This is a genomic window from Undibacterium hunanense, from assembly GCF_014284335.1.
Taxonomy (GTDB): domain Bacteria; phylum Pseudomonadota; class Gammaproteobacteria; order Burkholderiales; family Burkholderiaceae_D; genus Undibacterium; species Undibacterium hunanense.
The window spans coordinates 173,015-230,685 of record NZ_JACOGF010000008.1 but is presented as its reverse complement, the minus strand read 5'-3'; the positions used below and the strand labels follow the sequence as shown (position 1 = coordinate 230,685).

The following is a 57,671-nucleotide window of genomic DNA, read 5'->3' as shown; positions in this document are numbered from 1 at the left end:
CTTCTGTATTGCCGGTCAGCGAATACAGGCATGTCGAAAGCAGAAAATGGCCGTCCTTTGAAACAGCTTAATTCAAGCTTTCTTTTCTAAGAAGGAATAGTTTTACCTATGAAAATGCGCTATTTGCAGACATCAATGCAGGCATGGGCGTGGGATGAGAGCTTTACGATAAAAATATCAAATTTACATGTAATTTTCATTTTAATACTATAATGGCTCGTAACATTTTTCTAACGGCACGGTATTTTTTTGGAAATGGAGACACACATGTCGGACATCAATCGCACAAGCTGGGATTTTTTGGCCGATACCTATTGGTACGTGACCTATCCAGATCTGCCCGCCCTGCAATTTTCAGCAAGCGACAATCTGCTGAACTGGAAAGTCGATCAAACCGTCTGGCATATCTCCGGCTACAAAAACGGCTATTTCTGGGGCGTGTCATCGGCCATCATTGTTGACGCTGGCGAAAGCAGCAGTGGTCCACGTGCATCCCCCCAGCAACGCAGCATGGTGGGTACAGTCACCGCCAATGGTCAGGTGCAGATCAGCTTTATCCGTGGCGGCGGCCTGCGCGAATCCATCGTCACCGGCTTTGGCCACATGAGCAAGCTCGACCAGCAATGGGTATTCCAGATGCAAATGGCCACCTCCGGCGGCGGCGAAGAAACCCTACACTGGGCCAATATGCTGGAAACCAAACGGGGCGATCCCAACTGGAACAATCTGCCAGGCGTGAACTGCTCGGTGCCGTCTATGTTGGAAGGGGCTAGTTATCCCCAGGTTGGGTAAGGGTAAATAGTGCTGGTGTTCCTGAAGTGTAATTTTCCGAGAACACAGTTTATTTGTTTAGGAACGCCTGATAGTAGAAAAAAACGTCTTCTTCGCTACCAAGCGTAATGCGTTTAGATACCTTCATCCAAGGCCAGAACAGCATCCCAGAACTAGTTTTTAGACCAGGAAACTTTTGCCCGAAGAGGTTGACTATTCCCCATTCCGCACCGTGATTCCGGCGGCTAACCTCACCCAAATAGCTGCCAAAAGCCTTTGCAAACTGCATGACTTGTGCTTCAGTTGGCTTGGGTGTCGTCTCCATGTATGAAGAATGCATGCGAGCCAACGTCTTCTCAACTTCTTCTATGCTGGCATCAGTCCAGTCAAGACGCACACCAAATTGATTCTTCGCATAATCGACCGCATCCAGAGAATAGGCTTCGGCTATTTTCTGGATGTTGGGATCTGCGCTGAAGCTCTGATTTGCTTTGTCGTCCGCGAAAGCGGAATTACCAAGAAAAAATAGTACTATAGAAAAAAGAATTTTGAAAAATTTCATGAACAAAATAGTCAGATTATTGCGAACGTCTTGAGTGGTTAATTTTCTTGAAGATACAAGAAAGCGTTTGTGAATTGCTGAGTCCAAAATCCGTGCAATTGTCCATTCGCATATGTTGCTGGCTCTTTACGAATATTTTTTATTTGACGTTTTGCGTAACTCTGCAATTCGGCTATTGCATTGTTTCTGCTAGTCGCATCAATTCGAGCTAGCAGTTCTTTTGAAATCAAGTGTGCTTTTAGGCGACCATCTCTCTGACTATTGACAATAAATTTTTCATTATTGATATCTACTTCGCTCACTTTAAACAAAGTTCTCAACTCAGCAGTGTCTAACACCAAAAATCCATGTTCATGCGCTTTTTCTCCAACAGGAATTCGTTGGTCTTCAACTAGCAGTAAATATCCGTTTTCACGAAGTGCGCGATTGATAATTGATGGGGCTGTATTTGAAGATGAAGATGAAAACAAATCTAGCCAGTCTTTCGGCGGTATTTCGTGAAGGACATTGCACATCACAACAATATCAATGGATGCATTGTCTTTGATTTCGAAAAACCTTGCTTCTGACTCGAAATACCTTTTCTCATAATCTGGATAATATTCCTTGATTAAGGCTTGGCAGGTCTCTTTATCGGCTGGAAATTCATCAAAAGCAAAATAGGATATTTTGCCAGAGATTTGCGATTGTTCATCTGCTGTAAATTGTGCGGTTAAACCCTCAAGCAGTCTTCCCTTTCCCGCTCCAAAATCAAGAATCGAAACTGAGCCTTCGGATTGCTTCGCATTTATGAATGTAGCAATCTGATTGATTTGAGGATCATTTTTCTGTAGGGGAGCAACTGTGGGAGGCATTAAGCTTTCGACTGCATAAGTTGTCGCAGCAAGTTCTGCAGGTAAACCGGTAAATGTGTTTAGTTGACCTATGCGTTCATCATCACCAAGAAGACCATTTAAAACTCTTTCAGGATGCCTGCCAGCGTGACAAATCCGACCATTCTCCATAAACCATAGAGCCGACGGATCTTTACTGTAAATATAGGCGAGTAAAGGGATAGAATGTGTGGCAATCCAAAACTGAGCGTTTGGTGCTGCTGAACTTATTTTTTCGATGATATCGATAGCTACAGATGGATGGAGATGGTTTTCAAGTTCGTCCAGAACGAAAACTGTGTCGTTCAATACGCCATTCCTTGCGTGTATTGCGACGGCTAACTGCAAGAGAATTATCTGACCATCTGAAAGCCCTGCATTTAGGAATGATTTATTAAAAATCATTACTTCACCGGCAGGCGAACGTTGAATTTCCTCTTCCATTAAAGCCAAAATTAAATTTTTTAATCGGCTATAGGATTCAGTCAATTCATGTTTACTTGGATGGCCTTCGATTTCGACGAATTCAGGGTGCGTAGCATTCCACCAAAGGTTTTGAACTTGCTGAATATATGCACTACATATCGTTGAGAGATCTTCAATTCCTAAACTTTGTGCTGACGAATACTTTTCAATAAGCTCCCCAAGGCTCATGTAAAGTGGATCTAAAAGAAGTAGCTTCTTTGGAACAAATTTTAATGACTTGATAGGTGAGCTATTTTTGAGAGTGATTGTGTTATGAAGTCTTTCGTAGGCGCGTGTAGCTAAAACAAGCTCATTTTTCCACTTTTCGTCATTTGGTTTTTGCTTATCTTCTTCAATAATTTTTTCTATTTCTTTAATTGAATTTGAGAAAGCAATAGATTGAAATAAATTTTGGTCACGATATGCAATCAATTCTTCCAATTTCTTTAGTAGCCTTGTCTTGCCCGAGCCGTTCTTCCCAGCAATTGCCACATACTTTCCCAGGCGAGACATGTGAATGTCAGCTAAACCAAGTTCGCTCGCCTCAATCTCGGGAATATGAAATTCACTGATCAGCATAATTAAGTGTAAATATTATAATATTCACCATATTACATTTAGCTGTCAATTATTGCTTCAAAATTTTGAATCTGCTCTCTTAACTACGGTAATTATTCAACTAGCCTCACTCCCCACCCCAAAACCTCACCCACTTCGACACCTCATCATCCGGCCCCACGCTGCGGTTTGTGCAGATGTTGGATTTGCCCCAGCCGTTGTCTTTCAGCAGGCCGTCATCGGTGATGTAATACGCGGTGTGGTAATACTCGGTTTCTTTTTCGAAATTTGGTTTGTGGATGATCATTGTTTGTAGCATGGTCGGCATGTTGCGGCCATCCTTGGTCTTGCAGTTCCATTTGACGGCAGAACCGCTGTCATCTACCCGTATGGTGCCACGGTCATTGCTTTTGGGTTGATCCCACTTGATCTGGTACACCGCATACGGCAACTTGTCGGCAACGGCCTTGAACTGCGGGTTGTTCTGGTCTGCGGGTATGGTGTCGACCACGATCAGGGCCAGGTTTGCATTGCGGCGAAAAGGCATCGAGCGGTAGGCGCGGCTTTCTTGCACCCAATAGCTGACATAGTATTTACCTGCACGGGTTTCATATACCTTGCGCAGCGAAGGCTTGGCATACAAGGCCGCGCGCGATTCCAGCACCAGCTCATAATTCAGTTTTTCACCCCTGACGTTGATGGCATTGTAGGCAAATTCACGGAATTTTTTGTCCGTGGCCATACGGCTATAGATGGGGCTATCTGCACGCTGGGTGACGACGTTGGATTTGGTGTCCATGGCTGGCATGTCCGTCCAGGTCTGCGCGTGGCAGGTCATGGTCACGCTGGCAAAGCCGATGCTGGCCAGCGTCGCGCACAAGGCAAGGCGTAAAGTCTTCATAGGGTTATCAGGGTAAAAGAAAATCAGACGATGGCAATATTGTTGACCAGCGAAAAATGCTTGAGTCTGTTGACGATCTTTTCGGAAGACACGGCCACGGTAAACACATGGTAAGCGCCGCCATTAATCCAGAAAGTGACATACGATACGCCACCCGGTGTCATGGTGACACTCGCGCTGCTTGGGGTATAGGCCGTGGCAGAGGTCAGCGTGGTTGTGATTCGGTCACGGGCCATGCCGATTTCCCAGCGCAAAATCTGTTCTGGTTGCAGGGCGATTTGCCCTGTTTTATTGATCAGGTAAATGGTTTTGCTGTCGTAATCAAGCGCCATGGCATTGCCTTCATCAATGTCAAGGCAATTGTCGTCTGTGAACTTGCAAAAGGCATGCACTCTTTTCTCAAACTTCTTGCGCTCGCGCCGGTTGTGCCCCAGACCATAAATGACATTACCTGCTATCCACAACAGCACCGGCAACGCCAATATATTTTTAATGTACTGGAAGCTGATGGTTTTTTCTATCAGGTAAATCAAAAAGCAACCGATCAACACGTTCCTGACAAAATTCAGCTTTAGTAAAGACAACATCTTGTATAGACCTCGCGTTTGGTTCAAAAAAAGGGCAGTAACCGACACAAGACTGGCCCAGCACTTGCATTACGAGGGGATATTATAATTGTAAGGGCATGTTAATTATTCAATCATCGTTGGTGATTGTGTAATTAAACGTTACAGGTGGGTGGGTATAGCAGGGCGGGTGAATAAAAACGGTCTGCATGGATTCATGCAGACCTGTGGTGTAACGGTACCTTAACTGCAACCAGTACTAAGACCGCAGACTTGCTTAGTGATCATTATCAATCAACTGAATTTCCAGTGTCCCCTTGGCGGCGGCGTCTACGACAATGGGATACAGGCGCTTGTAGGCAGGGCGGCTGGCACCGATGGACATATTGTGTTTGTCCGTGACAGCACTGGTGCCCACCAGCAGGCAGCCAGACGTATCGGCCTGTGTGTTACCACAGTGGATCAGGATATATTCAAAGCCAGGCACGTCCTGGATATGCAGCATGCCGCGATGGATATCCGGGAACAGTACTTTGTACTGCTCATTGTGCTTGCCTTCCGTGCGCAACTTCACCTTGTAAGTACCGGCAGGGATACGGGTTTCGTTCACCAGTTTCGTGACGCGGTATTCATCTTCCAGGCCAAAACAGACAAAACGTCCATCCACGGTGATATGGCTGATGGTGGTTTCATCGTCAGAGATGAAACGGTCGACTACTATTTTCATGTAAATCTCCTCAATGATTGTAAATCAGTTAGAAAAAAGCATAACCCAGTTCAATCGCTATCCAGGGTTTGCCATTGTCTTTATATCCGGTATCCGGGTTAACGCGGTCTGCACCCACAACAAAGCCCATGTGAAACTTACCTTTTACAGTTTCTAGCAGTCCTATACCGTAGCTGAAGGCTGTCAAGTTTTGTGTTTTATCCTGTCCATTGATGTTCTGGGTTACTGGTATTTGACCAGCACCCATAAAACCAACTAACTGTAGGCCAAGACCCCAGTAAGCGTTTTCATTTCTGTATCCCAAGTATCCTCCTACTGAAGTGCTACCCGTCAAATTTTTCGATCCGGTTAGATGATATTTGTATGGGACCATCATTGTTCCATACGTCAAACCGATTCGATCAGGTGGAGCGGCTACAATCTCGGCTTGTAAAAAAACGAGTACATCCCCTTCTTTGGCAGTATTATTTGCACCGACGCACATTGTTGAGTCTTCTTTTTCTTTACTGATATCGGTAACAACAAAAGCATGTTGAATATCGCTACTGTTATTGATTTTTACTTTTAACTTACCAATGCCCCGGAGTTTTGTAGCTTTTGGTAGGCAAGCCAAGATCGGCGTTATCATTTCTTTCGTCAGATCGACCCTATATGCCGATCTTCCATACCGAAATTTAATTTGATCACTCTGATAGTTGACGTCATCGTTATCTGCTAAAACGAAACCAACCTTCGTCTGTGCATCGTTCGGCGTTGTCTCAGCTTTAGTATCAACTGTAACTTTTGTATCAACCGTAGTTTTAGTATCAGCGGCGGTTTTAGTATCAGCGGCAGTTTTAGTATCAGTAGCAACCTTGGTATCAACTGTAACTTTAGTGTCAACTGTAGCTTTAGTGTCAGCGGCAACTCTAGGAACTACAGTGGTGTTATCGGTTGGTGCAGGAGAAGTTTTTTGCGTTAAAGCAGGCGGCGTCTTGCATGCAACAGCCAACAGTTTATCAATATCTTCTGGCGAGTATTTTTCTTTCAAAAACATGGGCAGCCATTTTTCCATGCAAGTCACGGCAAGGCAGTTTTGTGCCGATACGGCTAAGGCAAGAAAAATCAGGCTCTTTTTAATGACTGTAAACGGGTCATATTTTTCGCGTGAGGCAAACTGGTTTTTGACATAATTGATCGACACAATATCCTCCCTTTTTATTTTGTAAACGATAGTTTTTCTTGAAAGCACATGTTGCCAGCCGGCCACTGATAGAGTGCATCTTCCCACCCAACATCTGTCTGTTATTGATCAGAAGCCTTAATGGTTTCCCCAAATCAACGCATGCACATTTCCAGTCAATATTTGCGCCGGAATTGCGCTCAGCCAGAAAGAAGTCATAATTTGTTGACAAATTAAGCATAAAATTTGTCAACATAAATTGCATCATCCAAATGGATGAGATGACTGTATTTTTTATATTTTTAGAAAAAATGGCTTTCCCGATGATATTTCCCGAGTGGAAATTTTCATACGGAAAATTGGCATGTAGCACCAAGGGGAAACTGTGGCTCAGTGCTACGACACCTTATCGAATCAGATCATTACCCAGTTTTATGAGGGGATATTGACTCCGTCATCCTGGAATAACGGTCTGCGTCTTTTGTGTCAGATGATAGGCAGCGAACATGTTGCCCTGACCACCCTGAACCGGCAGACCAATACTGTGACAGTCAATGAAAGCATAGGCCTGACTGATGCCTGTCGCGACGAATTCAATGACCACTATTTTGCCTATGATCCCGCACTTGGCTGGGTAGACAAGATAGCGCTTGGCGGCTGGTACATCGATCATCAGCATATTGGTGTTCAGGCTATGCAGCACAGCGTTTTTTATCAGGATTTCATGCGCAAATTTGGCCTGGGATCCATCAATGTGTCACCTGTATTGCGTGATGGGCCGAACAATAGTTTTCTGGTGATACAGCATGGAATAGGGCAGCCTTTCCATCGCCAGTATGCAACAGCAAACATGGCACCCATTACACTGCATTTGCAACGGGCCTTGCGTCTGCGTCAGCATTGTGAAGGAATGACCCAAAAAGCCGATCTGGCCTTTGCCATGCTGGCGCAATTGCGATCTCCCATGTGCATTGTTGATGCTGCCGGGCAGCTTGTTTTTGCCAATCAGGCTGCCGAAGCCTTGTTCCGCCGGCAAACCATCTTGCATGTAGCGTCTGGCCGCCTTGGCCTATGCGGCACTAACAAACTGCGGCTAGTGAACTTGATTCGTTCCGCCTGTGGTAGCGATGGCCCTTGCATAGCAGGCGGGGTGCAAGCCAGCAAGATGACCGACAAGCTGCAACTGCAAATCCTGGTCACGCCTGTGCCGGTTCAGCATTCGCTGTCATCGACACCTGCGCGACCAATGGCGCTGGTACTGGTGCATGACCCGGAACTGCCGTTTTCAAGCGGGACTGAGCTGTTAAGACAAATATATGGCCTGACCAATTCCGAGGCCCGTATCGCCCTGCTGATATTGCATGGCGCCAGTCCTGCAAAGGCTGCGCTACAGGCCTGCGTGTCCGTGGCAACCGTGCGCAGCCAACTGCGGTCCGTCTTCCGTAAAACAGGCACGACCCGACAAGCTGAATTGATGCAGCTGTTGACTGCGATATTGACACTGGGTACCAGGCAACACTAAGCAATTTGCAAAAATTAAGCCGCATTAGATTGCAAACTGTATTTTATGGATACCTGTCTATAACAAGTGTTTTACAATCTGCTATATCTTTAGATAGAAAGTGATCAATATGAAACCATGGCGTAAGTTGGCCAGCAAATCTATTGTCGATGATCGCTGGATCACCCTGCGAGCTGATACCTGCGAATTGCCCAATGGCAAGACCATTTCACGTTACTACGTCCTTGAAGAGCCTGAATGGGTACATGTGTTTGCCCAGGATGCGGATGGAAAGATACTCGTGGTCAGGCAATACCGCTATGCAGCGAACGTGGTCTGCACAGAATTGCCCGGTGGTGTCGTGAATTCATGGGAGTCGGTACTGAAAGCAGCACAGCGCGAATTGCTGGAAGAAACAGGCTACACGGCGTCAAGCTGGACCCTGGCTGGAAAGTATTACGCCAATCCGGCACGCCAGACAAACAGCATTCATTTATTCATTGCACGCGGTCTTCAACGGCAGGCTGAAAAAACACTGGATGTCAGCGAAGACATCATTGAATCTTTCGCCCATCCATCCGAGGTGAAAGCAATGATCGCGAGTGGCGAGTTTTCTCAATCACTGCACATTGCTTCGTTTTATATGGCTTTGGATCAGGTGATGCTGTGAATAATATTCATCCAAGTGAGATAGTTTGTTGCGGTTAACATAGAATAGATGCAACTTTGTGAGTAAAAAAATTACAAACCGAAAGTAAAAAATGAAGCTTATTTCAATACTTTTTTCCTGATGTTTTTTTTAGTTTTTATACTCGTTTCAATGATCGAACTATTCGGAGTCGATATCAGGAGGTTTATTCTCCCGTTTATATTTCTCTTAATCGTCTCAACCATGATTTTATCAATTCGGCATGTTTTATTGCTAAAAATGACGTTGTTGAAGGAGACAAAGCATCAGGTCAAATTTCTACATTCAAGCACGATGATAAATCTCAGTACGACGATAAATAACTGCATCGTACTTCGTCAATTGTTTGCTACACAGGCTACATCTCCCTTGTTTGCCTTGGCTTGCGATTTGCATAGAAAGTCGCATTCGAACTGGTATTCGTTAGTGTAAATGCGAAAATGGATATGAGGCTTCACTAAATGGAAGAGTTTTTTCGACAGTTAAATCTCATGAGCGACCCACCAAAAAAAATCAAAAAAATCCTCCGCAAAGTTACGAAGATTGTTTTGTCTGTAATTTTAATCTTGATGATTTTCCCTGCCGCCGTCTTATACGCCAACTGGTCTGCGGAAAATGAAGCTAAGGCATTTTGCGATGCGGTTGATACAGGTTCGAATATTTCCCTGGCAATTATAAAATTTGAGACAAAGATCGGAGAAAAAGAAACATTACATTATGAATTTAATGACGGAAGAGGACACCGTTTCTTATTCTCCGGTTTTATGTTTGACAAAGCTCAATGTACTGTTCAGTCAGACCGGGAGGGTAAGGTGTTGTCCAAGGTTTCGGAAATGTTGTACGACTGAGTGCCTGACTGACTTGATCTTTTTTTACATCTTTTCAAATGCAAATATGAGAAAAAATTCAAATCATTAAAACGCGTAAATATGATTGTTGTCTTGGTGTTTATAATTGCATTGACTATGGTGTAAAAACTATGCATTCAAATTTAAAAACCATTTTTTGTGTCTTGGCATAAGTCTCGTTTGAGGATGCAAAATATTGTTTCCTTGGGCACCATTTTGGGTGGACTTGTCTGTTATCGCTGTAGGGATTTCAGTATTTTTATTTTCTTCACCAAAAGAAACGCATCCTGACAATGAGAAAAAAAGTAGTGATAATTTGATTGGCAAGAATGATTTGTAATTTTGAATTTTCAGACTTTTCGGTTTATTGAGTTGAATGATGAGATACAAACGAAAGTTGAGTTTAAATGAATACCAAGCGATTATTGTTTAATGCATCACTTATTGTTGTGATGGCTTGTCAATTCATGCAGATTGCCGAAGGTAAGGATTTGACAGTTTCCGTGGTTTCGACCAAGTTGGAAGCATTGTCCAAACAGCTTTCAAGCGGCGAAGTCGCAAGCGTGGAAATAGTGTGGATGGATCCAACCGCTGTGATGTCAATTCCGTTGTCTCCCGAATCGCTTGATGTATCTTATGACCTTAAACTGAAAATAGAAAAACTGCCGATTCGGAGCAAATTGACGAGAGAGTTAATTCAGGCGATAAAAAATACCGCAATAGTGCACTATGACAAAAAATGGGAAGAAGACGTTCGATGGAGAGTGAAGTTCTTTGCACAAAATGATGACCATACTATTGTGACTTTGTATTTTTCAGGTGGATCATATAAGGGTGTTTCACTTGGCGTTGTAGATGGTAATGTGGTGTATTTTAAGAATGGGTTGTATAGGTGGTTGACTTCGAATTTTCTATCTTCATTCAATCACATTAGTAGATGAATTCAGTTGGCGACGCACATGGCTGATGTCGTTAGGATGTGCAAGCACCTGATGACGATTAGCTTGCTGTATCGCCAGGTACACTACCTTCATGGATTACCAAGGTCATTGTCAACAACGGCAGCACCTGCACTGCGCTTAATAGTGCAGGGTAGCTGACTGTCACCAGCAATAGCGACAGTATTAATGAAAAAAAATTATTCATATTCCTATGGACTTGTTTCGTCTTGTCTTCATTGGCAACATGGATTATTTACTTTTATTTTTCTGCGTCCCATTCATACCTTGTAATGATGACTGTTGCATCAGTTGCAAATTTATTTATTGCATTGTGGATTGTCTATAAGTCTAATTGTACTTGGCGAACTCTCGTACCCATCGCATTGGTTTTCTTAGTTGGGCAGTGGTGGCTAATCGTGTGGTTTTTGGTGATTTTTGTGTGGAAAGCTAAAGGCTTTGCGCCTTAAAAATTAAGGGGAAGTTTGAAATTGCGACATTCCTGACCAAATCGCTGTATCTTTTAATGTATGTGGAAGCTTAGGTCAGGTCTTACATCCATAAGACCTGCCCCTTTTTTATGGATTGCCTGACCAAGCTTCGTTGGAGGCTCAAAGGGTATGGCTTGGTCCAGGTATTAGAACAGATGTAGGGGTAGACATCTGTCATTCTGTGACGCACTGTTCGAACGATCTTGGTAAGGAGCCTAATGTCTGTACACCAAAAAAATAGTATTCGAATAAAACAATGGCGCGGTTTTATTATTAGTCTGCCTTGTGTAATTTTTTTGCTCTTATTTATCGATTACAACGAGCCTATTAGTCGAGAAGAAAAATATATGTTCTTACTCGTTTTTTTTATTGGAATTTTTGGATTTTTACTTTATTTTTATGATATGAATAAGAATTATAAAAAACATGATTCTGATAAGAGTCAATAGGTGTATAAACAGATGAGAGCCTGTAACTATGTCTGAGTAAGCTCTTTTTGGACTACGGCTCTCCCCGATTTAACCTACGATTATGAGACAACAATTTTGAGTCATGTTCAAAGTATAGAAAATCCGATAGCCCAACAAAAACCACTCGCTTTCTCTTTGGATGCGAGTGGTTTTTTATGAGTAGGTTTTCGATAAGACCGCTAAAAATCGTGGCTATAAAAGCTAAATTTTTATTATGAATTACTTTAAATTGTTTCGCATTCTTCTTGCCATTTTGGTCGCGCCAATTGTGCCAGGTTTGATATTTGCAATTCACGATTTATTTAACACCAGCCCTGTCGGAGGGGCGTGGTATTTTACTTTTTCAGCATTGTTGGGATATCCAGCTACATTGCTATTGGTACTGCCTTCGTATTGGTGGCTATCCCGTAATCGAGCCCTGACATTGCCTCTTTTCCTATGGCTGGGAATGATACTAGGAGCCTTGGTTTACTTTTTGTTTTTTTTCATTGGTCTGATTGGTGCGGATTTTGAAAAAGTTCAAATGGGATTCAGATCATCTATGGGATTTATGCTAGTAAGCAGCCTGTGTGGAATGATGGTGACTGGATGCTTTTGGATAATAGCGCGTCCAGACAAAAAGTGACTTATTCGTTGAAAGGCAAAAGAGAAACTCTTTGGTGTAGGTATCATGTTCAATATAAATGGCATAACTCGATTGATAAAGCGAAAGAAAAATGTGAATGTAAAAAATAAAATTGAAACCTCGCTTTTTAGATTGCCTATTGCTTTTCTAATCGCACCTGCTGTACCTATTATCTTTATTTATGTAGTAATGGTGTCGCTAAAGTTGCAGTACGAGGCTGATTCCATGGCCGAAAGTTTAGGAATATTCGCTTATTTTTTTACTTTCTTTATCGGTGCGCCTGTGTATTTTATTTTGCATCGCTATAAGTTTTTTAGTTTAAAAGCCTATTTGACTTTCGGTGCACTGATTGGGGGAACAAGCTATGTGCTTGTGATAGCTTTTATTTTATCTAAGGTGCAATACCCATTTTTGGTTTTTAAGAACACAATTGGATTGTCTTTGTTGGCCATAGGGTGTAGCACGATTGCAAGCTTTTCGTTTTGGCTTATTGGAATAAGGCCAAGTAAAAAATAAGTCGGTTGAACCTGTAAAAATATCGATGTAAGTTCCCCCGGAACTATTGGTGAGCGTTGATACGCTCACCAAATTTTATACCCCTGCCTTTTTCCGTCACGGTCACCAGACCATCTCTACCTCCATCACAACTGATCAAGCCGTCGGCACAGGCATCTTCCCAGATGCACAGGCGCGGGCAGGTGCTGTGCCAGGCGTCCAGAACCTCTGTATAGCTGCGCGGTTGCTGCTGTATCCATTCCAGCATTTGCAGCGTCAGGCTGGTGTGGGTGTCGGGCATGATGTATTCCCCCTGAACTGAGTTGAGCCTGGATGCGCTTATAAGATGTGCAGCATCCCCGCGATGGCACCGGCGGCAATCAGGATGACGGGGTTGAGCTTGCTGCGCAAGACGATGACAGCGGCCAACAGTGTGATCACGTCAGTGCGCCAACTGGCATTGTCCAGTTGGGTGAACAGGCAGGCCGTGGCCAGCAAGAAGCCGATGGAAATCGGCGCAAAGGTATCGCGTACTGCGGCTGTCAGCCGGGTGTTAAGGTTGGATGTCTTCAGGCTGATGACGGACAGGGTCAGCAGGGTAGATGGGATGATGACTGCCAGGGTCGTCACTATGGCACCAGTCCAGCCGGCAATCAGCCAGCCCACCAGGGATATGAACAATAAATTGGGACCGGGTGCCGCCTGTGCGATGGCATAGGCAGAGGCGAATTGCGCGCTCGTCACCCAGTGTTTTTCAGTGACGACAAAATGGCTGATGTCAGGTGCCATCATCACCAGGCCACCACCGACTGCCATCATCGACAACAGGGATAAATGCAGGCACAGGTCCAGCATGGGGGATTGATCATCCATTTTTATCTTTCAGAAAATAAGCGACGATGCTGCCGGGTAGAGCCAGCAAGACAAACACGACAATCAGGCGCCATTTGAGCAATGCCAGGCCCGCAAAAGCCAGTGCCATCAACACCGCCTGCAAAGTGGCATGACGGCTGAGCAATTTGATTTTTCCTGGACTGCCAATTTCACCCGTATCGCCAGTCTTATCTGTCTTGGCCATCTTGCCCGTGTTATCCGCTTTACCAAACAGTAGCATCGCCATCTTGATGGCAGTTGCCAGTACCAGGCCCGCTGCAACGGCTGTCATGCCGGTCAGCGCGTCTTGCACTATGGCCAGCGTGCCAAAATGCTGATAGGCAACGCCAAGTGCTATCACCAGCAGAAAAGGTGCAATGATCAGGCCAGCCATGGCGGCCAGGGCACCTGCTATGCCAGCGTAACGCTTGCCTATCATCAATGCAATATTGCAGATGGTCGGGCCGGGCAAGACCTGGCTAAGGGCCAGATAGCGGGCGAATTCGTCTGCACTTAGCCAGCGGTATTGCTCGACCAGGGCGCGGTAGGCAAAGGGCATGACACCACCAAAACCAGTCAGAGCAATTTTTGAAAAGGCAATAAACAGGCGCGCCGGTGACAAGCTGGCAGGTTCAGCAAGGGTAACTGCGGGCAATGGAGGATTCAACATAAGACACTCATGGAAGCGATGAATTTTTTTGTGAGATCATCTTCACGCCTGGGCAATTAAAAGTACAATGAATTTATTTAGACGATTGATTCATTTTTCTTATGAAAATCGATATTCTCGGCGTACAGGCTTTTGTGGCCATTGCAGACCATGGCAGTTTCAACAAAGCGGCTGATGTGTTGCATGTCACGCAAACGGCGGTGACGCAGCGATTGCGCAATCTGGAGATTTTTCTGGGGGTGACGCTGCTGGAAAGAACCACGCGTTCCATCGCCCTGACCAGGACGGGGCAGGATTTTTTGCCGCAAGCCCGGCGCCTGCTGCAAGAACTATCAGCAGCATTGACCGAGATACACGAAACCGGCAAAGCCCAGCGCGGTGATGTGTCAATAGCCTGCATACCGACGGCGGGTGTACGTTACCTGCCGCAGGTCATCCGCGACTATTCGGCATTATTCCCTGATAACCGTATCAAGATACTCGACCACGCATCGGTCGGTGTTGCCGAAGCTGTATTGCGACGTGAAGCCGAGTTTGGCATCAACCTGGCTGGCCCCAATCATCCTGAACTGACCGCCACGCCTTTGCTGCAAGATCAGTTTGTGCTGGTCTGCCGCGACGACCATGCGCTTGCCAGACGCAAGAGCGTCACCTGGGCACAGTTGCAGTCACACCCGCTGATCTTTGCTGGCCAGGCAAGCGGTAACCGTGCCTTGCTCGATGGTTATCTGGGTAGCGAAAGCCTGCATGGTGGCCAAGGCGACCAGGGCGGACAAGCTGGCCTGAGCCTGCAAATACATTACGAAGTACAGCGCAACTCCACCGCCCTGGGCCTGGTGGAAGCCGGCATCGCTGCCGCCATCGTGCCCAATCTTGCCATGCAAAAAGGTACTTATCCGCGCCTGCGTGTGATCAAATTGCAAGGCCCTGTCATTTCCAGAACCCTGGTCCTGGTCGCCCGCAAGGCCGCCCGCCTGTCACCGGCGGCACAGATTTTGTATGACATGATTAAAAATAGCCGGGTTGTTAAATAGGGTAAAAGTAAACTTGACAGGCTTTATCTAAGACTGTCAAAGGGCACATTCGTTCCGCATGAAGTTGAATTAGGGCATGCCAGATATGATTGTGCTACGCAAGTTTTGCATAGATAATAGGTCGCGTAGGTGCGAATAGCTCTGCGTATTCGCACGCATGTGCTGTTCTGACAGCGTTACCAAACTTAAATAGCTGGAATGCTGAGGACCATTTTTTTCAGTCAGATGTGTTTACCCGCGAAACTGGGAATGTATGAATGCAGCTCGTCGGGCGATTCGCAACGCGTAACCTGTCCTGTAACATGTGTGCGAATACGCATGGCTATTCGCACCTACGCGGATTTAAACTTTATTTCGATTTCCAGCGTTATGCCAGCACAGTCAAACCCATCAAGGAAGTAAATTGAAAATGAAACGACGAGATATTTGTCTTTATATTGGAACAGCGTTGACTGGCTCTTTGGGGGTAATGAAAAATTCAAATGCTGAGGCATGGGTGATGGATGACGGGGAATCAGAGATTACACCTATCTACACGATGACTCACACAGATGGTCGGGATTTTACCTTTGTCCGTGCAGCTTTTTGGTTTTGGGAGGCCAAGAAGTCCGTCAAATTATCATCGACCGGTTCAATCACTGTCAATGGCATTGAGCTGAAAGGTGAGCTAGATTCCAAGGGAATGTTTTCTTATGTTGGAAATATTCCTGTAACTGAAGGCGAATTGACGTTCAAGCTAGTTCGTAATCCAAGTCGAACAATGGCGCACAGTTTCGATTTACCAAAACTGGGTATTCTTGAATATCCAGCAAGTTATAGACCGCATGAGCCAATTAGAGTGCCAGTAAAATACGTTCCACCAGCGCTTGGAAAAACAACTTTTGACATGATAATACATACGCCACAGAGAGCTTTCGATCTTGTTAGTCGGATTCAAGGCGATTATCTTGAGTTTATGCCGATCATTAAACTACCATTGCCAGCGGGTACATTTGAAGCGACCATTTTTAAGCAGCATCGGACACCACTGAGAGATATCTCAGATGCAAGCAAAACTGGATGGGCAGTGGCATCAAATGGAAAAAAATTTAAGATCGAAATTTTGGATTCGAAGTAATTAAGCTTCCTTTTTTTTCAACTTCAAAACGATATTCCTGCCACGGCGACCAGGTAGAAATGTCGTAATGTAAGACTTGACCCCGGTTTTTGAGCGGCGAAATCCCTGATGAAAGAATTGACGATTTTCTTTTGCCGGAGCTAGATAAAAACCGGTAAAGAGATCGTTATGAAAGCAGCAGCAATCCCAGCTTTTTTGACCTTATGCTTCTGGCTTCGCGGACCACGGCTTTTCTAGAGGTAATCAAAAATACTTTGCCCATGATAGACCCGCGTAGCCAAGAATAGATGTTACGAGGCCAGATAGTAAAATTCCTTCAATTGGAAAATCAAGAACCCAACCAAATCCTAGACCAGCAGCAGAGGACAAAAGTATCCTAAGAAATGGCCGGTTTTTTTGCCTGTCGCCAGGTCCACTGTCAAACGCGATAATGGCACCAATCATAAATCCAAAACATGCAAATGCAGCCGCATGCTGCGGCCATGAAGTATTCCCTGCGTCAATAATTCCAAAACCAGCAAAAAGCACTGTACAGATTACAACAATAGCGACGCCTAGTTTAATCGAGGTTTCCATGATCTTCTATCGAATCGCAAAAAATATGGAGTTTTTCCAAAGTACACGACATTTCTAACGTCGGCAAATTACGTCGCTACCGGATGCCATTCTTTGCAAGGTCTTTCCAATAGATAGTGGGTCTTTTTTTAAAGATGAGTTGCTTACTGCCATTTTCAGCTTCTTTCTGAAATGCATTTGGATGTGTCCTTAAAACAGCACTAAGTTTACAATTCATAAAAGTCATATTAGCTAAAATAGCGATATCAAAATTGGTGCGGCTCAACCCTTAACCGGGTTTGCAATTGAATAATCAAAGTATCCAATAAAAATTGGATCATCTGCGATCGGCCTGGAAACCTTAGCTGGATCATATCCGAACTCATATTGCACGACTATCCATCGGGCCAGATGTATGCCTTTGCGATATGCAGTTGATAAAACATTGTTTTTGAACGACGAAGAATAAGATATTCCGTTAAATAATTTTTCCAGGTTGACCAACTCAAAATTAAAACTGTTGCTCTCCTGCGCATCTAAATCGTAATATCCAACGCCACAAAAATCTTGCAAAACATCTGCGTCAGCATCCCCTTCGTCACTTCGAAGGCCTACCCAAACTGACACCACACCTTTTTTCCTAAAATCTTGATCGTAATAATCGTCGTCATCGGAATAATCTCTAAGTGCCATAATCGCCCACTTGTTTGAAAATATATGAATGAAAAGATCTGATCCGCTACCCAGCAGAGTTGATTCGCATTCCCCCTACTTAGTCAAAATCAACGCCTTCAACACTTCCGCCGCTGGCCCCTGGTTGGCCCAGGTCTGGCTCAGGTCGAGGTCGCCGTTGGTGCTGACCAGGATGAGGATGTTCTGGGTTTGCAAATCCACCAGGTTGAGGATGCGCACGCCGGCTATCCAGCCCTGGCGCTCGACGATGATGGTGGGGTTGCGTTCGTCAGCGCCTTTGAAGGGGTAGGACCAGACGCCGATGGCGCCGCCGACGGCATTTGGTTTGACCATTACGTCACGGCTTTTTTGCGATAGCAGTTTGTTGTTGATGAAAGCCAGGTCAAAGGCGTGCAGATCTTTCAGTGTGCCAAAGCTGGAACCGGCCGGGCCGTAGCTGGCGAAATTGACTTCGGGTTCGGGTTTGCCACCCAGGCTGCCGTGGATATGTTGTTTGGCGTCGGGCAGGGCGGCGGTGTAGTAGCTGGCGCTATCCATGCCCGCTTGCGTGAAGATGCGCTGTTGCAGCAGCTTGATAAAGCTTTGCTGGTTGATTTTTTCCAGCAGGGCGCCCAACACGATATAGTCGCAATTATTGTAATCAAACTTGGTGCCGGGGGCGGCATTGCCGGGGCTGGCGCATATACCGGTGGCAAATTTCTGGATGTCATCACCGCTGTTGGCGTTGAGCATGTGAAAAGCCGGGTTGCTCATGTCATTGTACAGGCCCGAATAATGGGTCAGCAGTTGCCGCAAGGTGGCGGCACGTGCCTGTGGGTTGGGGTAGTCGGGCCAGTAGGTGCCCAGCGGCTGATCCAGTTGCAGCTTGCCGGCTTCCACTTCCTGCATGACGAGTATGGCAGTCATTTGCTTGGTGATGGATGCAAAGCGGAAGGTCTGCTTGCTGTCCTTGACGGCACCCAGACTTTTTTCCAGCAAGATTTTATCGCCGCGTGCAGCAAAGACAATGCCCTGGAAACCGCTGTTCTTGAGGTTTTTGACTGCCACTTCCAGGCTGGGGATGTTGCCAGCGGGTGCGGCAATGCTGTGGGCGGTGGTGAACTGGGCGGCAAGCAGGGCGATGGTGACAAGTGTGGTACGAATGGCTGACATGAAATGCTCCGTGCAAGAAACAATATTTGGCAAGACCGCTATGGTTTTTTTGCCTGTGCGCACAGTGTAACAAAAGCATGTGTTCAGTGGGATATGGGGAAATGCACTATCTGATAAATATAAGTTAAACCATGGTCTTGTCATTGTTTGACAAAACCAGGGGGATTTTTGCAACAGTTATATCCTGATAGGGCTGTCGTATTTGCCACTATGGTTGACCTGGGATTTACTACGATTTACTTCCTTCATCGGCAGACAAGGCGTCTCCTATTGCATAAAAATGTCCGCCTGCAATGTAGTGAAGGCTACGCCAGGCCGGGTCGGCTTCTTCGAAGTTCCAATGCCCGTTGTTGAAAACGCGAGTATCTGCCCATGCACCCACGACTTCGCCAATAAAAAGGTCATATTTTTCTTGATTGCCTGGTTCTACCATCAAGCGGCAGGCAAGCCAGGCGGAACAACCCGCGACGAAAGGCAGGTCATGGCCTTCGATATTGAACAGTTCCACACCCGCGTTCACCAATTTATCCGGTTCTGTGAAGCGGCTACGGGTACCGACTTCATGCGTCAACTGCAATTGCGCTACGGTTGGCACCTGAATCACGAAAGAGCCGCTTTTTTCGACAAGCTCACGCGTCTGGGCAGTTTTATCGAGTACTACCGTCAGCTTTGGTGGCGCGAAATCCAGCCCACAGCACCATGCTGCGGCCATGACGTTATCTATGCCGCCATGACGAGCCGACACCAGGACGGTGGGACCATGGTTAATCAATCGATAGGCTTTCTGCAGTTCGACGGGTTCAATATGGCTGTTCACTGGATTTCCTCAAATATGTCGCTACTTTATAACGCTACTTTTGCATGCACCTTGACGCACGGCTTTCGGGCTGATGATACAACATCAGCCCGATTCTGTAGCAAGTGCAAATAGCAAGCCATTTTACTGTTTTGCTCTGGACAGTGTATTAGAACTCATTTCATAAATAGGGGTGAGATGCGTTTGCCTCATAACGAGGGCTGGCAAGGGTAGAGCAGGGGTTTCGTGCAGCATGCTGCACGCCTGCGTACGACGTGCGCTTACCAGCGCACACTGGTGCAACTGATCAGTGACCTGGCACCAGATCACCCCGAACTGTCATCGCAGCGATGACAAACTGGCAGGCTATAATGTTGACTACTTTTGCATTTGGCCCGAAGTTGACCTGCATATTTGATCTGCACAATTGACCTGCATAAACATGCATGAACCCCGACACTGATACTGACACCATCACCCCTGCCGAAGCCCTGTTCTATCAGGCCAATGATCTGATGGCGCAAGGCCAGGCGGATGCTGCCGAAGCCGCTTTCCGGCAAGCCTTGTTACTGGAGCCCGATCTGGCGGAAGCGCATGCCAATCTGGCCTGGTTGCTGGCGCAGCAAGGGCGATATGTGCAGGCAGAGCCGGCCTATCAGCAAGCCTTGCACCTGGCCCCTGACAATCTGCACATTGCCCTGAACTTTGCCGTCATGCTGGCAGCGCAGAAACGTTTAGCCGAGGCAGAACAGCAATATCGCCAGATATTGGCGCAGGATGCAGACCATGTGCCCGCCTTGTCGAATCTGGGCGTCTTGCTGGCCAGTATGCAGCGTGACGATGAGGCCGAAGCCTGTTACAGGCAGGCGCTGGTGTTGGCGCCGGATTATCGCAAGGCGGCATTCAACCTGGCTTACCTGTTGCTGCGCCAGGGTCGTTATGACGAAGGCTGGCACATGCTGGAAGCGCGTGACGGTCTGGAGATGCTGCAAAATCTGTTGCAAGATCATTTGCCTGCTGTGCCATCCGTGCAGCGCTGGCTGGGGCAAGACCTGGGTGGCAAGTCGATTATCATCCTGTTTGAATCTGGCCATGGCGACATGATGCAGTTTGCCCGCTATGCCAGCCTGTTAAAGCGGCGTGGAGCTGCGCGTGTCAGTTGCCTGTGCCACCCGGCCTTGAAAAGGCTGTTCACTTTACTGGACGGTCTGGACGACGTATGGGCCTTTGACCAGGACATTGCCATCAATGATTGGGATTGCTGGGTCGCGCCACTGAGTCTGCCGGGCCTGTTTGGCACGCGTGTGGACCATATACCCGCTGACCTGCCGTATTTGCACGCCCATCAGGAAGATCTGGATCAGCATGCCGACATCATCAGCATGGCAGGATGCGATGTGCGCGTGGGCCTGGTGTGGCACGGTAATCTGCAATTTGAAAACGATGCTGACCGGTCCATCCATGATTTGCAGGTCCTGCAGCCTCTGACGGCGATCGCTGGCGTGCATTTTTTCAGTCTGCAAAAGGGGGCAGGGGAATTGCGCGCGGGAGATGGTCCAACCGTCACCATGCCGCTGAAACTTAGCAATCTGGCACCACGCATCCACGATTTTGCAGATACCGCCGCCATCATCATGCAACTGGACCTGGTACTGACGGTGGATACCGCCGTGGCCCATCTGGCAGGGGCACTGGGCAAGCCCTGCTGGGTCATGCTGCCCGCCTGGCAGCCAGACTGGCGCTGGCTGACGCAGCGTGACGACAGCCCCTGGTATCCGGGCGTGGTGCGCCTGTTCAGGCAAGGCACGGTGGGTGACTGGGCCGGGGTGATACAGCAAGTCTGCGCGCAACTGGCTTTGCTGGTGGCAGGTTCTGGCAAGACATGAATTGTTTATTTTGCATTAAAAATTGCCTAATACAGGCCCAATACCGATCCAATACCGGCCCTGTATCTGCACTATCACCGGCACTATCCAGCGTCATTTTCCATCCCCACCGGCATGACAAAGTATAATGCCGCACCATGAATTTATTACGAACCCTTGCCGCCATCAGTGGCATGACCATGCTGTCACGGCTCACCGGTCTGGTGCGCGACGTGCTGATTACCACCCGTTTTGGCGCCGATGCCTATACGGATGTCTTTAACATCGCCTTTCGCATTCCCAACCTGCTGCGGCGCATGTTTGCCGAAGGGGCGTTTTCGCAAGCCTTTGTGCCCATCCTGGCTGAATACAAGGACAAGCAGGGCGATGCCGCCACCAAGACCCTGGTAGACCATGTCGCCACCATCATGACCTGGACCCTGGTGCTGACCTGCATACTGGGCATAGCCGGTGCGCCCATACTGCTGTACTTCATGGCCAGGGGCAAAGCTGGCCAGCCGGATGTGTTTAATGCTGCCATCGTCATGACGCGCATCATGTTCCCGTATATCGGGTTTATGTCCATGGTGGCACTGGCGGGCGGCATATTGAATACCTGGCGCGAATTCAAGGTGCCTGCCTTTACGCCGGTTTTATATAATCTGTCGTCGATTGCCGGGTCGCTGTTCCTGGCACCGTTTCTGGACCAACCGATTTATGCTCTGGCGATTGCCGTCTTTGTTGGCGGTGTGCTGCAACTGGTGGCCCAGGTGCCCGCGCTGATACGCGTTGGCATGCTGCCCAGCGTCAGCTGGCGCGTCGGCACTGCCTGGCAGGATGAAGGCGTGCGCCGCATTGTGCGCAATATGGTGCCCGCCATCCTGGCGGTATCCGCCACCCAGATCAGCATCGCCATCAATACCAGCATTGCATCGTCACTGCCGGATGGCAGCGTGACCTGGCTGGCCAATGCGGACAGGTTGATGGAATTCCCCACGGCCTTGCTGGGTGTGGCGCTGGGTACCATTCTGCTGCCTGGCCTGTCGAAAGCCAATACCGATGGTGATACGGCAGAATATTCATCGCTGCTGGACTGGGGCTTGCGCCTGACTTTCCTGCTGGCCATGCCCGCCGCTGTCGGCCTGGCTTCCATCCCCGAAGCATTGACGGCTACCCTGTACCACCATGACAAATACAATGCCCATGCGGTGCAGATGACATCCCATGCCCTGACTGCCTATGGCCTGGGTTTGCTGGGCCTGATCGTCGTCAAGATTCTGGCCCCCGGCTTTTATGCCAAGCAAAATATCCGCACCCCCGTCAAAATCGCTGTGGGTGTGATGATCGTCACGCAGTTGCTGAACCTGGTGTTCGTGCCTTATTTTGCCCATGCTGGCCTGGCATTGTCTGTCGGCCTGGGTGCCTGCGTGAATGCCATCCTGCTCTACACAGGCTTGCGCAAGCGCGGCATTTATCAACCCCAAAAAGGCTGGCTGATATTCCTCATCAAGTTGTGCGCCGCCCTGTTCCTGATGGCGGGCGTGGCCTTATGGACATCGCAGCAATTCCACTGGCTGGCCATGCGTGGCACCCCTATATTGCGGGCTGGCGCGCTGGCACTGGTGCTGGTGGCGGCTGCCGCTACGTATTTTGCGGCACTGGCTGCCATGGGTTTCCGGCCCAGGGATTTCAAGAAGGTGACCAGGGTGTGATGGTCAACACCATGTCCTGGCCGAAGACACATCAAAGATAAAAGCAGCGTGCAATGAACACAGAATATAAACCTCGCCCCTGGCTGGCAGTCTTGCTGAATGTCTTTGTGCCCGGACTGGGTTTTGTATACCTGAACCGGCTGGCGCTGGCGGCGGCCAATATTCTGTTCTTTCCACTGGTGCTGTTGATTGCTGGTCGTGCTGGGCTGGTTTTTTCGGCTCCGGGTTTTTTGCTGGTGACCCTGGTGTTGACCTGTTTCTGGCTGGCGTCATCCATTGTGGTGTTCCGGTTGGCGCGGCGGCAGTCGATGGCCGCACGTGGGTGGCTGCAACGCTGGTATGTGCTGCTTGCTGTCGGCATGGTCGGTTACGCTGTGGTGCAGTATTGCATGTCGATACGTGGCACCCTGTTTGGCTATGACATCTTCAATGTGCCAGGGATGTCTATGGAAACCACGCTGCTGTCCGGCGACAAGTTCATTGCCAATACCCTGGCATATGCGGATGCCGGGCATACACCACAACGCGGTGATGTGGTGGTGTTGCAGAACCCGGCGCAGGCCAATGTCAAATACGTCAAACGCATTATGGGTTTGCCGGACGAGCAGGTGTCCATGCGTGATGGCAGCGTGCTGATCAATGGCAAGGCGATTGCGGATGAACATGCCTTCCATGATCTCAGCAAGCCGGATCAGACAATGAATCAGCAATTTACCGTGCCGCCTGACAGTTATTTTGTATTGGGTGACAACCGCAACGATAGTCTTGATAGCCGCCATTTTGGCCCGGTACCGGCAGAGAAGATTTATGCCCGTGTGGAGCTGGTCTGGTTTTCTTATGGGATATCTTCCGTTCGCTGGGACAGGCTGGGTCTGGCGGTTAAATAAGTACTTGTTTCACGCTACAAGTTGTCCTCTGCACCTCCTCTTGACACGGTGTCAAGCGCCGTCGTCCGCACCTGACATAGTCATCATTGTTGCCCGACCCACGGCTGATTAGAATGCCCTCAAGCCTGTCGGGAAAGCACATGCCATATCCGCTGATGTGTGTGTGTTGAATTGTGCGCTGCTTGTGTGCTGCTTGTGTGCTGCTTGTGTGCTGCTTGTGTGCTTCCTTTCTCGCTGTATTCAATTTCAATGAAATTCATTCACCGTGAAAGAGTGTACCCATGTCTGAAAACCATGCCCGAATTACCGATGCTGAAGATGCACCCAAAAAATCCTGGTTGTCAAAGATCATTGGCTGGGTGGTGGCCATCATTATTCTGATCGTGGTTGCCCAGTTTATCGCTGGCCTTCAAAGCGATCAAAAAGCCAGGTTTGTTGCTGAATCACGCAGCCTGGCCGAGACCGCCTGTGCCGGTGATGCGGCCTGTCTGGCGGCAGTCAGCACCAAACTGGATATTTGCCTGGAACTGTATTCCGAGTCGCACAAGAGCGGCAAATTTAGTCGCAAATACACACTGAACAAAGAGAGTTTTCTGGCCTGCATGAAGTAATGCATAGCGGTTTTTGCTGGCCAGATACTTACCAGACACTGGCCTGGTACCCGATATATAGGGATTGAATACGCAACTTGCAGCTTGGTTATATACGATAAAAGAATCAACAAGATGATTGGAAAAGCGAGTTAACTTCGTACAATTTCGGCGATATACGTTCGATAATGCGTTCAAGGATCAGTAAGAATCCCTGACGCATCCACCATCCTTAGCTGGTGAATGCATATCAATGACGTACCAATAGGAGACACGCAAGATGAATAAAAAACTCATACTGGCAAGCCTGATGTTGGGCTTGTCTGCAGCAAGCAATGCCGCCACGTATTATGTTGCGCCTACCGGCAATGACGCTGCCGCAGGCACCAAGGCAGCACCATGGAAATCCATCGCCCGCGCCCAGACAGCCGCAGCAGCAGGCGACACCGTCTACTTCAGAGGTGGCAACTATAACTACACCGCAGGCATTAACACCTGCGCCACCCGTACCGACATCGTCAACGCCATTACGCTGGACAAGAGCGGTACCTCTGGCAGCCCGATTCGTTACTGGGCTTATCCTGGTGAAACACCAGTCTTTGATTTTTCACAAATGACGGATGATTGCCGCGTCAAAGCCTTCAATGTGGTCGCCAACTGGGTGCATTTGAAAGGGCTGGAAGTCACAGGCGCACCGCAACAACCCGGCAACCGCCTCAATCATGAATCATGGGCCGTATGGATCAATGGCAGCAATAATACGTTTGAACAGTTGAATACCCACCACAACATGGGGCCGGGCATATTCATCCAGAATGGCGGCAACAATCTCGTTCTCAATAGTGATTCCCACCATAACTACGACCCTTACACTTCAAATGGTGCAGGCCAGAGTGCTGACGGCTTTGGTGCCCACATCAAGGCAGGCAACCCAGGCAATGTTTTCCGTGGCTGCCGCGCATGGGCCAATTCGGATGATGGCTTTGATCTCATCAATGCCTATTCACCGGTATTGATAGAAAATTCCTGGACCTGGTCGCAAGGCTATCTGCCCGGCACCACTACACCTGTGACAGCAGGTAATGGCAATGGCTTCAAGCTGGGTGGCTATGGTGGCGTGTATGTATCGAATGCTGCCAAGCACACCATACGTTTCTCGGTCGCCTTTAATAACAAGGCATCGGGTTTCTATGCCAATCACCACCCGATCGCGAATGACTTCTACAACAATACCAGCTACGGTAACAATACCGATTTCAACATGCTGGGCATTGATTCAAACGGCAATGCAGTGAACCTGGGTAACCTGCGCAACAACATCGCGTTTGGCGGTACACTGCTGTCCAATATGACAGGTGTAAACGATCAGTTCAATTCATGGAACCTGGCAGTCACGGTTTCATCTGCCGACTTCCAAAGCATATCCACCACCGGCTGGGATGCACCACGCCAGGCCGATGGCAGTTTGCCGGTGTTGAACAAGTTCCGCCTGGTGACAGGTAGCGACCTGATCAACAAAGGTACCAATGTCGGCCTGCCTTTCAATGGCTCGGCACCAGACCTGGGTGCGTTTGAAAACTGATTTTTCTTTGACTGATGCAATAGAAATACGATAAGTACGAGAAATAAGAGAAATAAGAGGAACAAGGTACACGTGCTCTGTGTATCTTGTTCCTCTGCTTTATTGAAATGTCCACGAGGTAAATCGCAAGATGAACAAGAAATACATGGTTGCAAGCCTGACGTTAAGCGTCATGTTAGCTCTGTCAGCCGCCAGCAATGCCGCCACCTATTACGTGGCACCCACAGGCGATGACAAGGCAACAGGCAGCAAAGACGCACCATGGAAAACCATCGCACGCGCCCAGACAAGCGCTGTCGCTGGTGATACGATTTACTTCAGGGGCGGCAACTACATCTACACGGCGGGCGTCAATACCTGCGCCACCCGCACCGATACGGTCAATGCCGTTACGCTGGACAAAAGCGGTAGCGCTGGCAATCCGATTCGTTACTGGGCGTATCCTGGTGAAACACCGGTCTTTGATTTTTCGCAAATGAAGGATGATTGCCGCGTCAAAGGCTTCAATGTTGTTGCCGACTGGGTGCATTTGAAAGGGCTGGAAATTACCGGCGTGCCGCAGCAGCCAGAGAATCGCCTCAATCATGAATCGTGGGGTGTATGGATCAACGGCAGCCATAATATTTTTGAACAACTCAATACCCACCACAATATGGGGCCGGGCGTCTTCATCAAAAACGGTGGCTATAACCTGGTCCTCAATAGCGATTCCCACCACAACTACGACCCCTATACCTCGAACGGTGCCGGGCAGAGTGCCGATGGCTTTGGTGCCCACGTCAAGGCCGATAACCCCGGCAATGTATTCCGTGGTTGCCGCGCATGGGCCAATTCGGATGATGGCTTTGACCTCATCAATGCCTTTTCGCCCGTGTTGATAGAAAATTCCTGGACCTGGTCGCAAGGTTATCTGCCGGGCACCAGTATTTCACTGCCAGCCGGTAACGGCAATGGCTTCAAGCTGGGTGGCTATGGTGGCAAGTATGTGCCAAACGGCGTCAAGCACAGCATACGTTTTTCTGTCGCATTCAATAATAAAGTGTCTGGCTTTTACGCCAATCACCATCCTGTTGCGAATGATTTCTTCAACAATACCAGCTTTGATAATGGTGTTGATTTCAATATGCTGGGTATAGATGCCAGCGGCAAGCCTGTCAATCTGGGTAACTTGCGTAATAACATCGCATTCGGCGGTACCCTGGTATCGAATATGGATGGAACTGACAACCAGTTCAATTCCTGGAACTTGCCGCTAAAGCTCACCGCAGCCGACTTTCAGAACATATCCAACGCAGGTTGGGATGCACCCAGACAAGCCGACGGCAGCCTGCCAGTGCTGAAGAACTTCCACCTGGCACCAGGCAGCGCGCTGAAAAACAAGGGCACCAACGTCAACCTGTCTTACAAGGGCGCTACGCCAGATATGGGGGCGTTTGATGACTGATGGGGCAGGGCAGTGGCGGTAGCTACTGCCATGATGTTTGTCTACACTTTGCTGATACTGTTCGTTCTCAGTATCGTCTTTCATATCATCTTTAATATTGCTTTTTACAGACGCAAATTCATATTGCGTACCTTTGGCATGGGGTTCATTATGGAGCCTAATGTTCAGAGCACCTCAGTTGCTCTGGGCATTGTCCTATATTGTCTTAAGCACGGCCTTTATCACTGGTCGTAAAATTCCCGGAGGCAGAAGATCATGGCAAAGTACCTTATTTCATTTCCCAGCGTTGCAATGAATGTACCTGACAGTGAGATGGAAACGGTGGGGCGGGATGCTCGTGAAGTGATACGCGAGACGAAGAAGGCAGGCGTCTACGTATTCGGCGGTGGCATTGATGAAACAGTTGCACCCGTTCTGGTGTCGGCCAATGGCGCAGTCGCCGAGGGAGGCTACTCGTGGGCGCCGCCACTCAATGGTGGTTTCACTGTACTTGAGCTTCCTTCAAGAGAGGACGCCATCACCTGGGCCGCACGTATCGCAAAAGCCTGTCGCTGTGATCAGGAACTTAGAGTATTTGGCTTTGATCCAGAGTCGTGAGAACCTGTTCACGATCTGTAGTCTGCATGGACGAGGGCAGGGCAATATAAAAATAGCTTTAGAAAGAATACCAAATGAAAAAGTTTCTCGTCACTTGCAGCGCGCTGCTTCTCATGTCAGCCAGTGTGCCTGCTTTCGCGGAAGACCCCGTGGGCGATTGGACAGGTTTAATAGAAGGTGCGATTCGTCTGAATATTTTCGTCACTAAAACACAAGCTGGGCAACACGAAGTCAAGGTCATCAGCCCTGACCAGGGCAACTTCACCATCAAAGCCGACAAAGTAGAAGCTGGTGAAAATTTCATGCGTTTTAGCATTGCGAAACTCAATTGCAACTATGAAGCAAAATGGGACGAGACACAGAAAGCATGGTTAGGAACCTGGACACAGGGACAGCAAGCCAAACTTAAGCTTACGCGTTTAGACGCCAAAGCCTTGGCGGCACAAGTGAAAAAGCGCCCACAGGAAGAAGCAATAGCAAAAAGCCCGCACAACTACTCAAGTACAGATGTAAGTTTTCAAAATGCAAAAGCCAGGATAAGTTTGGCTGGCACATTGACGCTACCGCAAGGCAAGGGCCCATTTCCCGCAGTTGTTTTGGTGCATGGATCAGGTCCCAATGATAGAGATGAAACCATTTTCGATCATAAAATTTTCCTGGTATTGGCAGATCATTTAAGCAAACAGGGGGTAGCGGTGCTGCGCTACGATAAACGCGGCATCGCAGCATCGAAAGGCGATTACAAGAATGCTACGACCTTTGACTTTGCCGACGATGCGCAAGCAGCGGTGGATTATCTGCGCACCCGCTCTGAAATCAACCAGGACAAATTGGGAATGATAGGCCATTCCGAGGGAGGCCTGATCGCGCCCATGGTGGCAGCAAATGATCCCAAACTGAAATTTATCGTGTTGATGGCAGGTCCTGGCGTACGCTCCGATGCTGTACTACTGGAACAGAGTCGGCTAACTGGGCTTGCCAATGGTGAGAGTCAAGCCGAAGTCGAGAAAGCGCAGAAAGTAAGTCGTGAAGCCTATGCCATTATGAATTCGGGCGCAGACGACAAGACGATCAGCGAGCGACTGAAAGCACATCTCGACCAAGCGGAAATAAACGGTGATCTGACCAAGGGGGCAGGAGCAGGACAATTAAGCCGCCTGGAAAGACCCTGGTTCAGAGCATTTATCAAATACGATCCTGCACCGACCCTGGCGAAAGTGAAGCAAGCAACACTGGTTTTGAATGGCGAACTGGATCTGCAAGTGCCCGCTAAAATGAATCTCGATGGGATACGGGCGAATATGAAAGCGAACAAAAACGTCGTCATCAAAGAACTGCCTAAACTCAATCATCTGTTCCAAACCGCGACCAACGGTTCACCGGCTGAATACGGAAAAATCGAGGAAACTTTGTCGCCTGTAGCCTTAGACGTTATGGCTGGTTGGATCTTACAACAATAAATTCAGTGCACTTGCCAAGCACCTTTGTCAAGGAGGATTTGGCAGTCTGTGTAGGGGCGATTAGCAGCGCGTAATCGCCCACTGTGCACAGCAATGCCTTTCTTGGTTACATCCCGAAGCAGCCACCATTTACTTCAACAGATCCGCCTTTTTCTTGTCAAACTCTTCCTGCGTGATAATTTTGTCGTCGAGCAGGCCTTTCAGTTTTCGAATCTGGTCGAGCGGATCAAGGGCTGGTGCTGCGGCTGCTGGCTTTTTGCTTGGGTTTTTACATTCCATCAGTGTTTTTTCAGCCATCACTTTTTCTGACATGATGGATTGAATGGTGACATTGTGCTTGCTTTGGATGGTGGCATTTTCAGTTGCTGCCTGAATCCGGTAGGCTGGTGATGAACTGCTGGAAATTTCGCGTTTGGCCGGATCAAATTCGGCATCCAGTTCTGCCTGGGCAAGCCTGGCTTCAACGGCGGTCAGTGCTTTTTTTTCTGGTTCACAGGGTTTGGCTGCGACAGGTGTAAAGGAAGGATTTTTGCTGCTGATCGCCAGTTGCTCTTCTTTGGTCCGCAAGACCACGGCGCTTTGATTGCAAATATCCTTGTACATCGCTTTGACGAGGATGTCGTCTGTCGAAAGATCTGAGGCGACTTCGGTGTTCCACATGAAGGTGTAGCTGACCACGTCATCATTGAACTGCGCATAGATATCGTACAGGTAGGTTTCACCGTCACGGGCTTTCTCGTAAACCTTGGTGCGGATCACATACATATCGTATCTGTCATCAGAGAAAATGCCGGAGTTGACTTTCATGCCGTGACATAACTCGGTCTTGTCCACCAGATTCCTCGATTTGAATGTGGCGAAAAATTTCTCAAGCGGATTGGTGGGCGGAACATTCTTTTCTGGAATACCTTTCGATCCCCAGGAATAGATGGTGCCTGCCAAAAGCGGCGTCGATGCAACAGGAAGCAAGAAGGTGATGAGAGCTGCCTTGGTCAAAAATGAGCGCATGGTGTTTTTTTGTCGGTGGAGATGATGCAAGTATAAATTGAATCATGTCCTGTCGGTTGCAAAAAAACCATTGCCCGGCATAGCACCACCCAAACCCGGATACCAGCGGCATCCGGGCTTGCACTTCACTTAGTGCTCAAGCCCTGGCCAGTGCCTCTACCGGGTCAAGCCTGGCGGCGCTGCGGGCGGGCAAAAAGCCGAAGCTCATGCCTATCAGTGTTGATACGCCAAACGCACCGATGATGGCCGTGCTGGAAAACACCATCTGGAAATCATCCGAAAATTGCGCAAACAGTGCGCCCAGCCCCAATGCCAGGCTAACGCCAATGGCACCACCCAGCACGCAGACCAGCACTGCTTCAATCAAAAACTGGCGCAGGATATCGCCCTGACGCGCGCCCACGGCCATGCGCACGCCGATTTCCTGCGTGCGTTCGGTGACGGATACCAGCATGATGTTCATCACACCGATGCCACCCACCAGCAGCGAGATCAGGGCGATGGATGAGATCAGCAGGGTGATGGTGCGGGTGGTCTGTTCTATAGTCTGGCGTATGCTGTCGGTGTTTTGGGTAAAGAAATCGGTTTTGCCGTGGCGCTGGGTCAGCAACTGTATGATGCCCTGTTCGGCCACTGTGCTGGGTACGGCATCGGTGACGCGCACGGTCAGGCTGCGCAGATAATCCTGCCCGGTCAGGCGTGACATCGCAGTGGTGTAGGGCAGCCAGATATTCACGCTGTCATCATTGCCAAAGCTGCTGCTTTTCTTGGCGGTGACACCGATGATGCGGGCCGGTACATTGCCCAGCAAGATCACTTCACCCAATGCGTTTTCACCATTGGGAAACAGGGTCTTGCGGGCATTGTCATCAATCACGGCGACCTGTGATTGCTGTTTTTCTGCCTCTTCATTAAAGCTCTGACCGGCAGCAAAGGTATAGCCGCGCACGCGAAAGAATTGTTCGCCGACGCCAGTAACGTTGGCGCTGCTGGCTTCGATATTGCGGTAACGCAGAGTGACACTGGCACTGACTGTTGGCGTGACACTGTCTACATAATCCAGTTGCGCCAGTGCCTTGGCATCACCCACGCGCAAGGTGCGTATGGCATTGGCGCGGCGGTCACCAAAGCCGGTGCCGGGCGAGATATTGATGGTGTTGGTACCCATGGCGCTGATGTTGGACAGAATGCGCTGGCTGGACCCTTCACCCAGCGCCACGACTGACACCACAGAAGCAATACCGATGATAATGCCCAGCATGGTCAGCAGCGTGCGCAGGCGGTGGCCAGCCATGGCCCGCAGCGCCATCTGTGCAGCTTCGCCAAGACGACCCAGCAAATCACGCAGCGGCGTGCCGGCACGTACTGGCGCACCTGCCGCCTTGGTGACCAGCGCCGGGGCATCAGGTTGACGCCGGTCTGCCACGATGCAGCCATCGCTGATTTCAATCACACGCTGGGCATGGGCAGCCACTTGCGCATCATGCGTCACCAGGATGATGGTATGGCCATCGGCATGCAATTCATTGAGAATCTTCATCACTTCCAGGCCGCTGGCACGGTCCAGTGCGCCGGTGGGTTCATCGGCCAGTATCACATCGCCGCCATTCATCAGTGCCCGCGCAATAGACACACGCTGTTGCTGACCGCCTGACAACTGGCCGGGGCGGTGCCACAGTCTTTCACCCAGACCCAGCCGTTTCAGCAACAGCATGGCGCGTTCACGGCGTTCGGCGGTTGGCATACCGGCATAGATGGCCGGTATCTCAACATTGCCGATCGCACTGAGGTCACCCATCAATTGATATTTCTGGAAGATAAAACCAAAATGCTCGCGCCGCAGCCGGGCCAGTTCATCGGGTAGCATGGCACCAGTTTCCTGGCCTGCCACCTGATAGCTGCCACGGGTAGGGCGATCAAGACAACCCAGGATATTCATCAGCGTTGATTTACCAGAACCCGATGGCCCCATGATGGCCACCATCTCGCCAGCTTCAATCACCAGATCCACATCGCGCAACACCGCCACCATGCCTTCACCGGCAGGGAACTCGCGGGTCAGGCCGCGTACCTCAAGCAAGGCTGTCATGATCAGAACATAGGTGGCGGGCCGCCACGCTGGTTGTTAGCCGATACCGCGCCAACCTTGGCTTCGGTGGTGACAACCTGCTCATCCTGCGCCAATCCTTCCAGCACTTCAGCCCGCACCCGGTTGTTCAGCCCTATGCGCACGCTTTTTTCCATGATGCGGCCACCGGCCATGACCCGCACCTTGTAACGTCCCTCTCCCGCATGGGTATCACGTGCACCCAGTGCACCGCTGGGTATCGTCAGTGCATCCTTCACCTGTGCCAGCACAATGCTGGTCTGCGCCGTCATGTTGATGCGCAGCTTGCCGTCGGGGTTTGCGACATCGAAAATACCGTTGTAATAAATGGCGGTCGCTGTGGTACTGGTCGTGGTAGTGCTGGTATCGGTAGCCAGTGTGGTGGGACCAGGTTCAACGGCACGCAGCTTGGTTTCATAACGTTTGTCCGGATCACCCAGCAGGCTGAAATACACCGGCATGCCAGGTTTTACACGTGGTACATCGGCTTCTGATATCTGCGCCTTGATGGTCATGGTATCGAGCCTGGCCAGTTTGATCAGCGTCGGTGCCGACTGATTGGCATTCACCGTCTGGCCCTGTTCGGTAACGATGGCCACGACCACGCCATCCATCGGTGCGGTAACGCGGGTGTAACCCAGGTTGACCTTGCTGGTATCTTCCGCCACCTTGGCCTGGGCAATCTGCGCCTCTTGCACGGCGACATCGGCGCGGCTGGTGCTGAGCGTGGCTTCTGCTGCTTCCAGATCAGAACGCGAGCCTGCATCAATCGCCACCAACTGACGCAGCCGGGCGGCAGTCAGTTCAGCCTGCTTCAGTGCCGCCTGGCGTGAACGCAACTGCGCTTCGGCACTCTTCAATGCGGCCTGGGCATTGCGCAGATTGTTTTGCTGCGTCAGTGCGTCGATCTCGGCGATCAACTGTCCCTGCTTGACGGTATCGCCCAACGCCACGTGCAGGCGCTCTACCTTACCTGTCACCTGTGCACCAACGCTGACCAATTTGGCCGCACCAATGGTGCCGGTGGCTAGTACTGTATCTTCGACATCAGCTTTGGTGACAGGGGCTGTTGCCACCTGCGGTGGTGGCGGTGGGGTGAACCATATGCGCTTGGCCAGCAAGGCAAGCGCAACCACGACGATGGCAATCAACAGCAAGCGCCACGGAGAAAACCAGGAGCGAATACCGGAAGTAGGGAGTGTTTTCATTTTATTCAATTCGTTTCAGGTCAAGTACCGCCCAGCACCTTGTACAGCGTGATGCGGTTGCTTTGTTCTGCCAGCCGCATGCTGATCAGGGATTGTTGTGCCGCATAAAAGCTGCGCTGCGCATCCAGCAGATCCAGCTGGCTGCTGCTGCCAGCGCGCCAGTTTTGTTCGGCCAGACGCAATTGCAAGGCAGACGATTCGGTCAGCGCCAGTTGCATGGCCAGCCGGTCAGCCAGCGAGCTACGCACGCTCAATGCATCAGCCACCTCGCGGAAAGCGGTCTGCACCGTTTTGTCATATTGCGCCAGGGCGATATCGCGGCTTAGCTCTGCCGCCTGCACTTTGGCACGCCCGGCACCGCCATCAAAGATGGGCAGACTGACCGACGGTCCAAAGCTCCAGCTACCCGACTTGAACAGGTCTGCCAGATCACGGCTGCTGCTGCCCGCCGAACCCGTCAGCGTGATACGCGGGAAACGCTCTGCGCGCGCCGTGCCTATATCGGCATGGCTGCCCTGCAATTGATGTTCTGCCGCACGCACATCGGGCCGGTCTTGCAATATCTGTGACGGCAGGCTGGCTGGCAAGCTCAGCATGATGCTAGCTTCGGGCTGCTGGGGTTGTTGGGTTGGTGGTTCCAGCTCAGGCGGTGTGGCTGCACCCACCAGCAAATCCAGCGCATGGCGGTCTTGCGTCACTTGCAGTGCTGCATTCGCCACGTCCAGCCGCGCCTGGTCCTGTGCACTCAGCGACTGCGCCAGTGCCAGACCGTTGATGGCACCCAGTTGATGTCGCTGCACATTCAACTGATGGCTGCGCTGGCGACTGCTCAAGGTCTGTTCCGCCAGTTGCTGGCGTTGCAGGTCTGCGGCCAGTGTCAGCCAGGCACTGGCCACCTCTGCCATCAGACTTAATTGCACACTGCGATGCGATTCGGCAGAAGACAGAGCGCTTTGCAAGGCCGATTCACTGGCATTACGCAGGCGACCAAACAAATCCAGCTCAAACGCCGTCAGCCCTATCTGCGCTGAAACGCTGCGCCCGCCATGGTCCGAACGGCTGGCATTGGCACTGGCATTCAACGTCGGCAACTGCGCCGCATCCTGAATACTGAGCTGGGTACGTGCCTGCTCCACCTTCAGCGCAGCTACACGCACATCACGGTTATTCACCAACGCCAGCACGATCAATCGCTTCAAACGCGCATCAGTAAAGAATTGCTGCCAGTCTGGCAGCGCCGCCATATCCTGGCCGGTAGCGTCAGCTTTTTGGGTGCCATCATATACCGCAGTGGCTAGCGAAATAGTAGTGAGCGGAGTGGCAGCAGGCGGCCGCTGGTATTTAGGTGCCAGATTGGCACAAGCAGCCAGCGACAGCACTGCAGTGGCCAGCAGCAAACGCCGGCCAGGGGAGTTTTGACAAATCATGCGCAAAGTCTACGATCCTGTATGGCGGCATGGTATCCACCTTAAATGTGCAATCAACCCAGGTGCAAGGCATGTCATGCCAGACGGAATTGGCCTTCACACCAGGGTTTGCTAATGGGAAATTATAAGGGCGCAGGCAGATAACTGGGTGTAATTTACACCTGTTAAGGAATGCTGCGACTTGTAAAGATTGGAGGGGGATTTGTAAAGATTTTTTGGGAATTGACGGTGTATTCTTGCATTGCTTTAACAGCGTTGAGTGCTGCTGAATGATATGTGAGTATGTTAGGATTTGAGATCGTTTACGCAAATAAAACTTATGCAGTCAGTACATCAGTTTTCCCAGTATGGAATGGCACCGAGCCAGGCTGGGTAGTCCATTGTCACATCAGGAATTTGCAGTGTCTTGAGATCGTATTCACAGATACAGGACCGACGCTGACTGATATAAAAGCGCTACGCGTCGTAGTACCCGGGTTTGCAGACAAGCCGCCAGGCGAGATATTAGCGTTGCTCAGAAAGGCAAAGCGGTTTCCGTTAGGCGAGCATGAATCTTCTTATGCCAGAAAATTAATTCAGCTATGCGTGGCACATGGACTGCAAGTGGATTCCAATGGCGGACAGCTTGTTTTGTACAGGCTGGTCAACCAGATCTCTAAGCGCGATTTGATGATAAATGACGATATTAGCTGCTTGGTCGCCGAGGAAGCGATCAGGCAAGGCCTGCGCGTTATACATTCAGAGGAATAATTCAAATCTGGGTCCTGGAAAAATTTTCAATTAGACTGTTGGCATCTCGCACACAACCTATAAGACACCTGTGAAACCAGATGTACTCTATGAATATTCAGGACGCGATGGCGTAGCCGTATTCTTTTCTTTCTTTTTCATATTTATTCCAGGAGGCGTAGTCCCCGGCCTGCCTTTCATGAGCATTCAGGCTTTTTTGATGGGCGTTGGTTTATTTATTGTCCTGGCTTTGGGAATGAGATGCAAAATCATCGTAAGGCCTGATTCGGCAGAATTTGTGCGCACATGTTACTTCATCCCTTACTCTGGACATTTGGGGCAGGAAATTACCACTGTCAGGTTTGACGGTGATTGGGGCGATGAAGACAAATCAGCCGGAGTAGTCGTCACTATCGACAGCGTCGAAGTGCACATCGGGACAAAAAAATGCATGGCAGAACTCCATGATTCTCTGTTCAGACTATCTGTGGAATATAAGGAAATGCAGGCGAGATACGAGTTGCAGGGCGATTTGAGATAGTTTTTTATTGCAGAATAAGATGAAAAAACTCGCTTACATTGATGGGGCACGCTATTTAGACAGCAAATTCAAAAACCAAACACTATGCTTAACCGCACACTGCTATCCTGTTTATTGATTTGGTTATCCCCGCTGATTTGGGGCGGGATTGCTGCTGCCTACACAATTGGTTTGTTCCGGCTCATTGCCTTCAACCCAGAGATTGAGCCTGACTATATCGGCTATGTAACAATGACTCTGTATTTCGTTGGTGGAGCAATCGGATCATGGCTGATTGCCCGAATAGTGAATTTTAAAAAAATGACAGGTCCATTGCGCTACGTTCTTGCAGTGACTTTCATTTTCATATTTGCCTATATTTTTATTCGATCCGTGGTCGTTGAGTCTGCACTGGTTACAAAGTATGCGTATTGTTGTTGCTGTGAGCGTGTTCCAACAGTCAGTGAGACATATATCCGGATACTTAGTCCCATAGCGTTTTAACGTGAATGGGTTGGTGTGACGAAATACATAAAATAATAAAAAACTGAGCGTTATCGTTGCTACTCTTATCTGATCGCTCAGTCAATCCCTTAGGCATCACTTTAGTTGGACCTGCCGATGTATTTGCAAGTTCATCATCATACAATTACGACATATTTTCCCTTTACTGAAATATCCGTTACCTCGCGAATCCGGCATGCAAATAACAGTCGCAAATTGCCGTTTTTAATTGATCAACTCGTTGAAGCTTTGAGTGCAAGTTCAGATTGAGCAGCTTTGATGAAGTCTGCAAGTTTAGGGATTGTAGGGTTTATTGACCAAGGATCCATGCCAGGAAGGAAGGCAGGGAATTTCTTTGAGCGCAGCACAGAATAAATTGCTTCAATTGCGTCCTTGGTCAGCTCGAACGGTACTGGCGGTGGGGTTCTGTCATTTCGTTGTATAGCCAATTGCGTATATTTTTCGTCAGATACTCCATTGTTCATGACTTCATCTATATATATCCAGTAAGGCTCACTTGATTCATCTGGAGAATCATCTGCCTTCGCATGCCAACATAAAATCCATCGACCTGGTTTTATGTCATCATCTTCTAGAAAATTGACTGAATCATTGATAGTGGAGATATCCGCTATATCTTCGTTATACTCAAAATTGCCGTCAATCCAACAGACGTAAATTTCGCTTGGATTCGTCACTTGGTAGTCAGATAGATGCAGGTATACCTGATTGGGCTCAAAAATTTTAATATCCTTGGTTAAAACGGCACGATCCCAAGCGGCGCGAAGTTCAGCCAGTTTGCCTATTTTCGCTTGTTCGGTCGAATATTTTGATATTGCGCTCGATCTGTATTTATCGAATAGCGTCTTCAATTCAACGTTTATTTGCTTGTCATCGATGATAAACCCGGCCTCTTCCAAACCAGAAGCACTCAAGCCGTTCTCACTTAAATTGAAACTTCCCAATGCAGCTTTTCCATCGCCTAAGTACATTTTTGTGTGGAGATTATCGAGGAAGTGTACATTTTTCCAACCGAGTTTTATCGCCAATTCGGCCACTGCATTGGGATTCGTTCCCAATGTCGGTGAAAGGATGATCTCCTTAAGGATGTCGGGATTTATATAATTACTCCAGTGCTTGCCTACGTAGGCAACGGCAATTTGGGTTGGTGAAACTTCGCGAAGGGCTGATTTTATTTTATCGCCATAGATCAAATTCACATTGTCACCTGTTCAATTTAAGGGTTGAGTCAGAATTGAATCTTTTATAACATAGATGGCGTTATAGTAAAAGTCGGTTTAATGATAAATTAACTACTATTATAGATAGATGCTTCCGTCCGCATATGGGACTAGAAGGCTACGGTCCGTGTCTGGAAGATAAATTGCAAGTAATCGACAGTGAAAGAAGCAATGGAAGAGCAGATCGCCATTAACGCAGAAATAAAAAATGAATTCAATAAGTTGTTTAGTGACGAATTTATTCGTCCAAAACTGACAGAATGGCTGGATTGGGTATCGGGTAAAGATCACAATCACTTCGTCGCGTTGCCGGTACTCCAGCGTGGCTCGGTGTGGAAGCCGAGGCAGATTATTACGTTGTGGGATTCTCTACTTCGTGGAATGCCGATTGGCAGTTTAATGCTGAGCCGCCTCATTGCCAAGAACAGAAGTGGTGAAGACGTCTTGGTCCGTCGTGTCGGTAGCAAGGACCTTCAGTCGGTACCTGAAGGTGGCGGGGCTGCCCTCATCGATGGACAACAACGTACCCTGACGATGCTATTGGGCTGGCCTTATTTTAATGAAAATCAAATCCAGAACCGTACGTTGTGGATAGATTTTGCCGACAAGCCTTTGTCTGAGCATCTTTTTCGTCTACACGTTACTACGACCGCCCATCCACATGGTTTTGCCAGGGCAGACCCGAACGCCCGGCTTTCATTGAGAGAAAGACGGGCAGCAAAATTGGCGAACTCTGCTGGAATCCAGTTCCCTTGGGAAAGTCACTTTCCAATAATGCTAACCGAACTCATCCGGGAATATGTAGCTGTCAATCAGGATGCCGATCTCTGGTCTCAGTGGGTTATCTCAACGTTAAGGAAAAGAGGGAGTCATCGTGGCAGAAGCTGGGAAGAAGATGAGCCTGCTGCCGTGCCAGTCATACACCGCTTTGCGTCATGTTTACAAGCACTTTTTAACATTAAGATATCTCTCATTGCTGTTCCTGATAAATGCTTTGCAGAGCCCCAAACAGATGAAAACGAGGATCCGGCGCTGGCTATTTTATTCAAGCGCTTAGGTACCGGAGGAACACCATTAAGTGACGCGGATTATGTGTATTCAGTTATCAAACATCATCTGCCAGAGACTTTTCAGCTTGTCGAGTCCATCGCTTCGATAAAGGGGTTTGCCCAACTGCTAGGGCCAACGGACATTGTCATGACGGCGGTCCGGCTTGTTGCTGCAGATCTTGGCTTGACTGATTTTGAAAGCCCGGGTAAAGCTAATTTTGATAGCTTACGCAAGAATCCGGATTTTCTTGAAAGATTTTTGGACATGGTAAAGTCTGGTAAGTTGAGTGGTGCATTCGATTTACTGACGGAGTCTTTGAAATACAATCCAGATAATCGGGAAGACGATCCAGGATTGCCAATGCATGGTTTTATTCTTGTGTCCAGACCAGCACTGCAAATTGTGCTTCGTTGGCTGCTTTCTGTTTCCGAATTACATGACGCCAGAACGGTTTTTGAGCAGTCGCGTGAAGAAATTCTTCGCTTTGTCCTTTATGCGTATCTTGCTATTCCAGACTGCAAAAAAGCAAGCGTATGGGCTTTTACCTGGCTCAAAGAAACTGAATCGCATAAAAATCCTTCATTCCCTGGTAAACAGTTGATTGAATATCTTTTACGCAGAAGCGAATCCGAAAACAGGGAAATGGCGCTACCTCTTCCTTCAAAGAGGGAATTCAATGAACTGGCAATAACTAAAAACTATGATGTGGCAAGACCGATGCTAGGCTGGGAGCGATTTCAACCAAGAAATGAATCTACTCCCTTGATCATGAGAATTTTTCACCGCTGGTGGGGAAGTGGAGATCGTTATCAACATGCCTTGCTACTTTGGCTTCAGCGAAGTTACGTAAATAGAATAGAAAAAAATCCGGATGAAATCAGGTCGGATGATGAAGTACCTTACGACTACGACCACATTTGTCCCGCTAATCATTGGAAGGACTGGACAGGTGTTAGATCAAATAATCGCTTGCTGGACTTCCTGGCCAAGGATGGAAATCGCGGGCATGTCCATGTTGGAAATTCCATCGGTAATGTGCGTGTCTGGTATGCAAGTGATAACCGTGGTGATGGTGATAGCCCGGCTCAAGTTAAGTTGAACCTCGTTAACAACGAAACTGATTCTGGCGCTGATCGTCTCAAGGACAGTGTTATCCATATTTCCCACTCGGAGTATTGGAGTTCCTGCTCAGGAACAGATAGTAAGGACGTTTGGACTAAAGAGCGTGCACTGGCATTTCAAACTGCGGTAGAGCGCAGAACTAGTGATTTATATGCGCGATATTATGACGAATTGAACTTCCAGGAGTGGTTTCCTGTAAACACAATAATGTGAAACGGTTTTAAATTATAAAATTTACCGTTCCAATGCTGAACCTACGATTATATTACTACACTCCAAAGGCACATACCCCTCCCACTTCCACGGCGTGTACACGTCCTGTATCAACAATTTCAGCAGGTCTTTGAAGATGTGGTCGCCGTTGGCGCTGTTGCTCATGATGACGACGGCGGTTTTTTGGTCGTCGAAGACGACGGAATGGTTTTCCCAGCCATCGTCGTGGCCTTCCTTGAAGTAGGCTTTGCCGTGGGGTGTCTGGAATATGCCCCAGCCCAGGCCGTAGGATAGTTGTATGTGCTTGTTGTCGTCGCTTGATGCGGTGGACAGGGTGGGGAACTGGGTGGGTGTGGTGATGGCAATCTGTGGCGCCAGCATGATGGCTTTGGCGTCTTTGCTGATGATGCTTGCCTGCATGACGCTCTGGATGAAATGGGCGTAGTCATTCAGGGTGGTGTCCATGGAACCGGCGGCGTTGACCTTTTTTCTTTTTGTGTGACCCAGTGTTTTGCCTTTTTCGTCATGGCCGACAGCCAGGTTGTCGCAGAAGTGGTTTTGCCATTGCATGCTGGTGTTGCGCATGCCAAGCGGGTTGAAAATACGTTGTTGTATCAAATCGCCGATGCGTTTGTCCGTGGTGGTCTCAATTACGAATTGCGCCAGGTTGATGCCTTCGCCTGAATAGGCATATCTGCTGCCGGGTGTGAATTTGATTTCCAGTTTCTTGCTGGCGTTCAGCCAGCGGAAGTTGGCGAAGCCGGCGGTATGATTCAATAACATGCGCAGGGTGATTGTCAGGTAGCGCGGGTCGTCGGCCAGGTCGCGGTAGTTGTCGTAGTCTGGCAAGGGTTTGGGCAGGTATTTCTGTATTGGTAAATCCAGGTCAAGCACACCTTCGGTCACCAGTTGCGCCACCAGCGTGGCAAATACGGCCTTGGTGAAGGATGCACCGTACATGACGGTGTCTTCGGTCAATGGCAATTGCCTGTCTTTGTCGCGCAGGCCAAAGCTTTTGGTGTAGACAATTTTATTGTCATTGAGGATGGCAATGCCAAGGCCGGTGACGCAGGATGATGCCATCATGCGCGTGACCTTGCTTTCTATCTCGGTTGAGGAAATGCTGGAACCATCCAGGCGCTTGATCATGGCAGGCTGTGCCAGTGCCGGAATACTTGTGCAAGTCAGCGACAGGAGAACCAGAACGGTGCTGAGGGGTTTGTACCACGTCATTCGGTTCTCCGGAAAACAAGGATAACAGGGATAACAGTAAAATCAGCCCCTCAAAACATGAACGACTTCACCAGATTCAAATCGCCGATCTTGCGTAGCGGGATGACGAAGCTTTCGCGTTTTTCTCTGGCAGTGTTTTCATAAAACACCAGGGTCACGCGGGCAGTGATGATGGGCTGTTTGCGTTGGCCTTCGTCGAAGTTGTAACCGCCCGGGCCATAGTTGCCCCAATAGTTGACGAACACATGGTAAGCGCCGTGCAGGGGGGCGATGGTGGTGAACATTTCGGGGCCGGGGCCGTCGACGCTATCCACATCGAGGCCACCACCGCCATTCAAGGTGGGCACACCAAAAAAGGCGTGCTGGCCGTCGGGGGTGATGATGTGCAGGTCTACTTCGGCTTCGGGCGCATCCCATGAACAGATGATGCGTAGCTGAGGCGACAGTTGCTGGGTATTGGCTTCGTAATACTGTACGCGTTGCAGGCTCTTGCCGTCTGGCCCCTGGATTTCTATATTGTTGGAACCGCTGCCAAAGGCATAGTGGCGTTCATAGCGGCCATCAGTGCCATAGTTGAGTACCATGGGGTTGCCGTTGACGATGAGGGTGTGCTTTCTTTGCTTGCCTGCATCACGGATGTGGCCTTCGATCAGGGTGCGGTTTTTTTGTGTGCCACGGTCTATTGGTGGCAGCGGGTAAGAGGCACGTCCTTCGCGGGATTTGTCGGTCAGGCCGCCATAATTCCAGCCGCCACGCGGGCTGTTGATGGTGGGTTGTTCACTGGTGACGGGCTTTTCATCGGCGAAGGCCATGCTGGTGGTGCAGATGCTGGCAATTGTGCCTGCCACTGCGGTACAGCCCAGCAAAAAATGTGTGATCTTCATGACGTGGATCTCAAGGATAGGTGAAGGATTTGATCAGGGTCAGCTCACCGGGTTTGCGCATGGGTACCTGAAAGCTTTGCTGTTTTTCTGAGAGCGTGCCTTCCTGGCTGATGATGGCAACCTTGGCGATGGTCAGGTCCTTGTCATTACCGCCGCTGCCATAATAGTTGACGTACACATGGTAGGTGCCTTTGATGGGGGCAGTGTTGGCATAGATTTCTGGCCCGTAGCCGGTGGTGACGTCGACATCCAGCGCGCCGCCATTGGGCACTACGCGATTGCCGTAAAACACGTGCTGGCCATCGGGTGAAATAACGTGCAGGTCGAGATCGGTGCCATCGCTATCCCACGACAAAACCACGCGCAGACGTGTCAGCGGGCGGCTGGTGTTGGTGTCAAAAAACTGCACACGCTTGACATCGCTGCCGTCAGGGCTGCGCACCTCGACATTGTTGGAACCTGAACTGAAAGAGTAAGGACGGGCAAATTCACCACCAGCGCCCACGGACAGCGGCATGCCGACACCATTGACGATCAGTTTGCCCGGGCCTTTTTTGATGTTGCCGTTGATGCGGCCCTTGATCAGGGCCATTTCATTCTGGCCTTCGGTATTGACGGACGATGCTGGGTAATGCACGGGCTGGGTAAATTGTGACGCTTCAGCGCCGCTATGCCGCCAGCCACCACGCGGGGCTTCGACATTGACATCGGCTGCGCAGGCGCTGGTTGCCGCTAGCAGGCCAATGGCGGTACCAGCGGCGACGAAGGCCAGGCGTGAGAATTTAAGCTTGATCATGTACTTCCTTCTATGAGGCGGCGTGCCAGTTTTTCTACATAGTCTTCGTTGGCGCCGTTCGGATGAAATCGTAAAGCCAGGTGCAGGTATTCATGGGCGAGGGTGATGCGCTCGTCCAGGCTGCGCCAGCCGCGTGCATAAATACGCATGCGTTTCTGGTCTGAATACGGGTTGCCGGTGGCCAGGGCGCACACGGCGGGCGGCATGTCGGGGTTTTCAAAACCGGGCTCACGACGCAATATGGCTTGCCATTTGCTGCTGTTATTGATCAGCCAGGTTTGTGCAGCGGCCAGTGGCTGGCAATCTGATTTGCCGTTAAAGCTGGCGATGCTGGCTTGTGGATAACTGGCAGCCAGGATGCGTTCAAAATTCCAGCCCTGGCTGGCCTGCTTTGCAGCATCCTTCAAGGACATGCGGTTGGTGCCGGCGCTGTCATTGTGGTAGCGCACGTTTGCCCCTTGGAGTATCAGGTCATCGGTGAACCAGGCGACATCCATGGCGGCTTCGGTCGGCGGGTTGGCGCTGACGCGCTGGCGGCTGGTGGCGTCGGCAATGCGCCAGCAGCCATGGTCAAGGGCGGCATTCTGTACCAGGTAACTACGGGCGGCAATTGCCAGGCTGCGGGCAGCCTGTACATTGGCGGCGTCGCCTTCACGGTCTACCACGCGGGCAACATAGTCATTGACGCTGAAACGCCCGGTGATTTGCGGTGCCATACCGGGCAAGCGTTGCAGGCTAAGGCTGCCATTGCTGTTGATGTCCAGCGTATTGCCATTGGCAAATTGCAGGCGGAATTTACCAGTCATGGTGCCAGCGCGGGCGGTGCTTGCTGTCGAGTTGACAGGCACTGGCAGAGGAAGAACTTCGCGCAAAGGGTAACGGGCAAAAAAATCGACATCGACGCAATGCGCTTCGTCACCGACATTGTCCATGCTATTGATGCCTGCCCAGCGCGGTGCTGGCAGGGTGGTGGCCAGTGCGCTGGCCCAGGTACCGAGGGCAGACCGGCTGGACCCACGCGCACCAAACCAGAATGGTGTGCCATCGGCCAGCCAGCCAGCGGCACCACCAAAGGCTGACTGGTCGGGCAAATGCCAGGAATAGGTTTTGTAGCGTATGCCGGTACCCAGTTGCGCCCAGGCTTCGCGACCATAGCCTTGCACGGCGGTTTCCAGCAGGGCGGTGCGGGCGGCGGCCCGTGCCTGCGGTGAAAATTTTGCCAGGGTTTCCAGCAAATCCCTGATGCTGATCTGGGTGTCTGGCTGCAATTGTGCCGTGCGTTGTAACCAGGTGGCATCACTGCGGGTTTGCCAGTAGTTTTTCCAGTCCTTGTCGTTCAGGCCAAGTCTTGCCGGTGAAAAGTAGGGCGCGCATGATCTTGCCAGGGCGCTGTCACGCTGCACCTGATCGCCGGGTTCACAGCAATAGCGTTCTTCATCTTTCTCCAGTTTGCTGCGCTGTTCTTTTTTAGCGTTGCAGGTATAGGCACTTTCCTGCACGCGATTGTCTTGCAGATAGGCGTAGACAAACAGCTTCCACAGGCTGCCGAGGGGAATCTTTTGCTCTGTCGCTTTGCCATCCTGATTGGATGATGTGTTAGCTGATGTGCTGGGTGGGGTGTTGGATTGGGCACCAGACAGCCCACGTACTTCCACCTTGCCATCACGCAACCAGGCCACCGTGGCGGTGCCGCTTTCATCTGCATGTGCAGACAAAGGCAGCATCGCCATGGTTCCTATGGTTGTGCTGGCAAGCATGGTGATGCGGACTAGCTTGCGCGCAGGATCAGCGAATTTCCATAATCGCACGTGGCTTGTCCTCAAAGGCTTTCTGGTCTGGCTGGTACATGCGGTAGTAACGGGCAGGCGGCAGGGCAAACTTGCCGGTCTGCGCAGCCCTGACCAGGTGGCGCACCACGACTTCATTCGCCAGTGCATCTACCGGCACGGCATAGCCGCGTGGTGTCTGCTCATAACGTGCACGTTCCATCGCTTCCATATCTTTGCCGCCAGGGAAGCGAACGCTGATGCCCCAGGTAGAGCGGTCAGCCGTTGTGCCCGGTGGCAGCGGCACTTCAACGATGCCAAAGTTCAGTGTCGGGCCGGATGTGCGGGTCAGCACGACTTCATCCAGATACACTTCATCGGTCTTCAGTGCGGCTCCATCGCCCAATAATTCGAGCTTGAAGCCAGCTTTGCCAGGCACGGGCTGCGCTACAGCACCGGCGGAGTTGGCTGCAGGCTTACTGGCAGCGCTAGGCGTAGGAAGGGCTTCTGGCACCAGACGGTACAGACGGCGTTCCAGTTTCACCGGCAGGCTGGATTTTTCTGGCTCGCGGCTGTCAAACTGGGCGATTGCTATCATGCCGGCACTTGGGGTCGATGTCATTTTGATGACGCCTGGTGCCGGTGTGGCGGCAGTGACATTCCAGCGGAATACATTCTGGCCGGTGATGGTTTCTCTTGCCTGCCAGCCTGCTTCCAGTTCCACCTTGGCCATGTTGTTGCGCAACAGTGGGTCATTGGCACCAGATTTGCCGGCAGTACCGCCACCCATGGCGCGGTAAGTCCACAACAGGGCCAATGCACGGTCTATGGTTGGGTATTCAGCCCGTACGCGTTCAAGTACTGCTGCGCTTTCATTGGCCGGGCGTTTGCCGGTCAAAATCAGCAGGGCTTCACCCAAAGGCAGGTCAGCCTGATGCACGCGGGTAGCAGCATCCGGCAGGGCCGCGCTGGTGGCGGCTGTCAGCGTGCCTTTGCTTTGCTGTACCACATAGGCGGCCAGCAGGGTGCTCATGGCGTTTTGTACGTCATCATCCCTGTTGGCAAAGATCATGCTGCTCATGCCTGAGCGTGGAGTTATAGCAGCCGGTTTGGCTGATGCTGCCTTGTTGCCCAGTTCTTCACTCAATGCTTCGGCCAGTGAACGTACCGGCAAGCCCATGTCCTGCATCCAGTACAGCATCAGGGCGCGTTGCCATGCTGGCTGATTGACACCGTCTTTGCGATAGACTTCGGTCAGGCGATCAAAATGGCCGTCTGGCAACGCCAGTTTCAGCGCGCGGCTGGCATGCCAGTCAGCATAGTAGGCATAGGTGGTCAGGAGAGCATCGCCATCTTTTTCTGGTACGCTCCACCAGCCAAAGGTGGCGTTGGGGCCAGCCATTTGCGCAAGGCGGAAGCGGTAGCTGTACAGGCGTTGCGTCAGTTGTGCCGTCAGTTTTTCTTCGCTGGGCAGCGTGGCCTGCAAGGCCAGGCTGTACGGGATCAGACGGCTGGATGTTTGCTCGACACAGCCAAACGGGTAGTCGATCAGGTCATCCATCAAACGACGGAACTGGGCATTGGCGCTGTCTGCAAATTGCAATTGCAGGTTACTGGCGTCCGCTGGCAGTTTCAGTATGGTTTCCTTGCCGGTGACCGGCACGCTGACTGAACGCTGGCTGAGCCAGTGCACAGGGATAATCTTCAGCGGTACATTCAGTGCATCGACCGTTTTGCCGCCAACAGCCAGCGACAGGTCTATCTTGTTGTCGAGACCATTGGCTTTCAGCGGCAGCGATACAAAATTGGCGCCGGGCTTCAACTTCAGGTTTTCCTGTTTGTTGACGCCAGAACCTGTGACACTGAGGCTGGCGCTTGCATCCTGGTTACCTTGATTGAAGATGGCAACGCTGGCGTTAGGTGCATCCTGCACGCGCATCCAGTTCGGGCTGGTCCATTTCACATAAAAATCTTTGTCGGAACGCACATAGGCAATGTTTTGTCCCACGTTACCGCTGGCTGCCGTGGCACGCACGGTAATGCGCCAGCGCGTCAGCGAATCAGGCATGGTGAAGCTCAGGCGGGCGCGGCCAGTGGCGTCGGTGGTGACGTTTGGCTGCCACAGGGCGGTGTCCTTGTCTTCACGACGCGGTCTTTCCAAAACCTTGATGGCGCGGTCATGGGTTTGCCCGTTTGCCGGCAAGGCCAGTTTGGATGGTGGCACCGCCAGGTCATAGGCGATAAAGCTCAGGCTGGCAGAGGTACGTACATTGTTGCGACGCGGGTGATAGAAAAAGTCAGAAATGTCCGGTGCAATTTCTGGCTGCAGCACGTAGATCATTTCATCCACCACACCCACGGTCAACTGGCTGCCACCTGCTGGCTGGCCAGCGACCATGGCAGTCAGATCCAGCGTGACTTTGTCACCCGGCGCATACACGGCCTTGTCGGCTTTGACGGCGACATTGATGCGTGGCTGTTCCACTTTCAAGCCCAGGTTCTGGAATACATAATCGGCACCTTTCACATACACCACAGACAGGGTGATGTTGGGGCCATAAGTTTCCTGCACCGGTATTTCTACCTTCCACTGCATTGGTGACAAACGCTTGGCAGTGAGCCAGCCACTTGCATTCGAGTTGCCATTATTCATCAAGGCAGTTTTTTCTACCTTGTCACGCTCCAGCGTGAACAGGGCCTGGTCAATCTGCTGCGGGAAGGTGATCAGTGCACTGGCCGTTTCACCTGGTTTGTAGCTGGTTTTGTCAAACACCATTTCTATCGAGCCCTGTGGCGCAGCGACGCCGGCACCGCTGACGTAATGCGAAGTCGCACCAAGGATATTGCCGGCAGCGTCACGCACAGACAGGGTATAGGTACCAGGTTCAGGAAAGGCCAGAGTCAGCTTGTTGCCGTTGGCAAGCTTGCCGCTGGATTTTTTCTGGTTTTCGAGTCTGACCCAATCCCATGTTGCCGGGGCGCTGAGGGTGCTGACCACATTGCCGGGTACTGGCAGGGCAGTCATGGCAAAGTTCATGTTTTCACCAACGGCAGAAAAGGCGCGTTCGGCCTTCAGGCTATAGGTACCGGCACCACGTTCCACCAGAATTTCTTTGGTGGCACGCACGCGGTAGGCAGCACCATCCGTTGCCAGTACTGACAAGACATAGCGGCTGGGTTCAGTCGCTGCTGGCAGTTTAAAATCGACAAAGCCGTTGCTGTCGGTGGTCAGTACTGTGTTGCTCAACTGAACCGGGAACTGGCCTGCATAACCTAAATCACCTTCAACGATGGTCAGGCGCTGGGCGCGCACGGTCAGGTCAGCCTTGGCATTGACCACGGGTTTGCCGTCGGGGTAGACCAGTTGCAGCTTGCCGCTGATGGCTTCATTGGTTTTGTAATCTTTTTTACCGGGCAAGACATTGATTTCAAAGTGCGGCTTCTGGTATTCAGCCACGCGGAAGGCTGCACCGTAGTTATTGCCCTTGTAGCTGAAGCGCAATTCATAACCGCCAGCCACTGCATTGTCTGGCAACTGGAATACGGTATCTCCCCCCGATTGCGGTGTCATTTGCAGGGTCTGGGCAGCGACCGGGAAGCCATTCGCATCAAATACCTGCAACTTCAATTCACCTGCGGTGATGGGGGTGGATTCACGGGCTGATACAAAGGTACGGCCCAAAAACTTCACATACACGGTTTCGCCGGGGCGATACAGGGGGCGGTCAGTGACGGCATACAGCTTGGTGTTATAGATTTCGCTGTCGTAGTAATAGTTTTCTGCAACAAAGACGCCGCCTTTGCTGTCTTCACCATAGACATAGGTTTTTTCTGGCGCATCGCGCTCAAAATTGGCGATACCGCTGGCGTCAGTGTTACCTGTGCTTAAGATACCAGCACCATCGGTCCATACGGTTTTGGCATCTGCCACTGGCTGGCTGCTACGGCGGTCTGCCACCCATACCAGCATCTGTTTGCTGGATACTTTGGTGACAGCGATGGAATCAGACACAAACACCAGCGTCACAGCACGATAGCTGCCGACCATGGCTTCCACCAGGTACAGGCCAGGTTCTTTTTTACCCAGTGGTATCAGGACATTGCCTTTGGGCGAAGCGATAAATTCACTGCTGCTGCCATCAAGCTTGACGCCTTTGGGTGGCTGTATGGGCTGGGCCACGTGCACAGGGTAACGGAAGCTGTCGACCAGGGTATGTGCCTTCAGCGGCTGGTACAGCGGGTTCAGTTGCTGTGGTGTCGGGGCTTTGACCAGCGGGTGCAGGCGCACTTCTGGCACTTGCGTGGTCACGGCTTTTCTGGCGTCGGCAGAAAACAGGCTGCGCCACATGCGGCGCGATGCCATCCACCAGCTGTCCCAGGTACGTGCCAGCGCATCAGCGATGCCCTTGCCTTTGTAATTGCCCTGGCTGTCAATGCGGTGCAGGTTTTTTTGCGCCTTCAAAAAGTCCAGCGGGTCTTTGACCTTATAGACATAGACATCCACACCGCCGTATTCGCCGATCTGGCCCATGTCTTGCGCCTCCAGTCGCACGGTGGCATTGTCGGCAGAGCCGTAGGCGGCATCACTGAGCAAAAAGAATGATGAACCACTGCCGCCATCCTGCGCTATTGCAGGCATGAAGAGCAACAGGGCGCACAGCGCTGTCAGGAAGGTGAAATAGCGTGATTGATTGAGTTTGGCTTTCATTGGGCGCTTTCAGGCGGACAAGAAATTGAGGCGATACACGCCAGCAAAATTGGGATTATCTTGGGTAGGGTGCCAGCGCGTATCGCGCCAGGCTTGCAAGTCGCGCAGCTTGACGGCGCGCAAGCCATTGTCGGCGGGCGTGACGGTGCCGGTATGATAGGCAATGTAAGAATTCATCCACACCATCAGATGCTGGGCATCGCCCTGATCATAAAACAGCAGGTCACCGGGGGCGGCCAGATTGCAGTCCTTGCCACGAAAACGGGCATTCTCCTGCACCATTTCTATTGCGCTGACATAGGCCGACACCGAACCATCGGCCAGCCGCCACTGATGGCGCACCGACTGGGTACCTTTGTCGAGTTCGATTTCTGGCGGCAGGGCGGTGCCCAGCATGCCGTTGGCACGCTTCCATTTTTCATCATGCTCGCGCAGCGATTCGGCCACGGCAAAACGCACCAGGCCCACACAGTCACGCTGTTGCCAGCGCGGGGTGGGGCCTGCCGTCAACTGGGCGGCGATGATGCGTGTCATCCAGGCCCTGAAACTGCGCGATTGCGCCGGTGTCAGTGCTATCGATGTGCTGCTCACTGATGGCGAAGCCGGGCTGGCCGCTTTGCTGTTGCTGGCTGTCGGCAATGTTGCAGGCAGCGGCAAAGGTACAGCGGGTGCCGTCACCTTTTGCGCCAGCGCCAGCCGTTGCCAGCCCAGTGCGCCTAATGCGGCGCTGCTGGCCAGCATGCCCTTCAAGGCCAGGGTGTGCAAGACTTGTCGGCGGTTCAATTGGCTTTCTCCTTGCTGATCCAATCGACTTTATGCCAGGCTTTGCCGCTGGTCTGGGTTTTGCTCAGTTCCAGACGGATAGGCGGGTAACTGGCCAGGGCCTTCATGCGTGCTGGCAAATGGGTCTTGGCCGCATCCAGGAAATTCGCATCATCCGGACCGCTGAGTGCTGCATATACTTCACGCTGCGCCATTTCAGACAAAGGGCGAGGGGTAATCATGCCCAGCGTGCTTTGTGTGCCAGGGTTTTGATCAGCTACGCTTGGGTTGCTGCGGGCGATGGTATCGATCACTTTTTCAACCAGGCCACCGTCCGGCGAAAACACCACAAAATCGGCACTGGCCGCCAGCGTTGCCTTGCTGTTGGCATTGCGCCAGAATTTTTGATCTGGTTTGGCTTTGGTTTTGCCCTTGCCAGGTGCAGCCTGTTCACCGGTTGCGATGGCCCAGGTGGCCATGGCTTGCAAGGTGGTGTCGCGGTTGGCCGTATTGGCCGGCAGCTTGGCAATAAACACCGGCGAATACAGATTCGATTCACGGTACCAGCAGGCCAGGCCGGGGCCAGACAGGCTGGCCAGCGCCTGTTCAGGCAAATTTGGCTTGGCCGATGCTTCTTTCAATACCTTGTTCACCATCGCCCAGTCAACCGGCATCACCACGCAGGCGCTGGGGTTGGCCGGGGCCGCCGTCCACAGTGCAGGGTCCAGCAATTGGGCGGATGTCAGCTTGTTCGAATCCAGCCATACCGAGGTGGACCAGTCGCCGCCAAAATCGAAACGCATACCCTTAAAGCCCGACACAAAAGCGCCATACCCCAGCGCCATGGTGGGGGCACCAATGGCCAGCGTGTGTCTGGCGGTGTCGGCAGGTTGGCCAGCAGTGGGGGCCACTGCTGGTGCAATATTGTCCAGGTCAAACTGCTTGGCCAGGGCACCATCATGTTCCAGCCAGTTGCTGACGGCGGCACGGGCTTCTTTCACTATACTGTTGCTGTCATCAAACAGCAGGCCAGGGTCAGACAAGACCACCATGCGATCACCCTGGCTGATCAGCAACAGGGTGCGGCGCGGGTTAACTTCCAGCGCCAATACCAGTGCATTGCCATTGCTGGTGCTGATGTCACCGGCTTTTTTCAACTGACCATCTTTCAGCGCCACCTTGGCAGCTTCTTCCAGCGCCTTGGTGAACACGCCGCGCCGCATGACGACTGCATAATGACGCAGCGCGCCTTTGCCGTCGCGCCAGAAGGCGACTTCTGCCGGTTCATTAAAAATGCTGGCATACAGCTTGTCTTGCCAGTCAAGATCATGCTCATAGGCAATGCGCTTGATGGCACCGTTGAGGCCCATGCGGTCTTCGTTCTGTTCGTAGTAAAAGGCCAGGTCTTCGGTCAGCACATCTTTGGCGATGGGCACCCGCAGTAAATCACGCGGCAGTTTAGACAGGCTGGTGGTGCGGATGAGCGCATCAGGGCGTGACATATCCACCTTCAGGCGGCCGCCCACGTAGTTATAGTCTTTCCAGTGCTTACCCAACTGATAGGCAACGGCCGCGGCGGCAACTGTAACAACAGTACCGGTGACGATCCAAATACGACGCATGAATTCTCCCTTTTGCGCAGAGGTCTTTAGTTGCACGAATACTATCGAATGCAGACGGGGCTGACAATCGAATTTCTCTATATTGCGTCAATTTTTGGTAAGCATCTGTAAATATGCACATGCCTGGCAAGAACGTCGCCAAATGCATACATAGCCTATAAGCTGGGGTTATGGGAGGGCGGTCCAGTCTGCTTTTGCTGCGTTGATTTCGGACAGTGTGTCGGCCTGTTCCTCTGTAATAAGGGTACCGCTGCGAGGATATAGTTGGTCGAATTTGTTGCGGTTGCCTTGGATGTTGTTTTTGTTAGCAACAATCAGATTGTTTGGTGCTACCGTTGGTGTATAGGTAAAGCCCTCCCTTGCATTAAGTATGGTCGTATTATTCTGGTCAAAATTCAAACACACCCCACGTATCTCCGCCAGCGTGGTTGCAGCAGGCCATAATGTTTTTGTGGGGGTATCCAGGGCAGGCTCTGCCAGCATGCCGCGCAGCGTATGGCCCATAGCAAAATGGCCGATGCGGTATCCATTGCTTTGTGTACCAATTGCTTCGTAGTCATTGTTGCCTGGTGCTGCTTCTTTTGCAAAGTTAACCAGCATGCCCAGCAAAGTGTCATCTGGTTTTTTATCAGCCAACACCTCTAAAACAGCGAAATTCGGGTTATTGGTATGCAGCCAGGTCAGGACAAGGTCTTTACGTGAGCCAAGGTGGGTAATGACTGTTTGCAACAAGACAGGTGCTGCCACGATCTCGGCCACTGCAATAGGCTTGAAATTGGCATACTTCGTCAAAATGTTAGGAAGTAAAGTCAGCTTGGTAAGCGCTGGCACCATGGCCTGCAGGGCCACAAAGCTGGGGTTGGCAGTTTCCAATACACCGAGGACCGCAGCATCTTTTCCTGTCAACCATGTGATTACTTTTTGTAGCAACGCCGGTGCGCCTATCAATTGCGCTAATGCAATGGCACGGAAGTTAGGGTAGCTTTTAAGAATGGCGGGTAAACCTGACGTTTTCGTTATCGTCGGCATCAAGCTCTGCAGATCTGCAAAGCTGGGGTCTGCCGTTTCCAGAATACCAAGCAGGCCTTTGTTGTCTGTCAACCAGGTAATTACGGTTTGCAACTGGGCCGATGCACCTGCCAGTTGAGCTAGCGCAATGGCACGGAATTTAGGGTAAGTTGCAAGTATGTCTGTCAATCCTGAAGTTTTGGTGAGTGTTGCCATGAACCCCTGCAAAGCCCCAAAATTGGGATTGGCGGTTTCCAGTATGCCAAACAGGTCAGGATTGCTGGTTAACCAGGTAATTACGTTTTGTAGTGCGGCTGGTGCGACGCTGAGTTGAGCTAGCGCAATGGCACGGAATTTAGGGTAAGTTGCAAGTATGTCTTTCAATCCTGAAGTTTTGGTGATTGTTGTCATGAACCCCTGCAAAGCTTCAAAATTGGGATTGACGGTTTCCAGTATGCCAAACAGGCCAGGATTATCGGATAACCAGGTAATGACTTTTTGTAGCTTGACCGTATCGTCAATTACCTGGGCTACTGCAATCGCGCGGAAGTTGAGGTAAGTGGCCAGTATGGCTGCCATCCCGGACGTTTTGGTGAGTCTTGGAACCATCGTTTTCAACTGATCAAACGTCGGTGCAGCAGTTTCCAATATAGCCAGCATGGCCGCAGATATCGTGCCCAGACCGGTAATTACAACTTGCAATTGTGGTGCTGCCCGGGTCTTTTCTGCATCGGTAATGGCGAGGAATTTCGGATAGTGTTCACAGATATAGCCAAGCTTTCCTATATCTTTTAAACCCGCATTGTCAGACATGCCCAAGACCATCGTTCGCAAGGGCAGCGCCTGTTCACCTACCATGCGCCTGACTAGGCTGGTTCCCGCCTCCTTTTTTACCAACTTGCCTAATTTCGCTGCATCGTTTCCAACAAAGTCCAGTAAATGGTCGTAATTTGCCTCATCCAGTTGCTGCAAAATCTGCATTTTTATCAGCCGATCATAATGCGTCGCATTTATTTTCCTGAAAAAAGCGATCTCCATCTTTTCCGCCATGGGGAATGCAGTCGACCAACTACCTGCAATGGTTTTCAAATTCTCAGCTTCTGGGCCGCTATAACCTTTGCCAAGTGCAAGAATATTGTCTTTGATGGTGAGCTGTGCCACTGCCACCAACTGCGCTACGCCTTGTCTTTGTACCGGCGAATAAACGCCCCGTGTTTGCTGGCCTTGTCGCTGTGCCGTGACACTTGCCGCCGCTACCGACATGGCTCTGGCGCCCATCACATCCGCTTCTTGTTCCAGCCCGACATCGTCATTCACTGGTACCCCCTGCTTCATTTGCAGGGTGGGGCGCACACGGCCCTGTGCTTGCTGGACCACATGCCAGGCTTCATGCGGCAAGTGTTTTTCCTGGCCTGGTGCCAGGTGGATGTCGCTGCCCTGGGCATAAGCATGAGCTTGCAACTGGGCGGGTTTGTCGGAGTTGTAGTGTACCTGGACATGATCCAGACTCATGCCGGACAGGCTTTCCACACCGGCCTGTAGTTGCGCTGGCAGGCCATTGTTTTTTGGTGGGCGGACGCTGCTTGCAATAGAGGCATTGTCTGCTGACGCTGCGGTCTGGCGTTGTAATGCAGGGTGTTGGTGTCGCATGCGTTGTGCTGCATGTCCATCGGCCATCGCCTGAAAGGTGTTGAGCCGGCTTGCCTGTGGGCTTTGCCCGGCCATTTTTTGCAGGCTTTGTAACTGCAATGCCCTTGGGCTGTGGTTTGCCTGGCTTTGCAATTGCCGCATGGCACCTGCTTCAGAGCGCTGATCGGTAGTCTGGCTTGCGCTGTCATTCAATGCCAGGCCTTGCGTTTTGCCCTCTGTCGTTGTCGATGAAAGAGTTTTGCCGGCAGCATCCTGGCTGGTGTGTGTCTGCATAGAGATTGACTGTATTCGATAAAAGTGGAGCGACGCTAAATCTCAATACAGACTGCGGGAATGCATTTTTGTCGTAGCACCACCATGGCGCAGCAAGCTACGGCCTTGCTGGCCTGGTGATGTGTTACGAATTAGCCCTATGTGTGCTTGTGTGTACCATGTGTACTGATGTCTACGTACAGATACCTTATGCCGGTTCTTCGTCTTCCACCCGTTGCACAGGTTCAAACTTGCCTTGCGTCAGTTCATCTTCTTTCGCCAGTTGGGCAGTGTCGAACTTGCCCTGCGTAAGCTCGTCTTCCTTGGCCAGTTGCGCTGTCTGAAACTTGCCTTGCATGAGGTCGTCCTCTTTTGCACGCTGTACCGGCAGGTTATGCTGGCCCGATACGTCCATTCTTGCCTTGAGCTGCATGGCTTGTGGACTGCTGCTTGCCATGGCCTGCAGTTTCATTTGCGCGATGGCAGCGGGCCTTTGATCCGTAAAGCCTGGCGGATTTTTCTTTTTTTGCAGCGGCGTGTTTTGCCACGAAGGACTTTGTCTTGTTGCTTCTACCGGTGCTGAGAGACGCGATTTCATAAATCACCCTGGCATGTATGGAATGGATTGACTGGCATTTGGCTTTTTTCGTGATGAAGAAGGGCCAAAGCACCAGTCTACAACACGAAAAAACGAAACAAGTGATAAATTACACCAAAATTATTATAATAACAATGTAAATTCATCAGGACGTTCGTCAGGAAACCGGAATGAAATCACACCATGAGAAAACGGCTGCGCGCGTCAGCAAAGACCAGACCAATTGATCAATTGACCCAATGGCCGTTTCATCAAGGCAGATTCTTTTTTTCTTACTCGTTAGCCCTTACCTTACCCGGTCCACCATCGCATGGAAACCACAGAGCAAGAACCCACCACACAGGCAACCCCGGCATCTGGCTTTGTAGTGGAGCAAAACCAGCGTCTGTCTGCGTCTTTGCTGTGGGGTTTGCAGCGCCGCTTTTTTAGCGAGCAAAGCATTGATGCCTGGCGCAACAGCATCGTGCCGCATTACATCACCAGCAATACCTTTATTGCCAGGGCGTATGCCAGGCTGGTGTTTGCTTATTTGCGTGATTTATTGCGTGATCAGCAACGGCCACTGGGTCTGAGCCAGTCTTTGTATGTACTGGAACTGGGTGCTGGTTCCGGGCGGTTCTCTTACCATTTCATCAAAAAGTTTTTTACGGTCTGGCAGCAGTCGGCCCTCAGCCATATTCCTGTGTGTTATGTGATGAGCGATTTTTGTGAAAAAAATCTCGCATTCTGGCGGCAGCATCCGTTTTTACAAAATTATATACAGCAGGGCTGGCTTGATTTTGCGCTGGTTGATATGAGCAAGACTGAAGACATTGTCTTGCAACATTCTGGCGTGACGCTATCGCAGGCGCAGCTCAACAATCCGCTGGTGGTGATTGCCAATTACGTTTTTGACAGCATTGAACAGGATGCGTTTTACGTCAACGACGGCACCTTGCATGAAAGCCTGGTGTCACTGCACAGCCAGCAACCAGAACCCGATATCAACGATGTCACCCTGTTGCAACGCGTGCAGGCACGGTGGCATGATGTGCCTGTGGCTGGTGATTATTATCCCGAGCCAGAATTCAATCTGATACTGGCCCATTACCGGCAACACCTGGCAGACAGCCATGTGCTCTTGCCAGTGCAATCGCTGCGTTATCTCACGCATTTACGCCATATCAGTCACAACCGTTTGCTGCTGATTTCTGCCGACAAAGGTTATGGCCGTGAAGATGATCTGCGTTTCCGTGGCGCGCCTGGCCTGGTCAGCCACGGCAGTATTTCACTATCGGTCAACTATCACGCCATTGCGCAGTATGTTGACCAGCAGGGTGGCTTGTGGATGTCCACGCCGCAGCGCCATCAGGACCTGTATATTTGCGCTGCCGTGTTTGCTGGTGCGCCATTGCATGCAGCCGGACAAAACCCTGCGCAGTTTGTAGAAACGCAGCAGGCATTTACCGAACATATCAGCGACATCGGCCCTGATGATTTCTTCAGTTTTAAGCGCCTTATCCAGGCCCATGCCGACAGCCTGGAAATGGAACAAATACTGGCTTATTTGCGCATGAGCGGTTGGGATGCCACCAACTTCTGGGGATGTTATATCGC

The 57,671-nt window shown here is 50.6% G+C and carries 48 protein-coding genes (1 of these 48 cut by a window edge); 21 read left to right on the top strand and 27 right to left on the bottom strand.

What is annotated here, in order from left to right; genetic code table 11:
• Window positions 1-267 precede the first annotated feature (267 nt).
• Window positions 268-792, top strand: a complete 525-nt coding sequence (locus H8L32_RS16630; RefSeq protein ID WP_186948382.1) for a hypothetical protein — start codon at window positions 268-270, stop codon at window positions 790-792.
• Between the two features lie 49 nt (window positions 793-841).
• Here H8L32_RS16630 and H8L32_RS16625 read toward each other — a convergent pair whose 3' ends face one another.
• From H8L32_RS16625 to H8L32_RS16600, 6 genes are all read right to left on the bottom strand, one after another.
• Window positions 842-1,333: a hypothetical protein gene (locus tag H8L32_RS16625; RefSeq protein WP_186948381.1), complete on the bottom strand. Its 492-nt coding sequence runs from the start codon at window positions 1,331-1,333 to the stop codon at window positions 842-844.
• 38 nt (window positions 1,334-1,371) lie between these two features.
• A complete protein-coding gene (locus tag H8L32_RS16620; protein ID WP_186948380.1) occupies window positions 1,372-3,249 on the bottom strand; it encodes an AAA family ATPase in 1,878 nt (625 codons plus the stop codon).
• A gap of 106 nt (window positions 3,250-3,355) precedes the next feature.
• A complete protein-coding gene (locus H8L32_RS16615; protein ID WP_186948379.1) occupies window positions 3,356-4,129 on the bottom strand; it encodes a hypothetical protein in 774 nt (257 codons plus the stop codon).
• Window positions 4,130-4,152: 23 nt separating this feature from the next.
• Window positions 4,153-4,716 (bottom strand): hypothetical protein, encoded by a 564-nt coding sequence (locus H8L32_RS16610; protein WP_186948378.1) that lies wholly within the window; start codon window positions 4,714-4,716, stop codon window positions 4,153-4,155.
• 256 nt (window positions 4,717-4,972) lie between these two features.
• Window positions 4,973-5,422 carry a DUF5675 family protein gene (locus H8L32_RS16605; protein WP_186948377.1) on the bottom strand — a complete coding sequence of 150 codons (450 nt, stop codon included), beginning with the start codon at window positions 5,420-5,422 and terminating at the stop codon, window positions 4,973-4,975.
• Between the two features lie 28 nt (window positions 5,423-5,450).
• Window positions 5,451-6,605, bottom strand: a complete 1,155-nt coding sequence (locus H8L32_RS16600) for a hypothetical protein (RefSeq protein WP_186948376.1) — start codon at window positions 6,603-6,605, stop codon at window positions 5,451-5,453.
• A gap of 364 nt (window positions 6,606-6,969) precedes the next feature.
• Here H8L32_RS16600 and H8L32_RS16595 point away from each other — a divergent pair, with 364 nt between their 5' ends.
• The 6 genes from H8L32_RS16595 (at window position 6,970) to H8L32_RS16570 (ending at window position 12,661) form a co-directional block, all read left to right on the top strand.
• Window positions 6,970-8,106, top strand: coding sequence for a helix-turn-helix transcriptional regulator (locus H8L32_RS16595; protein WP_186948375.1), 1,137 nt, complete (start codon window positions 6,970-6,972; stop codon window positions 8,104-8,106).
• Between the two features lie 109 nt (window positions 8,107-8,215).
• On the top strand, window positions 8,216-8,755 hold the full coding sequence (locus H8L32_RS16590; RefSeq protein ID WP_186948374.1) for an NUDIX hydrolase: 540 nt from the start codon (window positions 8,216-8,218) through the stop codon (window positions 8,753-8,755).
• 509 nt (window positions 8,756-9,264) lie between these two features.
• On the top strand, window positions 9,265-9,621 hold the full coding sequence (locus H8L32_RS16585; protein WP_186948373.1) for a hypothetical protein: 357 nt from the start codon (window positions 9,265-9,267) through the stop codon (window positions 9,619-9,621).
• 407 nt (window positions 9,622-10,028) lie between these two features.
• The gene (locus tag H8L32_RS16580) at window positions 10,029-10,562 is read left to right on the top strand and encodes a hypothetical protein (RefSeq protein ID WP_186948372.1); all 534 of its coding nucleotides are present in this window, start codon (window positions 10,029-10,031) and stop codon (window positions 10,560-10,562) included.
• A gap of 1,172 nt (window positions 10,563-11,734) precedes the next feature.
• The gene (locus H8L32_RS16575; RefSeq protein ID WP_186948371.1) at window positions 11,735-12,145 is read left to right on the top strand and encodes a hypothetical protein; all 411 of its coding nucleotides are present in this window, start codon (window positions 11,735-11,737) and stop codon (window positions 12,143-12,145) included.
• Window positions 12,146-12,190: 45 nt separating this feature from the next.
• Window positions 12,191-12,661 carry a hypothetical protein gene (locus H8L32_RS16570; RefSeq protein WP_186948370.1) on the top strand — a complete coding sequence of 157 codons (471 nt, stop codon included), beginning with the start codon at window positions 12,191-12,193 and terminating at the stop codon, window positions 12,659-12,661.
• Window positions 12,662-12,704: 43 nt separating this feature from the next.
• On the opposite strand, the gene H8L32_RS16565 is transcribed toward H8L32_RS16570, so the two are convergent.
• Genes H8L32_RS16565 through H8L32_RS16555 form a run of 3 tightly spaced genes read right to left on the bottom strand, consistent with a single transcriptional unit; the run spans window position 12,705 to window position 14,183 of the window.
• Window positions 12,705-12,941: a hypothetical protein gene (locus H8L32_RS16565; RefSeq protein WP_186948369.1), complete on the bottom strand. Its 237-nt coding sequence runs from the start codon at window positions 12,939-12,941 to the stop codon at window positions 12,705-12,707.
• Between the two features lie 38 nt (window positions 12,942-12,979).
• The gene (locus H8L32_RS16560; RefSeq protein WP_186948368.1) at window positions 12,980-13,513 is read right to left on the bottom strand and encodes a chromate transporter; all 534 of its coding nucleotides are present in this window, start codon (window positions 13,511-13,513) and stop codon (window positions 12,980-12,982) included.
• The gene (locus H8L32_RS16555) at window positions 13,506-14,183 is read right to left on the bottom strand and encodes a chromate transporter (RefSeq protein WP_186948367.1); all 678 of its coding nucleotides are present in this window, start codon (window positions 14,181-14,183) and stop codon (window positions 13,506-13,508) included. Before H8L32_RS16555 ends, H8L32_RS16560 begins: the two co-directional genes overlap by 8 nt.
• A 101-nt stretch (window positions 14,184-14,284) precedes the next feature.
• On the opposite strand from H8L32_RS16555, the gene H8L32_RS16550 reads away from it, so the two are divergent.
• Entirely contained in the window at window positions 14,285-15,217 is a 933-nt protein-coding gene (locus H8L32_RS16550; protein ID WP_186948366.1) for a LysR family transcriptional regulator, read from the top strand.
• Between the two features lie 409 nt (window positions 15,218-15,626).
• Window positions 15,627-16,334 carry a hypothetical protein gene (locus H8L32_RS16545; protein WP_186948365.1) on the top strand — a complete coding sequence of 236 codons (708 nt, stop codon included), beginning with the start codon at window positions 15,627-15,629 and terminating at the stop codon, window positions 16,332-16,334.
• A gap of 243 nt (window positions 16,335-16,577) precedes the next feature.
• Here the strand turns inward: H8L32_RS16545 and H8L32_RS16540 are convergent, their stop codons facing one another.
• The 4 genes from H8L32_RS16540 to H8L32_RS16525 all read right to left on the bottom strand — a co-directional run bounded on the left by H8L32_RS16540 (window position 16,578) and on the right by H8L32_RS16525 (window position 19,551).
• Entirely contained in the window at window positions 16,578-16,910 is a 333-nt protein-coding gene (locus H8L32_RS16540; RefSeq protein WP_186948364.1) for a hypothetical protein, read from the bottom strand.
• A gap of 261 nt (window positions 16,911-17,171) precedes the next feature.
• The gene (locus tag H8L32_RS16535) at window positions 17,172-17,582 is read right to left on the bottom strand and encodes an immunity 22 family protein (RefSeq protein ID WP_186948363.1); all 411 of its coding nucleotides are present in this window, start codon (window positions 17,580-17,582) and stop codon (window positions 17,172-17,174) included.
• Window positions 17,583-17,657: 75 nt separating this feature from the next.
• Window positions 17,658-18,734: a serine hydrolase domain-containing protein gene (locus H8L32_RS16530; protein WP_186948362.1), complete on the bottom strand. Its 1,077-nt coding sequence runs from the start codon at window positions 18,732-18,734 to the stop codon at window positions 17,658-17,660.
• 229 nt (window positions 18,735-18,963) lie between these two features.
• Window positions 18,964-19,551: a flavin reductase family protein gene (locus H8L32_RS16525; protein ID WP_186948361.1), complete on the bottom strand. Its 588-nt coding sequence runs from the start codon at window positions 19,549-19,551 to the stop codon at window positions 18,964-18,966.
• 425 nt (window positions 19,552-19,976) lie between these two features.
• Here H8L32_RS16525 and H8L32_RS16520 point away from each other — a divergent pair, with 425 nt between their 5' ends.
• The 8 genes from H8L32_RS16520 (at window position 19,977) to H8L32_RS16485 (ending at window position 29,667) form a co-directional block, all read left to right on the top strand.
• Window positions 19,977-21,416, top strand: a complete 1,440-nt coding sequence (locus tag H8L32_RS16520; protein WP_186948360.1) for a tetratricopeptide repeat protein — start codon at window positions 19,977-19,979, stop codon at window positions 21,414-21,416.
• A gap of 137 nt (window positions 21,417-21,553) precedes the next feature.
• On the top strand, window positions 21,554-23,107 hold the full coding sequence (gene murJ / locus H8L32_RS16515; protein WP_186948359.1) for a murein biosynthesis integral membrane protein MurJ: 1,554 nt from the start codon (window positions 21,554-21,556) through the stop codon (window positions 23,105-23,107).
• 53 nt (window positions 23,108-23,160) lie between these two features.
• Window positions 23,161-23,994 carry a signal peptidase I gene (lepB, locus tag H8L32_RS16510; protein WP_186948358.1) on the top strand — a complete coding sequence of 278 codons (834 nt, stop codon included), beginning with the start codon at window positions 23,161-23,163 and terminating at the stop codon, window positions 23,992-23,994.
• Window positions 23,995-24,275: 281 nt separating this feature from the next.
• Complete coding sequence (locus H8L32_RS16505) at window positions 24,276-24,605, top strand: hypothetical protein (protein ID WP_186948357.1); 330 nt, start codon at window positions 24,276-24,278, stop codon at window positions 24,603-24,605.
• A gap of 259 nt (window positions 24,606-24,864) precedes the next feature.
• Window positions 24,865-26,166, top strand: a complete 1,302-nt coding sequence (locus H8L32_RS16500) for a right-handed parallel beta-helix repeat-containing protein (RefSeq protein ID WP_186948356.1) — start codon at window positions 24,865-24,867, stop codon at window positions 26,164-26,166.
• Between the two features lie 130 nt (window positions 26,167-26,296).
• Window positions 26,297-27,610 (top strand): right-handed parallel beta-helix repeat-containing protein, encoded by a 1,314-nt coding sequence (locus H8L32_RS16495; RefSeq protein WP_186948355.1) that lies wholly within the window; start codon window positions 26,297-26,299, stop codon window positions 27,608-27,610.
• A gap of 255 nt (window positions 27,611-27,865) precedes the next feature.
• Window positions 27,866-28,207, top strand: a complete 342-nt coding sequence (locus tag H8L32_RS16490; protein ID WP_186948354.1) for a YciI family protein — start codon at window positions 27,866-27,868, stop codon at window positions 28,205-28,207.
• A 74-nt stretch (window positions 28,208-28,281) separates the two neighbouring features.
• On the top strand, window positions 28,282-29,667 hold the full coding sequence (locus H8L32_RS16485) for an alpha/beta hydrolase family protein (RefSeq protein ID WP_186948353.1): 1,386 nt from the start codon (window positions 28,282-28,284) through the stop codon (window positions 29,665-29,667).
• Between the two features lie 129 nt (window positions 29,668-29,796).
• On the opposite strand, the gene H8L32_RS16480 is transcribed toward H8L32_RS16485, so the two are convergent.
• From H8L32_RS16480 to H8L32_RS16465, 4 genes are all read right to left on the bottom strand, one after another.
• On the bottom strand, window positions 29,797-30,675 hold the full coding sequence (locus tag H8L32_RS16480) for an SHOCT domain-containing protein (protein ID WP_222619388.1): 879 nt from the start codon (window positions 30,673-30,675) through the stop codon (window positions 29,797-29,799).
• Between the two features lie 136 nt (window positions 30,676-30,811).
• Entirely contained in the window at window positions 30,812-32,764 is a 1,953-nt protein-coding gene (locus tag H8L32_RS16475; RefSeq protein ID WP_186948352.1) for a MacB family efflux pump subunit, read from the bottom strand.
• 2 nt (window positions 32,765-32,766) lie between these two features.
• The gene (locus H8L32_RS16470; RefSeq protein ID WP_186948351.1) at window positions 32,767-33,990 is read right to left on the bottom strand and encodes an efflux RND transporter periplasmic adaptor subunit; all 1,224 of its coding nucleotides are present in this window, start codon (window positions 33,988-33,990) and stop codon (window positions 32,767-32,769) included.
• Between the two features lie 20 nt (window positions 33,991-34,010).
• The gene (locus H8L32_RS16465) at window positions 34,011-35,417 is read right to left on the bottom strand and encodes an efflux transporter outer membrane subunit (protein WP_186948350.1); all 1,407 of its coding nucleotides are present in this window, start codon (window positions 35,415-35,417) and stop codon (window positions 34,011-34,013) included.
• Between the two features lie 282 nt (window positions 35,418-35,699).
• Here H8L32_RS16465 and H8L32_RS16460 point away from each other — a divergent pair, with 282 nt between their 5' ends.
• The gene (locus H8L32_RS16460; RefSeq protein WP_186948349.1) at window positions 35,700-36,167 is read left to right on the top strand and encodes a hypothetical protein; all 468 of its coding nucleotides are present in this window, start codon (window positions 35,700-35,702) and stop codon (window positions 36,165-36,167) included.
• A 70-nt stretch (window positions 36,168-36,237) separates the two neighbouring features.
• The gene (locus tag H8L32_RS16455; protein ID WP_186948348.1) at window positions 36,238-36,687 is read left to right on the top strand and encodes a hypothetical protein; all 450 of its coding nucleotides are present in this window, start codon (window positions 36,238-36,240) and stop codon (window positions 36,685-36,687) included.
• Window positions 36,688-37,403: 716 nt separating this feature from the next.
• Here the strand turns inward: H8L32_RS16455 and H8L32_RS16450 are convergent.
• Window positions 37,404-38,390: a phospholipase D family protein gene (locus H8L32_RS16450; protein WP_186948347.1), complete on the bottom strand. Its 987-nt coding sequence runs from the start codon at window positions 38,388-38,390 to the stop codon at window positions 37,404-37,406.
• 180 nt (window positions 38,391-38,570) lie between these two features.
• On the opposite strand from H8L32_RS16450, the gene H8L32_RS16445 reads away from it, so the two are divergent.
• Window positions 38,571-40,796, top strand: coding sequence for a GmrSD restriction endonuclease domain-containing protein (locus H8L32_RS16445; RefSeq protein ID WP_222619387.1), 2,226 nt, complete (start codon window positions 38,571-38,573; stop codon window positions 40,794-40,796).
• Window positions 40,797-40,817: 21 nt separating this feature from the next.
• Here H8L32_RS16445 and H8L32_RS16440 read toward each other — a convergent pair whose 3' ends face one another.
• From H8L32_RS16440 to H8L32_RS16400, 9 genes are all read right to left on the bottom strand, one after another.
• Window positions 40,818-42,029, bottom strand: coding sequence for a serine hydrolase domain-containing protein (locus H8L32_RS16440; RefSeq protein ID WP_186948345.1), 1,212 nt, complete (start codon window positions 42,027-42,029; stop codon window positions 40,818-40,820).
• A gap of 50 nt (window positions 42,030-42,079) precedes the next feature.
• Window positions 42,080-42,913: a YfaP family protein gene (locus tag H8L32_RS16435; protein ID WP_230412272.1), complete on the bottom strand. Its 834-nt coding sequence runs from the start codon at window positions 42,911-42,913 to the stop codon at window positions 42,080-42,082.
• Window positions 42,914-42,923: 10 nt separating this feature from the next.
• A complete protein-coding gene (locus H8L32_RS16430) occupies window positions 42,924-43,709 on the bottom strand; it encodes a YfaP family protein (protein ID WP_186948344.1) in 786 nt (261 codons plus the stop codon).
• On the bottom strand, window positions 43,706-45,517 hold the full coding sequence (locus H8L32_RS16425; RefSeq protein WP_186948343.1) for a DUF2300 domain-containing protein: 1,812 nt from the start codon (window positions 45,515-45,517) through the stop codon (window positions 43,706-43,708). Before H8L32_RS16425 ends, H8L32_RS16430 begins: the two co-directional genes overlap by 4 nt.
• The gene (locus H8L32_RS16420) at window positions 45,495-50,183 is read right to left on the bottom strand and encodes an alpha-2-macroglobulin family protein (protein WP_186948342.1); all 4,689 of its coding nucleotides are present in this window, start codon (window positions 50,181-50,183) and stop codon (window positions 45,495-45,497) included. Before H8L32_RS16420 ends, H8L32_RS16425 begins: the two co-directional genes overlap by 23 nt.
• Window positions 50,184-50,192: 9 nt before the next feature.
• A complete protein-coding gene (locus H8L32_RS16415; RefSeq protein ID WP_230412271.1) occupies window positions 50,193-50,966 on the bottom strand; it encodes a DUF1175 family protein in 774 nt (257 codons plus the stop codon).
• On the bottom strand, window positions 50,963-52,567 hold the full coding sequence (locus H8L32_RS16410; RefSeq protein ID WP_186948341.1) for a DUF2138 family protein: 1,605 nt from the start codon (window positions 52,565-52,567) through the stop codon (window positions 50,963-50,965). Before H8L32_RS16410 ends, H8L32_RS16415 begins: the two co-directional genes overlap by 4 nt.
• A 168-nt stretch (window positions 52,568-52,735) precedes the next feature.
• Window positions 52,736-55,498, bottom strand: a complete 2,763-nt coding sequence (locus H8L32_RS27765) for an eCIS core domain-containing protein (RefSeq protein WP_230412270.1) — start codon at window positions 55,496-55,498, stop codon at window positions 52,736-52,738.
• A 187-nt stretch (window positions 55,499-55,685) separates the two neighbouring features.
• Complete coding sequence (locus H8L32_RS16400; protein ID WP_186948340.1) at window positions 55,686-56,075, bottom strand: hypothetical protein; 390 nt, start codon at window positions 56,073-56,075, stop codon at window positions 55,686-55,688.
• A gap of 310 nt (window positions 56,076-56,385) precedes the next feature.
• Between H8L32_RS16400 and H8L32_RS16395 the strand changes: the two genes are divergently transcribed.
• On the top strand, window positions 56,386-57,671 hold the 5' portion of the coding sequence (locus H8L32_RS16395; RefSeq protein ID WP_186948339.1) for a tetratricopeptide repeat protein. Its footprint extends 382 nt past the window's final position; only the first 1,286 of its 1,668 coding nucleotides appear in the window; it begins with the start codon at window positions 56,386-56,388; its stop codon lies beyond the right edge, outside the window.

What these genes read in the sequence shown, in the direction of transcription:
- H8L32_RS16630 (WP_186948382.1), top strand. Translation starts at nt 268, where the DNA reads ATGTCGGACATCAATCGCACAAGCTGGGATTTTTTGGCCGATACCTAT.
- H8L32_RS16625 (WP_186948381.1), bottom strand. Translation starts at nt 1,333, where the DNA reads ATGAAATTTTTCAAAATTCTTTTTTCTATAGTACTATTTTTTCTTGGT.
- H8L32_RS16620 (WP_186948380.1), bottom strand. Translation starts at nt 3,249, where the DNA reads ATGCTGATCAGTGAATTTCATATTCCCGAGATTGAGGCGAGCGAACTT.
- H8L32_RS16615 (WP_186948379.1), bottom strand. Translation starts at nt 4,129, where the DNA reads ATGAAGACTTTACGCCTTGCCTTGTGCGCGACGCTGGCCAGCATCGGC.
- H8L32_RS16610 (WP_186948378.1), bottom strand. Translation starts at nt 4,716, where the DNA reads ATGTTGTCTTTACTAAAGCTGAATTTTGTCAGGAACGTGTTGATCGGT.
- H8L32_RS16605 (WP_186948377.1), bottom strand. Translation starts at nt 5,422, where the DNA reads ATGAAAATAGTAGTCGACCGTTTCATCTCTGACGATGAAACCACCATC.
- H8L32_RS16590 (WP_186948374.1), top strand. Translation starts at nt 8,216, where the DNA reads ATGAAACCATGGCGTAAGTTGGCCAGCAAATCTATTGTCGATGATCGC.
- H8L32_RS16585 (WP_186948373.1), top strand. Translation starts at nt 9,265, where the DNA reads ATGAGCGACCCACCAAAAAAAATCAAAAAAATCCTCCGCAAAGTTACG.
- H8L32_RS16580 (WP_186948372.1), top strand. Translation starts at nt 10,029, where the DNA reads ATGAATACCAAGCGATTATTGTTTAATGCATCACTTATTGTTGTGATG.
- H8L32_RS16575 (WP_186948371.1), top strand. Translation starts at nt 11,735, where the DNA reads ATGAATTACTTTAAATTGTTTCGCATTCTTCTTGCCATTTTGGTCGCG.
- H8L32_RS16570 (WP_186948370.1), top strand. Translation starts at nt 12,191, where the DNA reads ATGTTCAATATAAATGGCATAACTCGATTGATAAAGCGAAAGAAAAAT.
- H8L32_RS16565 (WP_186948369.1), bottom strand. Translation starts at nt 12,941, where the DNA reads ATGCCCGACACCCACACCAGCCTGACGCTGCAAATGCTGGAATGGATA.
- H8L32_RS16560 (WP_186948368.1), bottom strand. Translation starts at nt 13,513, where the DNA reads ATGGATGATCAATCCCCCATGCTGGACCTGTGCCTGCATTTATCCCTG.
- H8L32_RS16555 (WP_186948367.1), bottom strand. Translation starts at nt 14,183, where the DNA reads ATGTTGAATCCTCCATTGCCCGCAGTTACCCTTGCTGAACCTGCCAGC.
- H8L32_RS16550 (WP_186948366.1), top strand. Translation starts at nt 14,285, where the DNA reads ATGAAAATCGATATTCTCGGCGTACAGGCTTTTGTGGCCATTGCAGAC.
- H8L32_RS16545 (WP_186948365.1), top strand. Translation starts at nt 15,627, where the DNA reads ATGAAACGACGAGATATTTGTCTTTATATTGGAACAGCGTTGACTGGC.
- H8L32_RS16540 (WP_186948364.1), bottom strand. Translation starts at nt 16,910, where the DNA reads ATGGAAACCTCGATTAAACTAGGCGTCGCTATTGTTGTAATCTGTACA.
- H8L32_RS16535 (WP_186948363.1), bottom strand. Translation starts at nt 17,582, where the DNA reads ATGGCACTTAGAGATTATTCCGATGACGACGATTATTACGATCAAGAT.
- H8L32_RS16530 (WP_186948362.1), bottom strand. Translation starts at nt 18,734, where the DNA reads ATGTCAGCCATTCGTACCACACTTGTCACCATCGCCCTGCTTGCCGCC.
- H8L32_RS16520 (WP_186948360.1), top strand. Translation starts at nt 19,977, where the DNA reads ATGAACCCCGACACTGATACTGACACCATCACCCCTGCCGAAGCCCTG.
- murJ (WP_186948359.1), top strand. Translation starts at nt 21,554, where the DNA reads ATGAATTTATTACGAACCCTTGCCGCCATCAGTGGCATGACCATGCTG.
- lepB (WP_186948358.1), top strand. Translation starts at nt 23,161, where the DNA reads ATGAACACAGAATATAAACCTCGCCCCTGGCTGGCAGTCTTGCTGAAT.
- H8L32_RS16505 (WP_186948357.1), top strand. Translation starts at nt 24,276, where the DNA reads ATGTCTGAAAACCATGCCCGAATTACCGATGCTGAAGATGCACCCAAA.
- H8L32_RS16500 (WP_186948356.1), top strand. Translation starts at nt 24,865, where the DNA reads ATGAATAAAAAACTCATACTGGCAAGCCTGATGTTGGGCTTGTCTGCA.
- H8L32_RS16495 (WP_186948355.1), top strand. Translation starts at nt 26,297, where the DNA reads ATGAACAAGAAATACATGGTTGCAAGCCTGACGTTAAGCGTCATGTTA.
- H8L32_RS16490 (WP_186948354.1), top strand. Translation starts at nt 27,866, where the DNA reads ATGGCAAAGTACCTTATTTCATTTCCCAGCGTTGCAATGAATGTACCT.
- H8L32_RS16485 (WP_186948353.1), top strand. Translation starts at nt 28,282, where the DNA reads ATGAAAAAGTTTCTCGTCACTTGCAGCGCGCTGCTTCTCATGTCAGCC.
- H8L32_RS16480 (WP_222619388.1), bottom strand. Translation starts at nt 30,675, where the DNA reads ATGCGCTCATTTTTGACCAAGGCAGCTCTCATCACCTTCTTGCTTCCT.
- H8L32_RS16475 (WP_186948352.1), bottom strand. Translation starts at nt 32,764, where the DNA reads ATGACAGCCTTGCTTGAGGTACGCGGCCTGACCCGCGAGTTCCCTGCC.
- H8L32_RS16470 (WP_186948351.1), bottom strand. Translation starts at nt 33,990, where the DNA reads ATGAAAACACTCCCTACTTCCGGTATTCGCTCCTGGTTTTCTCCGTGG.
- H8L32_RS16465 (WP_186948350.1), bottom strand. Translation starts at nt 35,417, where the DNA reads ATGATTTGTCAAAACTCCCCTGGCCGGCGTTTGCTGCTGGCCACTGCA.
- H8L32_RS16460 (WP_186948349.1), top strand. Translation starts at nt 35,700, where the DNA reads ATGTTAGGATTTGAGATCGTTTACGCAAATAAAACTTATGCAGTCAGT.
- H8L32_RS16440 (WP_186948345.1), bottom strand. Translation starts at nt 42,029, where the DNA reads ATGACGTGGTACAAACCCCTCAGCACCGTTCTGGTTCTCCTGTCGCTG.
- H8L32_RS16435 (WP_230412272.1), bottom strand. Translation starts at nt 42,913, where the DNA reads ATGAAGATCACACATTTTTTGCTGGGCTGTACCGCAGTGGCAGGCACA.
- H8L32_RS16430 (WP_186948344.1), bottom strand. Translation starts at nt 43,709, where the DNA reads ATGATCAAGCTTAAATTCTCACGCCTGGCCTTCGTCGCCGCTGGTACC.
- H8L32_RS16420 (WP_186948342.1), bottom strand. Translation starts at nt 50,183, where the DNA reads ATGAAAGCCAAACTCAATCAATCACGCTATTTCACCTTCCTGACAGCG.
- H8L32_RS16410 (WP_186948341.1), bottom strand. Translation starts at nt 52,567, where the DNA reads ATGCGTCGTATTTGGATCGTCACCGGTACTGTTGTTACAGTTGCCGCC.
- H8L32_RS27765 (WP_230412270.1), bottom strand. Translation starts at nt 55,498, where the DNA reads ATGCAGACACACACCAGCCAGGATGCTGCCGGCAAAACTCTTTCATCG.
- H8L32_RS16400 (WP_186948340.1), bottom strand. Translation starts at nt 56,075, where the DNA reads ATGAAATCGCGTCTCTCAGCACCGGTAGAAGCAACAAGACAAAGTCCT.